Below are 52,805 nucleotides of genomic sequence, written 5' to 3'. Positions count from 1 at the left end.
AACTTAGGTTACTCAATATATTATTATGAATATGTTTATTTTTTAATAAACTGGCAAGCATTCATACTTCGGGTTTCATTTATATTTCTTATCTGGTATTCAACGAACCTCCCCTTTTGCCCCTGAGAAAACGAGAGAATTAACTATCGTGATAGATAAAAAACCATCGTTTAAAATATAAAAACCGCCTGCATAAAGTGACAACCTTATATTAGACACTTCATACAGACGGCTTTTAAGCCACAATGTTAGCGTTATTTATACTGATTTAATGACTGCATCCACCAGCAGCCTGACAATATTCGTATTCCAAAGTGTCAGGGTCGGGGCCATCAGAGCACTCATCGCTAGATGCTGGCCACAACTTACCTTCCTCAGCAACAGTGCCCGCAGATACAGACATAATCCCCACCAGCAGTAAGCTTCTTAGTATATCTTTCATCGGTATATCCTCCTTGATTTACCGTCAAATCGGCATGAATGATATTGACGGTTGATTTTACTGTTGCTTATAAAAGCAGCAGCCCACCTGATAATTGATTCCGTCCGTTCAATTATCAATCAAGTAAGTTGATTCGTTTAACTCTTGTTGATAATGATTATTATTTTTACTCATTTTATGCCGTAACAAGCCAAACCTTATATACCCATACTATTAAAGCTGGCACTCACGAAGACTCTATTTAATAATTAACTTATTAACTTATTAACTTATTAACTTTTTAACTATTTAACTATTTAATAGAGTAAAACTTGCCCCTAACCTCAGATTAAACTCAACAGTCTAAATACGATCCTAGCCGGTAGCCGCGTTGTTCAATTGCCTGTCTTAATTGCGGTGAGGTGAGCACATCTAATTCGGCCAGTCTTGGGTAACAGTATCCGCTGGTCATGAGGATTTGATCAATAAATGCCGGGTGGCACATTATTTCAAGTGAATTAATCTGGTGTTGCTGTGCGTAATCCAATAATTTTAAAAATGATTGTTTCGATAAATCCTCTCCATAAAAACCGGCATCAAACCACTCTGTGCTGCGCGGTTCATTGAGCACAATGCCTTGCTGCTGTACTTCATTACGATCGACGCGCAACGCAACCCCTTTTTCGCGGGCGAATGACTCAATCAGCGGATAAATCTGTGGCAACATATGAACATGGTGATGGCTATCAATATGCGTGGGTAAGCGGCCAAAAACAGTGACAAATTTATCAAACTGTGCGGCCAGTTCCTGGGCGATTTCATCCAGATTCAACTCACCAGCGTCAGCCCGTTGCCACAACCATTTACCCAATTCTCCCTTAGCATCAACCAAAGAAGGCATGACCGTTAGTGGTTGGCCATAGGTCAAAACAAAGTGCATTCCCACAGGTAAATCAGGATTTTGTTTGCTGAGTTCTGCGGCGTGATAAATCGCCGTACAGTTCATCATTGCCGTGGTTGAAGAGACAATACCATTGCGGAATGCTTCAATAATCCCATAACTTTGGCCTTTGCAGAGGCCAAAATCATCGGCATTAACAATAAGTAACTTTTCCATTGAGGGTGCCTCATAAGCCTATTAAGACGATAAATCTTTGGCCAAGCTAATCGGATAATCCCTCTCTAACACAGTTGAATTTCTTGCGATAATTCCCCGGCGTAAAAGAGGTCAGTTTTTTAAAGTTTTTAATAAATAAAGTGGTATCGCTGTAACCCGCGTCGAAGGCAATATCCGAGACAAAATAGTTCGTCATTTCAAGCTGAGTTTTAGCAAAATTGATTCTGATTTCATTGATAATCTGCATCGGCGTTTTTTGGTAATAACGCCGAGTAGCACGAGTAAGGTACTCTTGAGTTTTACCAGACAGCTCAATCATATTCACTAGCGCTTTCTCGCCAAACATCGACTTGTCATGCATTTTATCGATGCTGTTTTTCAGCCACTGCGGAATGTCATCGTTGACATCACTCTCTTTATAATGGCTGATGCGGTTAGTGACATAAAAGGTCAGTAATTCAACCAGTTCACTCAGCTCATCTTCTCTAAAGTGCGGAGCAGAAATAGCCGATTCGATATAAGAAAGAAAATCACCTTTTAGGCGATACGCTTGTGAAGCAACAATAGGTCTGGAGAGCAGATGAGAAAAGTGTTCTTCAAAGAAGTTTTTCCTGATCCCAACGTTTAAAATTCGCGTCGCACCAAAATCATAGAAACTTTGATGGTGGGAACCCATCGGAATAAAAACGAAATCACCGCGTTCTAAGAAGACCCGCTTACCGTTAATTTCCTGATAACACATGCCCGTTAATATCAGAGTATATTCATAATAATCATGTTGATGTAAGCCGGTCGCACTCTCCGTTTTATTATAAATAAACAGATGGAATTCTTTTCCGTTAAAAAAGTCTTTTTCACGAACTAATCTGACTTCCATCTTATTTACCCTCACTCATTCATCTAAAACAATGGATATTCACGCTGGAGGATCAGTCTATCTTTTGGTGCAATTCAATCAACTCCGCAATTAACTCTCTGGCTAACATCGCATTCATTAAATGATCTTGTGCGTGCACCAGTACCAAGGTGACTCTGGTTTTGCCTTCGCCTTGGTCAGCTTCAATAAGCTGAGTCTGTACCAAGTGCGCTTCATTCAGTGCTTGACGTGATTGTGCCATCAGTTCCTCAGCTTGAACAAAGTCACCCGTTTTGGCATGTTTTAATGCTTTGTAAGCTAAACTGCGAGCTTGCCCAGCATTAATAATTAGCCCCATAACCACATCTTCCAGCTCATCAGTGGGCTGTGCATCATCAATAATTTTATCTAAGTCAAACATACGGTTACTCCAATTAATTAAAGCCGTTTTGTCTGGTAACATCTGCAAACCAATAGCCACTTTTCTTTATGACTCTCGACTGATCTGTGATATTTAACCGGACTAATCCATAGCGATTTTTGTAGGCATTGAGCCAAGACCAGCAATCAATAAAGGTCCATAGATGGTAGCCTTTGCAGTTGCTCCCCTCTTGTAATGCCTGATGCAACCATTTTAGATGGTCGCGAATAAATTCAATGCGATAATCGTCATTAACTTGCCCCGATGGCGCGAGAAATTGCTCTTCGCCCTCAACACCCATGCCATTTTCGGAGATATAACAGGGGATATTGCCATAATTCTGTTTCAGGTTAATCAGAATGTCATATAACCCTTTTTCATAAATTTCCCAGCCGCGATGAGGGTTAATTTTCCGCCCTGGCATTTGATAGAAACTGAATAAATCTTCCGGTGTTTTCACTTGCTCCGGCGGAGTTGGAGTATCTTTCGCCTGTACTCTTCTTGGCTGATAATAGTTAACGCCCAGTAAGTCGATGACCCCTGTAGCGATGAGTTGGCAATCACCGGATTCAACTTGCGGGAGTAGATCATATTCGCGCAGTAATGCAATAAGTTCCTCGGGATAAACACCTTTTGTGACAGGGTCGAGGAAACTACGGTTAAGCAATAAGTCGGCTCGATTAGCCGCCACCAAATCTGGCGAACTGTCCGAGTGAGGGTAGGTTGGGGTAAGGTTTAAAATGATACCGATCTCACCGCCCTGCTCCATTTTCCGGTAATTTTCTACTGCTTTGGCATGCGCCAACACACTGTGGTAGGCCACAGTGACTGCGCGTTTGAAATCAACCACACAAGGGTAATGCAGGTCATTCAGATAGCCGGCCTCAACCGGTACAATCGGCTCATTAAAGGTAAACCAGTGTTTTACTCGGTCACCAAACAAGGTAAAGCAGATTTTGGCATAGCGCGCATAGGCATCCACCACTGCTCGGCTTTCCCAGCCCCCTTTCTCTTGCATGCACAGCGGCATATCAAAATGGTAAAGGTTGATAAAAGGTGTAATGCCATTCGCTAATAAGGAATCAATGACCGCGTTATAAAAAGTGACCGCTTTAGGGTTCAACTCGCCGTCACCACTTGGAATCAGTCTCGACCATGAAATCGACGTCCTGAATGTGTTATGTCCCAGTTGTTTTAACAGCAAGATATCCTGCTGGTAATTATCGTAAAAGGTGGAGGTGTTTTCCGGGCCAATTTGTCCATGAAAACGTTCGGGTGTAATATCATACCAATAATCGAAGATGTTCTTGCTCTTGCCATCCTGCAATGACGCCCCTTCAGATTGGGTTGCAGAAGTGGCGCTACCCCACCAAAAATTATCGGGAAATTGATATTTCACTCCGACCTCCAACCTTATACGTTCAATAGGGTTAACAATTAGAATTTCAAGCTATCGGCTATCTCTTCTTCACTTTGAACTTCACGGTCTATCTCGTTTTGTGCTTTGTTGGCGATAATCACAAACGGCAGATAAATCAATGTGGCAATCCCTAGGTTGAACAGACTTAACAGCATGGCAGCAATACTGCCGTTAGTATTAAAGAAAGCGCCCAAGCCGACTGGCATGGTCCACGGCGCAATATTGGTAATCGGTGGAATAAACCCTGTGTAATAGGCAATCGAGGTGATAATGGCTAAAACGGGTTGAACCAGAATAAATGGAATAAAGAATAGTGGATTCATTATGACCGGCAGGCCGAACAAGATAGGCTCGTTAATCTGGAACACACTCGCGGGTGCCCCCAGTTTTGCTACCTGACGATAATCTTCACGGCGGGAGCCGATAAAGATAGCAATAACCAAGCCAAGTGTTGCCCCAGTTCCCCCCAAGAAGATGTAGGAGTCAACGAAAGGTTTAGCCCACATGTGGAACTCTTTGCCCGCAGCCAATGCCGCAGCAACAGAGCCATACTGGGTATACGTTGCCACGTTCTCCAGCGCAAATGGCATCATAATGCCGCTTTCCAATGCAGATAACGCCATCGCGCCGTGAATCCCGAAGAACCACAACAATGAAGAGCACATGACATACACCCAACCCACCACACTGCCCATTTTCGACAGCGGAGCTGAAATGGTGTCCATGATGATCTGGTGGAAGTTGGTGCCATGCAATCCCAGAGAATAGGCAATCACACCCATGATGGAAAGGATGATAAAGCCGGGGATCAGAGCAGAGAACGAGCGAGAAACAGAAGTTGGCACACTGTCCGGCAGGCGGATAACCCAGTTACGCCGCACGATAAAGGCAAAGACCTCAGCAACCACTAAGCCAATGATGATACCCGAAATAATATTCGCCCCACCCAACCAGTTGGCACCGACGGCATAGGCATCACCAACACTGTATGGCGTCACTGTCATAAAGGCGGCAATGGCCAGCAAGGCAGACGCCAGTGGGTCGACTCTTTTCTCCTCAGCCAAGGCCATACTGATGAAGAATGGCGTCATTAATGACATGATGCCAAGAGTACCGTTATAAACGTTACCGCCTATCGCTTTAAAACCATTGAGGGTCGTGATGGTATCAGCATCCAAACGGACACCCATCGAGAAGAAGAATGACCCTTCACCAAAACTCAAGAACACGTTATTGATAAGCACGAACATGGCACCCGTCAGGGTTAACGGCATCAGCCGGATAAACCCATTCTTGATGGCATTAATATGTTGCTGTTTGCCAATCTTAATGGCGAAGGGCAATATGACCCTTTCCAGAGAATTAATAAATGCGCTCACAGTGCTCCCCTTATTGTTTTGCTTTTTTTATTGCAGCAACAGCAGCTTTTAACACCCCTAAACCATCGACTTTGCCGTAAAGGATTGAGTCGATCACTTCCACGGGTTTGTTAGGGAACATTTTGGTTACTTCTGGCAACATGTAGGCAATTTGCGGCCCTAATAGGATGACATCGGCTTCCTTACCATGTTGTGCCGCCAATGCTTCCGGGTAAGCATTGATGACGACGGGCACTTCATACTTCTCTGCCTGAACTTTCATTTTGGAAACCAGTAGCGAGGTAGACATACCAGCAGAGCAAAATAAGTAAATTTTTTTCTTTTCCATACCCAACACCTTTTGAGGTTCAAAAGACACAAGTTATTCATATGCCAGTGCAATGGTGAATTCCCTTTATCTGTACTTTATCGTGCCCCTTGCCCAGCTCCATTGTTTCTGGTTGTCGGCAGTATACGGAGTTGACAGACAAGCCAGTAATTCGAGCACCTCTATAATCGTCTCTTATTGACTTTTCATATTGACGCCCTTCACATTTCTCATCGATTACAATGTGATGCTTATCGCAAAATGATTATTTTTTTGCTCGGCGAATTAAGTTTAATTCATTTGTATTTCATATGGTTAGTTTTTATTTACCTATTACTACGCAACAGAATAAAACCGTAAAAATGAATTGAAATAGATGCAAGGATAAATTAGAGAATCTTATTGGTTTGATAATCGTTTCATCCAAACTTTTCCGCTTTTTATCATAATTTTGCGCCGTGACTTTATTCGTGGAGCGAAGTGCATATGCTCAATAAGTTTCGAGTTGCAGGTAGGTGACAACCGCATTCACTCAAGGAACTAAGATAGTTCAATAGCTTGAGTGAATGATGGCAGCCAATCCTTCTGTGGCTTAAAAGACAGCGGGTATAGCCACATTGTTAATATCACGTTCCCTATAGAACCCCCTCAATGCCACATATTTTAGAACCGGAAATAGCCGATTCTCGGTTAATACTCTATGGTTAACAGGTGTTTACGTATTTATGGAGTGAATGATGACGCTATTCGGAAATAGAACACCGATCTCTCGCCCAACATTGCCGTTAATTAAAATGCTTTTACTCAGTGTATTTATCTCAACAGCCACGATTGCCGCTACGACCCCCACGGTGACGGTAACTGAATTGCAAGATGGGTTAGACCACCCTTGGTCACTGGCTTTTTTGCCTGATGATGGGGGAATTTTGATCACTGAACGCTCTGGACAATTGCGCTTGTGGCAGCAAGGAAAACCACTATCGGCGCCCATAAAAGGAGTGCCCACGGTATATGCCAAGGGACAAGGCGGCCTATTGGAAGTGGCATTATCTCCCAAATTTGCCCAAGACCGCCGTGTCTACCTCAGCTTTGCTGAAGAAGGCAAAGACGGTAAGGCAGGTACTGCGGTAGGTTATGGACGCCTCAATCCTCAGGCTACCGCCATCGAAAACTTTACCGTTTTTTTCCGCCAGCAGCCTAAATTGTCGACCGGTAACCACTTTGGTGGGAAATTAGCTTTTGATAAGCAAGGCCATCTTTTCATAACCTTAGGGGAAAATAATCAGCGCCCCACGGCTCAGGATCTGAGCTTGTATCAAGGTAAAATCGTGCGTCTGACTCTTGATGGTAAAGTGCCGAAAGATAATCCTTTCGCCAATAAATCGCCGGCAAGAGCCGAGATTTGGTCTTATGGGCATCGAAATCCACAAGGATTGGCGCTCAACCCATGGAGTGGAGTGATGTGGTCCAATGAACACGGGCCGAAAGGCGGTGATGAAATAAATATCCCGATGGCAGGGAAAAACTATGGCTGGCCACTGGCAACACATGGGGTGAATTATTCAGGCCTCGCCATCCCTGAAGCCAAAGGCACCCATGTAGATGGCACTGAGCAACCCGCATATTACTGGGAAGTATCGCCCGGGATCAGTGGGATGGCATTCTACGACGCCACGCGTTTCCCCGCTTGGCAACATTCGTTGTTTATCGGCGCATTGGCTCAGAAAGAGTTGATTCGCTTGCAGTTGGATGACAATAAAGTGATTGCAGAGGAGCGCTTGTTGGCGGATCGCGGCGAACGTATCCGTGACGTGCGCATCGGGCCAGATGGCTATGTTTATCTGCTAACAGATGAGAGTGACGGTAAATTATTGAAAGTAGGCCTAGCTCCGAAAGAATAATCCCTGTACCTGTCAACAAAAAGCCGGAGACACCTCCGGCTTTTGTTTTATGACAAATACTCGCTCTGCAACCCAAAGGTTGCAGAATAATTAGCGATCAGATGAAGCCTGCCACAAGTTAAGTTGCCCATCGGTAACATGCTGATCAATCGCACGTAACTCTTCCGCTGTGAAACTGAGATTATCGAGTGCGGCACAGTTTTCCACAAGCTGCTCTGGACGGCTGGCCCCAATCAAAACTGACGTCACGCGGTTATCCTTCAACAACCAGCTTAATGCCATTTGTGCCAGTGATTGCCCACGTTGGGTGGCTAATTCATTGAGCAGCTTGATGCTGCGCAAATTGGCCTCTGACAACATATTTTCTTTTAGCGAACCACCCGCTTCTTTCTTCATCCGCGAATCATCAGGGATGCCATTGAGGTATTTGCCGGTTAGCAACCCTTGCGCCAGTGGGGTAAAAGCAATACAGCCAACACCGTGCTTATCCAAGGTGTCTAATAGATTCGTCTGCTCAACCCAACGGTTAAGAATATTGTAAGAAGGCTGATGGATCAGCAGTGGAATCTTCCATTCTTGCAATAACGCCACCATTTGGGCGGTTCGTTCAGAAGAGTAGGACGAAATCCCTACATACAACGCTTTACCGCTTTGCACTGCTTGAGCGAGTGCCGATGCAGTTTCTTCCATTGGCGTGTTTTCATCAACGCGGTGGGAATAGAAAATATCCACATAATCCAACCCCATGCGCTTTAAGCTTTGATCTAGGCTAGCCAGCAGATATTTCCGTGAGCTTCCCGCCCCATAGGGACCGGGCCACATGTTATAGCCGGCTTTGGTCGAGATGATCAGCTCGTCACGATAAGGTTTAAAATCGTCTTGCAGCAACTTACCAAAATTTTGCTCGGCGGACCCCGGTGGGGGGCCATAGTTATTCGCTAAATCAAAATGAGTAATTCCCAGATCAAAGGCTTTGCGCAGTAACGTCCGTTGTGATTCTAATGTGTTGTTAAAACTAAAGTTATGCCAAAGCCCTAGCGATAATGCTGGAAGCTGCAAGCCACTTTTTCCACAAAAACGATATTGCATCTGGTTGTAGCGGGAAGGATCTGCGTTGTAAGGCATGATGGCTTCTGTCTCCATTTATCGTATTTTTGAAACGGCATTTCTATTTTAGCGCCATCCTTCGCCTTTGAAAGTGATCCCTTCGAACATTTCTAACATTATTTGTACTACAATTATGTTTACTCTGATGAAGGGTCATTGAGGGGCTTTGTTATGACGGCAATTGACGTTATGTGGGTAGGGCTTGGTGGCGGCATCGGATCACTTTTGCGATGGTGGATAGGGCTAGGTGTTGGCAAGCTATATAAAGGTAATTTCCCTCTAGGGACTTTTCTAATCAATATTTCCGGTGCATTTGTTATTGGCTATCTGAGTATTCTTTTCAGTGTTGACTGGCGTGATCGCTACGGCGATTTGATGAATGCCGCAGTATTGACCGGTATTTTAGGTGGCTATACCACATTCAGCAGTATGCAATTAGATGCAGCAAAACTGGCGACTGCCCGAGGCAGAGCAATAGCTGCCGGATATCTGATTATTTCTGTATTAGTTGGCCTCGCGGCGGCGGCATTCGGTGCCTGGCTGGCTTATTAAGCAGAAACGGTTTTATTAATCGGAGAGAATTATTATGCCGAATCTTATTATTTTAGTTTTTGTGGGCGGTGCCTTTGGTGCCATGTGTCGCGAATTTATTATGCTATCAGTACCGAGACTGGCCGATGGCTTCCCTATGGATATTTTTGCAGCCAATATCATCGCCGCATTTTTATTAGGGCTGACCACCTCTTTCTTTAAGAACGGTAAAATTAACCAATACGTCCATCTGATGGTTGGAACAGGGATCATGGGTGGTCTTTCAACATTTTCCAGCTTTGTATTTGGTGCCGTTGAAATGATGAAAACCCCAAGTGAAGTTTTAGTCTCGATCTGCTATCTGGTCGCCAGCCTGATTGTTGGTTTTATTGCCGTTGAATTGGGTTTAATGGTCGGCCCTAAAGAAAAGCCTAAAGCGCCGCAAGCCACCACTGAATAATGTTGCCTTAGTGAAAAATAGAGATGGAAACACCCTCATATAGAGGGTGTTTTATGCTTTGTGATCAACAAGATGGGTGCAAGCCAACGAGTATAAAGTCAGTCTAATTTCTGGCAGTTACCAAAAAACATCTCTGTAATCAGTTCATTATTAATGGTATCGCCATTCAACGTTCTGACCAGCAGTTCACTGCCTAATAATGGCAGAGAGAAGACCATGCTAGGTTCAACACGTTTTACTTTCTTCATGTTCTCGGTTTCATTGACTAATGCTAGCGTTTTGGTGGACTCACCAGCTATCTCTTTAGCAGCCAAAATAGTGAAAGCATTGTCTGCATCACTGTCACACAGCGCGATAATATATTTCGCTTTGTCGGCCCCCGCTAATTTCAGTGTTGCAACGGAAGAAGGGTCACCCTCGATAATATCTGCATCTGAAGGGAAACTGTGCTGGCTACCAACAGCACAAACCACAGTGACTTCATCGCCACGATCACGCAGACCGTTATACACATTTAGCGCCAGAGAACTGGTCCCCACAATAATAAAATGATTTTTACGTTCCACGTCAGAAACCCTACCTTTAACTATACGTTTGATATTATTACTGATCATTGGCCCGGCAATAGAAGAAACGGAAGCAGCAAAGACAGTAATACCGGAAATAATCACCGTAAGCGTAAACATCCGTGCCAACGTGGTATGCGGGATAATATCCCCGAAACCGACAGTTGACATACAAACAATGGCGAAATAGAAGGCTGTTGGTAAATCCGTCACTACAGGGGCAAATTCATCACCCATGTAAAGTGTGCCCAGCATGCTATAAACGATCAGGGAAGCAATACTGACAATAGCAAAAAACGTCCCGCTGGCGAGGCTGTGATAATTAAATTTCCGCCAATAAAATATCAAGGCGACAATAATCACAATGGAATAAGTCGTCAGTGTGTTGTGATCTTTTAGAATAAAGATATTGATAGAGACAATGGTAAATAACAGCAACACGGTGAAAAACCAAGCAATACGGGTTTTCATCGACAAAGCAACAGCCATCAATATCAAGACCAACCCGATCATAAATCGTGGTATTTCAAATAACTCAAGAAAACTTAGCGCCTCCTTCCAGGTACTAAAATCGTTTGTTGTGCCGGCAAAATGAGAAATAGCCCTGAAAAGTACGGGGCTTAAAACCAGATACCCATTAATTGCCACCAGAATAGCCAGACAATGCGGTATAGAGAACCTAGATTTAATTTCCTGTAATATTTTCATCAATAGAGTGACTAAAATTGTTATAGGTGAATTAAGTATAGATAGAAATCCAGATAGTTCATGATTAAATTCAATTATTTTTGATAAAAATCAAACGATAAACTTCATGTGAATTAAATAGAATAATGACATTTATAGTCATCTAATATTAACGCTAAGTAATCAAATTAAAGATGATGTTATTTCCTTGTTTGATGAATATATTTCTTTAAAGCTATTTTTACACCGTGTAAAGCTATGTATACTGAATGGAACGCAAAATAATAAAATTAATTATTGGCATTAATAAAATTTATAACTAATAATATAGCTGCGCTCCAGCACATAATAACGCTGGAGTCATCATACCTGAGTGATATTTATCACCCTTAATTTAAGGCTGTGGTTTTTTAACAGACAAATAAGGAAGTAAGCATGTCCTACAAATCACTTCGTAATATTGCATTGACTGGTTTATTGCTTTCCGCTGCCGCAACGACTTTTGCAGCTACCCCGACAACCACTAGCGCAACGGGGACTACCCCGAGTGATATGACCTGCAAAGAATTCCTGGACTTGAATCCTAAGTCATTAACTCCGGTAGTGTATTGGGTATTAAATGATGATACTCAATATAAGAAAGGCGATTATGTTGATTTTCAAGAAACAGATACTATCGTGACACCAAAAGTGGTCGAAGTGTGTAAAAAATCGCCTGAAAGTAAACTGTCTGAAATGAAACAAGACATTTTAAACTTCGCGAAAAAACATCATATGTAATCTGAAAAGATCAATATGATAAATAAGGCACTCATTTATGAGTGCCTTATATTTTTTACGATAAAAAATTAACCACTAATACTCAACTTATCATAACCACGGACATAATAATTAACGGCAGAAACTAACCAACACAGTATGAACATTCCAATAATCCAGTAACCTATCTCACCTAGGTTCTCACTGATGTTATTTATTGGCGTCCAAATCCCGCCGGTCAAATTAAGTTTACCTGCAATTAACCCTAAAGCCTCTATCCCGCCAATAAAGAAAGCGATAATAACTGAAGCTGCCGTGATAGTAATATTATAATACAGTTTTCTTACCGGTTTAGAGAAAGCCCAACCATAAGCACCAATCATCACAAAATTATCAAGTGAATCAATCAAAGCCATCCCGGCTGCAAATAAAATCGGGAATACCATTATTGACCACAAATTCATCCCATGACTTGCGCTGGCAGCAGAGATCCCTAATACACCTATTTCAGTGGCGGTATCAAAACCTAAGCCAAATAAAAAACCAACTGGATACATATGCCAGCTTTTATTGACCATATTGAATACCCGCCGAAAAACTCTGGCGAGAACGCCCCCATTATTCGTCACCAACAGATCAAGCTCGTCATCTTTATAGACATGCCCCGCTTTAACCTGCTTAAACTTTTTATATACTGAAATCAGTATGGTTAAATTAAGAAAAGCAAACAACAACAAAAATACCGACGAAACTAGGGTGCCAATCAATCCCCCAGTTTCATGGAACCACTCCATATTATTTTTAAATGCCATTGCGGTTGCCGCAATGGCCAATGAGGCCAATATTACGATAGTCGAGTGACCAAGTGAGAAAAATGTTCCGACCGCAATCGGTGTTTTCCCCTGCTGCATCAGTTTGCGGGTGACGTTATCAATGGCAGCGATATGATCTGCATCTACGGCATGGCGCAAGCCAAAGCTATAAGCCAGAAACGCCATCCCCATCAATACCGCATTGTTATTAAATTCGGTGAAAGCCCAAACCCATGCCAGCCCATTAACTACCAGCAGACCAATCAGCAAGTAAATCGCGCGACGCTTCGTTTGCGGATCACCAAAAGCGCTGCGCTTCTCTATTCCAGTCGTCATATTCGTGCTCCAGAATAAAACCGCTATTGTCTATGTGCTGGCATCACATCTTTATTCGGCACCAGGAATAACCATGAGGCCAGAACAAACGGCATCGTCAAAGTAGGAATACCAACAGGCGCCAATAAGATATTTAGAGCGCCTTGTACGATCACCGTAAAAATAACGCCGATGATGGTATAAGCCAAAACACGCCAACTGGGTTTATTAAATGTCGATCCCAGAGCGATAGCTGTTAGCACGGCACTGAAAGCATAAAGCCCGGTATCAATACTGGCAGGGTCTGCACCAAGGAATATGGCAGTGAAAAGTGCCAGTAGCGAGCCACCCATTGCAAATACCGCTGCCCAAAGTGATTCTACCGCCAGCCCAATGACAAAAATAATGCCACCAATCAAGCTACTGAGTAAGAAGACTTCGGAAATACCATTAAACATGCTGACGAAAATATTACCCGCAACAGGGACCCCGGCATCCAAAACAAATGAATGAGGCAGTGCTGGTGCTGGCAATCCGTTACTCTGCAGACCGGCAAAAGCGTAGCTGGCCAGTAATATTATCCAAGTGGTGAGAACAAAAGGAGCCGTTAACGCCGCCACTTTCCACGTTTTTAAAATATCAGCAATACAAGCCATCACAATCACTGACACAATGCTGCCTAAGACAATACAAGCCCAAACTACCGGTGTAGTAACCAAAAACGTGGGTAATGCCGCACCAACTAAGCACCCATTGTAGCCATATAGCCCCGAGCGCCATGATTTACGGTCACGCATGGTTAACCCGGTGAATGTGGCCACCACAGTGCCTAGCACACAACCATAAGCCACTGCCGGATTACCTTCACCATACGCGCCGACAAATATCGCAACAAAGAAGAATAAACCCGTCAACGGGTTATTCTGGAACATCACCTGAGCACAGCCACGCAACGTTGTGTCGATAAATTCAATGAAAACATTTGAAGCACTGAGTTGTGCCCAGCCGGATAGGTTGCCCGTTTTCGCATTCATTATTTTATCCTTCTTACTTGAAGTCGCAGCGGTGTTCGCTGCACTCATTCCCCGAATCACTGACTGATATCAGTTCATCGAGAGTCTCTCGTTTGCTGCCTTGCTGCACTCATTCCCTGAATCACTTACTGCTGTAGCGATAAGTGACTACAACAGCAAGTGGCATTAGGTGACACCTAGCGCCATAAGAATTTTTCCGGCAATGTAATGCCGAGAATCTCCTCACGGGCTATCTTCCAAAACTGACGGATTTCAGCTTTTACTCCCGCACTGTCAATACCCAGTGCTTTAAACACTAAACCGCAGTCATTCGGTAAGCGAGTCGCCCCACTGGCAATCCCGCCCTTAATATCAAAATGTGCAGGTACGCGTGCCAGAATGCGGTCGTGATGCTCTTTAGGTGTTAATAAAATCACATTGCCAAACGCATCGAATGATTGCATTACACCAATGGCATCCAGACTTTCAGACTTCGGTTCCAACACATACTTCTCAACAAACAGCTCTCTACCTTCCAAATTGTGCGCGGCCACGCGTGAGGAATAGACATCAAAACCAAAACGCTCATCCTCATGGTGATATTTACGCCCTGACATCAATACTTCGGAATAAATCGCCGTTGCCGTAGGGTGAATATGAATGGTGGTATCCGTAATAAAGCGGGAATTACGATGTGGGATCAGAGGGTCTGGCATAAACTCCAGATAGCCCCCCTCTTCCACCGTAAAATTCTGGATCTGGGAAGCATAGTTCGCATTCATCATGTGAACTTTGGTCGCTGATTGTGTGGTGACATGAGCGCAAGCCCCTGCCTCTACCAGCACATCAGTGGCCAGCCGGTCGCCTTGTAAAATACAACCCGATGTTGAAATCATGGTGACACAAGGTAATTCCGGCATTTCTTCATCCCAGTACAACGCCTTTTGCACCAATGAGGGCACACGTCTTTCCATTTCCGCCAAAATACTGCGATGCTCACGTTTGGCGAATCTCAATTTGAGATAGCCACTTTTTCCTACTGCCCCGCTACGCATTTGCGCCGGTTCGTCCTGATATTTCGCTAGTTCCGGCGCGTTAACACCTAATGCGTGAGCACGAACCCGTGAAGGAGTTTCCACGATATTCTGGCTCTGAGATGTCATGCATGCTCTCCTTGCGGTTGTACGTGAGTAAACAAGAAGTCGCGCATAATCATGTCCACCAGTTCCTCAATACCTTGTCCAGTTTTGCAGTTGGTCAGGATATAAGGGCGATCACCGCGCACCACTTTAGTATCACTTTCCATTACATCCAGGCTGGCACCAACATATGGGGCAAGGTCGATTTTATTGATAACCAAAATGTCAGCCTGAACCAAGCCAGGGCCATTTTTTCGTGGGATTTTTTCACCTTCAGCCACGTCGATAACATAGATATAGAAGTCGGCCAACGCAGGGCTGAATGTCAGTGTCAGGTTGTCACCACCACTTTCAATCATGATAAGGTCGCTCTCGGGGAAGCGTTCTTCCATCTCTTCCACCGCCGCGATATTCATACTTGGGTCTTCGCGTACCGCCGTGTGCGGGCAGGCCCCCGTTTCCACCCCGAGAATTTTTTCTTCATCCAAGATGCCTTTCAGTGTGCGCTTCACCTGCTTGGCATCTTCAGTTGTCACGATGTCATTGGTAATAATCAGTGGCTTAATGCCCCGTTTAATCAAAATAGGGGTGATCACTTCAATGATGGCGGTTTTTCCTGAACCCACCGGGCCACCAATACCAATACGAGTTATCTTTTTGCGTTTGTCGGTTGAATGGCTATTCACGGGATAATCCTCTTAATTTTAATCTGATGTTGAGCCTGTACTCGGTTGGCAGAAAAACCCAGTACTCAGAATTCATTCTTATTAATTACTGAATAAGCGGACGTGCGCTTTTACATGCACCGCCGCTAGCACATCCACAATCGGGACATAAGAAGACATCTGTTCAATATCGCCAATTTCGGCAATATCACAGAACTTCTCAATATCATGATTTAATTCAAATAAAATATGCTGAGTGTCGAAATGGGTCACACGCATCAACCGCATCGCCGCACTTAATATTGTCATCGCCACACCATATTGATGCATGACGACCACCTCTCTCTGACCAATTCCCTGAGCGGCCATAACGATGGCCTGAGTCACTGGGTACGTCCCCGCGGTATTGCCATTTTTTATCTGTTCCAGCCACCAGCTGATCAGTGGGTGTTCCACCACATGAATTGACATCTCTGCCAATTTTTTCCCCATTCGGGTTGCCATCAGGCGACTTTCTTCATTTAACTTGCGGTTATTCACGGCCCAATCAGCACGGATGATACCGTCTCGGTCATCGGCCACCACCGCACGGTGAGCAGCGACAACCCCCATTCCATCGCAACTGGCAGCCTGCTTGAGTGCCGTCAACACAAAGCCTTTCAGTGTTGGCACATCATGAACAACCCCAGTTTGGATAGCCGATTCCACGCCATTGGAAAACGTAAAGGCCCCGACCGGCAGTACGGAATCACCAAACTGCATGATACGAATGAGATCTGATGCATTCATTGCGGTGCCTCCCTGCCGGATCAGTGTTTATGATCGTGGTCATGATCGCCGTGGCTGTGACCATGACTGTGGTCACCATCATGGCTATGCGAGTGCCCATCACCGTGAGAATGAATACCGTGAATATGTAAACCGGACCCATGAGGCTCATCCAAGGGGCTGGCTACATGAACATGGGTGTCAGTGTCTTCTGCACCACCAAATAACAACCGGGCTTCGGAGTTACTCAGCAATGGCAGAATTTCCGCTCCCTTAACAAAACGGAAAGGGAGATGCTGAAAACCGTGGGTTCTCATGACGGAATCCATCATGGTGGTCGCCACCGTCAAAGGTACATAGACCTCATTATTTTTAGTGACCGCCTTCCAGTGCTGATTGCCTAACGCGTGACCAAGCTCAAAACAGGTTTTAATCAGCTCATCCGGTGAACGGCTTTTCAGTTCGCTCAAATCAATGACCATGACATCGCGCAAATTGATCTGTACCACTACCGCGACATTGGTTTTTTCATCCCATGCCAGCACATCACCATCAGCAAGAACAACGTGTCGGTCGAGAGAAATACCGAGATCCAGACCTTGGGTACTGGATTTACGGCAGCGGCTTTTTTGCGCTTCCCGTTGATCCAAGACCAAGAGATCAAACGTGGCATCTTTGAGCTTCGCCTGCCAAACCGGATCTTTTTTCACATTGCCAAGAATGTGCTCTATCAAAATCATGTTATTTATTCCTTGCGTTTGTCAGTTGCCCACAGTAATGAAATCCTTTTCTGTGTCATTCATCCCAGCAATTGTTGATCGCCCCATCCAAGAGCCAGATGACACTTACCATGGGCAAGCTGAATGCTTAAACAAACTGGATTTGCGTCCAGACTCATCCATCAGCCAAAGAAGTAGCGCTGGTTCATTGACGCTGTATCAATAGGCTCACAGGTGGCATGCACGCCATCCACTTTCACCGCAAAGGTTTCAGGGTCCACTTCAATGTTTGGTGTTTGGTCATTACGCACCAAGTCATGTTTAGAAATGGTACGGCAGTTTTTAACCGCAATAACCTGACGGTCTAGCCCCGCTTTCTCTTTCACACCATCATCAAGTGCCGCTTGAGAAACGAAGGTGACGCAAGTGTCTTGCAGGGTTTTCCCCATTGCCCCAAACATTGGACGATAGAACACCGGTTGTGGGGTTGGCAGTGATGCGTTAGGGTCACCCATCGCAGCCCAGTTGATCATGCCGCCTTTGATAACCAGTTTAGGTTTGGCACCAAAGAAGCGCGGATCCCACAACACCAAATCGGCCATTTTGCCCACTTCGACGGAGCCAATAACATGACTGACACCTTGTGCAATAGCTGGGTTAATGGTGATTTTCGCTACGTAGCGCAGTACACGGAAGTTATCGTTACCCGCAGCATCTTCTGGCAATTTGCCACGTGATGCTTTCATCGCATTGGCTGTTTGCATAACGCGTAACCAGTTTTCCCCAACACGCCCCATGGCCTGTGAGTCACTGGAGAACATGGAAATAACCCCCATATCGTGCAGCACGTTTTCTGCGGCGATGGTTTCCGGACGTACACGGCTTTCAGCGAAGGAGACGTCGGCTGGCACATTCGGGTTGAGGTTATGACACACCATGATCATGTCAAACAGTTCAGCCTGACTATTGATACCGTATGGCAGAGTTGGGTTGGTTGAACTTGGCAGTACGTTAGGCTGGCTGGCTACGCGGATAATATCCGGCGCATGCCCCCCACCCGCACCTTCGGTATGGAAGGTATGAATAGTGCGGCCTTCAAACGCATCAATGGTATCTTCCACATAGCCGCATTCGTTCAAACTGTCGGTATGCACGGACACCTGAATATCCATTTCATCCGCCATTCTCAGTGAATGACGCAGGGCATTGGCCGTCGCACCCCAGTCCTCATGGACTTTAAAGCCCACAACACCGGCAATGGCTTGCTCCAATAGAGGACCACGTCCGTAAGAGTTCCCTTTACCCAAAATACCCACGTTAACTGGCAAGCCTTCGACAGAACGCAGCATTTGGCGAATATTCCATGGGCCAGGTGTTACCGTTGTGCCGTTAGTCCCATCGGTTGGGCCAATACCACCGCCGAAGAAGGTTGTTACACCGTTGGACAAGGCATGATAAGCCTGTTGTGGAGAGATTAAATGGATATGGGAATCGATGCCCGCTGCGGTGAGAATCAAATGCTCGCCTGAAATAGCATCGGTACTGACCCCTACCACCATACCCGGAGTCACGCCATCCATCACACCAGGGTTACCACTTTTGCCGATGCCGGCAATTTTGCCATCACGAATACCGACGTCAGCTTTAATCACCCCTAAACGGGCATCAACAATCGTGACGTTGGTTATCACTAAATCCAGTACACCGTTATCGCGGGTCAGATGGTTGTTCGCCCCCATCCCGTCACGCAGTGACTTACCGCCACCGTAAACTGACTCTTCACCATATCCACGCAGGTCTTTTTCGATTTCGATAAACAGATTGGTATCACCCAAACGTATTTTATCGCCAGTCGTTGGGCCAAATAGACCCGCGTATTCTTGCCGAGAAATTTGAGGCATCTGTCGCTCCTTTCTTTTTCCGGTGCGTGTAATGGGTTGCCTAATTACACGTATGCGAATTTCGATGATGTTTCATTGAGATAAGGTGTTATTTAGATGATGATTTGAAACCACGTGCAGCCGCACGGCGGATAGCTTCTAGCTTATCCGGGCGCTCACTATTAGGAACCACACCTTCACCGGTCCAGCCATCCACCAGGTTATTAAAGCCATACAGTGTTTGCTTACCACCGAAAGGAATTAGCGAAACTTCAGTTTCATCACCGGGTTCAAAACGGATTGCGGTTGTTGAAGAGATATTCAGTCTTTTGCCATAAGCCGCGGTACGATCAAATTCAAGTGCGCGGTTAGCTTCAAAGAAGTGAAAATGAGAACCGACTTGGATTGGGCGGTCACCCGTGTTGCGAACCTTCACTTTGGTCACGGGTTTATTCTCATTAAAGGTGATCGGCTCATCAGCTAAAATGCAACCACCAAGGGGCGTATTCTTTTCCGTTGTGCCTTTAGTATCAATGCCTTTAGTGCCTGTAGTGCCTGTAGTGCTAGTACCTTTTTTTGCGCTCATGCTTTAATCCTCTGCAATATTTAATTCAGGTTTTACTCGCATGTTGCCATCACTTATTTAATGGGATCGTGCACCGTGACCAAGCGGCTACCGTCAGTAAAAATTGCTTCAACCTGAACATTGGGAATCAGATCAGCCACCCCGTCCATCACATCATCCTTAGTGAGAACTTTACTGGCCTCTTTCATGACGTCTTCTACGGATTTGCCATCTCTGGCCCCTTCCATCGCAGTCACTGTAATAATAGAAACAGCTTCTGGATAATTGAGTTTCAAGCCACGTGCTTTGCGTTTGAGCGCCACATCAGACAGCGTGTAGATCATGAGCTTTTCAACTTCTCTTGGGGTGAGCTGCATAAGCCCTCCTGTATCTGGTTAAGAAAGTGAGAGTAAAAAACAACCTATAAGCTCTATCGCTTACCTATAAAGGGTTATCCCTTGTTATTGCTGATAAAAATAGACATTGATGCTGCTAATTAGAGTCTTCCAGAATTTAAGTGCATCCTCCTGTAGAGATTCTTCATTCGAATTCTTTTTTACTTTTTAATTACCATCGATCTTCTGCTAAATATTTATCCTGTGCTTTTAATGTCGAGTGACCGGCTAAAAGCAGCATGAATTCCCCGCCACCTCGCAGGCAACAACTGTAGAAAACAAAGCGTTATATTTGTATGATGATTTTTCTTGATAGGTATTTTTTACCGCTTTTAGTTATCCCAAGCAATACTAAAACTAAGTTTATTAATATTTTTTTACTAAAACGAAAATGCACCACTGCATTTATCCACAGTAGCAAATATAAGAAGTGACCGATTAATCGTTTGCTTTTTATAGCTAGTGTCATAGCTAAAGAGTCCCTTTATTTATAACGAAATGTCGGTATCGTTTTTTGCAGCATAGATAACTATAAATCAAGACGTTGCTATAAAAATGCACCTTTAACCAATATAGACCAAAACCTAGAAAATTCACCCTTAATTGAAAATTTAATATAAAGCGCTATACTTCACCTAAATATAGTCTTTAACTTTAGATAAAAATCAATATGTTAACTAACATTTTGAGAGGGTTTTTATTTGTCAAAAATAAAGTATTCAAGACCTCTCCAACTGGGGATTTTATGTAAGAAAAGCCATGATGGGCGAGAGGAACCATACAAATTACGAGGGTATTTAACCGGATAAAATTCGGATAAGAAACACACTAAAACAGATAATCGGCATTCAAAATGGCGTTTAGCCTCACTATCGATGTCTATTTATCAGTATTTTATTCTTTGATGTAAACTTATCTTACCACTATGTTAATCATTATTCGTTTTGTCTGGCCGAGTACTATTATAATTAATTAAGAATAATATGATCTTAATCAATAAACTTATAATGGCGCATAATACAAAACAATTATCTTCTAACTGTCACTATCACGAAACATTATTATTTCATCATTAATACTTAATGTTACACCTATTAATCCTCATCCAAATCACCCTGTTTTTATCATAGCCAAACCAAGGTGAGGCTTAACTTGGGGTCGCGGGTACAGCGTATTTTTACTCTCCCTTTCGGGGATCCATATTCGCGAGCACACTTTTTCTAATAATGATTTATTGTGACTAAAAACAATTAACCCTAATGGACGACGAGCAGCCTCCTCCAATAAAACCTGCCAGACTTGGGCCTGAATATGTGCATCCAATTGTGCGGTTACTTCATCGGCAATCAAATAGCGAGTTCGCGGGTCCAGTGCACGTAACAGCGCAATACGGGCTAACTCTCCGCCAGAAAGTTCATCAGGTCGGCGTTTTAACCAATCAGGATTAACCACCATACGCTCAAGCCAGTGCGCATCTGGTCGCCAGGCATCATGTAGGCTTTCACCGGTTGTTCGGTAGGGATTAAAACTTTGTTCAGGGTGCTGAGGTACCAGTTGGACAGGGCAATACCCCTTTTTATCCAGCAAAGCCCCTCCGACCCGAATTTGACCCGATGTCGCCGATTGCCACTGCGCTAATACACGGCCCAACGTGGTTTTACCAAAACCACTGGGGGCTGAAATACCTAGCCGCTCCCCTGGGGTCAGTGAAAATGAGACCGAATCCCACAGCCGTTTCCCCCCCTGAACAATCGTTAGGCTGTCAACACTAAACATATTCCGCCACCTCCGTTAAAGGCCTCGGCTGGCTGACAAATTGTTGTTCCGGCAATGCTGCCCACAATGATTGTAACCACGGGCTACCGCCGTTATTTTTCAGCTCATCGGCGCTCAGTGTTTCGTGTAATTCGCCTTTATGCAGCACCGCAATTTTATCGGCAAAACGTGCCGCCAGTGCCAGATCATGCGTCACCCATAAAATACCGCGGCCCTGCTGGCAAAAAGCGCGCAAGTGGGTGAGTAACTGGCAGGCATGTTCGTCGTCCAACCATGAGGTGACTTCGTCAGCCAAAATATAGCGAGCATTGGTGAGGGTAGCGCAACTCGTGAGCACCCGTTTTGCCATACCACCAGAGAGTTGACGCGGGAAATCATGCACCAAACCCGGTGCAAGATTGTAGGTTTGCAATTGCATCGCAACATCTTCCAGCCGCAGTTTTACGCCACTCAACTGTGCCGCCCGCGTCATTTGCGACCCGACTTTAATCAAGGGATTCAGTGCACTGACGCCTTGAGGAACATAACATAAGGCTTTACCACGCCGCTCAATTTTGTCTTGGGCACACAAGACGTCCCCATCAAGAATAATCTCGCCGTGACAGCGCATGTTCTCCGGCAATAAACCCAACGCACTTTGCAATAACAAACTTTTACCTTCACCACTGCCACCCACTAGCGCGACCAGTTCCCCCGGATTCACCTCCAGAGAAATATTGCTCAATAAAGGGTGCCACGTTTTTCGCCCCAACCAACGATAATGGGCAACATCAATGGCAAACCTTGAAAATTTCAACATCAGGCTATCCTCACCCAGAGTTGTTGCAACGATCGGGCAAACTGGTCAAATATCAGTACCAAACTGACCAAAATCAGACCGGGGAAAAAGGCCAGCCACCATGCGCCACTGCTCAGATAGCGTAACGCATCGGCCAATAATATCCCCAGTGACGGTTCATGAGGCGACAAACCAAACCCCAAAAAACTGAGTGCCGCGCTGTGTAACACCGCATGGGGAAACATTAATAGCGTGCCAACAATCCATTGTGGCAGTAATAACGGTAGCAGATGATGACGCCAACGGTAAAAATTACTATTACCTAGCCGATGAGACAACATGACATAATCTGTCTCGCGAATACGTAAAATCTCAGCACGTAAAATCAAAGCCAACTTTGGCCAATGAGTTAACGCCACCGCCAGAATAACACCGTGTTTTCCCCCACCTAATGTAAAGCAAATCAATACCAACAGCAGTAAGTGCGGTAACGCCAACATACTGTCGATAAGCCCTCGGATGAGATAATCCAGTGTTTTATTAACTGCACATAAGCTGGCCGTCAGCATGGCCAACAGGCCACTGGCAAAAGCGGCAATCAAACCAATTTGTAAACTGGTGGTCATGCCCTGAAAACAGCGCAACCACAAATCACGCCCTAAACTGTCAGTACCAAACCAATATGACAATGACGGTGGCTGGCGACGCGCCATTAAATCCATTGGGATTTCAATAGAATATATGGCCCACCCATAAACGATTAAAATGGACAATAGTGCCAGTGAAACGAAAAGACGGAACAAAGCCCGGTTTGGGTTATAAGTCATAATTGCCGTGCAGCCCCCCGATTGAGGCGGTGTAGCAGTGCATTGGCAATGCTATTACCGCAAAAGACCAAGATGGCGCAGAACATCACAATCCCCATCAACAACGGAATATCACCGTGTAATCCGGCATCAATGGTGGCTTGCCCCAAGCCGGGGTAAGCAAAGACTTTTTCGGCCAGTAAGGAACCACCTAATAATTCGCCAACAGAGGCAAATTGTAAGCACAGCGCAGGAGTAATGGCATGGCGTAAAATATGGAAGTTGACCAACGACCAACCTTTGTCACCCTGTGCTTGTGCATAACGAATAAACTCACTGTTCATCACCTCGGCGACTTTGGCACGAGTATGCAAAGCAATATTACCGACGCCCAATAAGCCTAATGCAAGCATCGGCAAAATAAGATGGTGCAGCTTGTCGCTCCAACTGGCGGTCTCTGCGTTACTCCCTGGTGTCCACGCACAGCAAATCGGAGCCCAGTTCAATTTCACTGCAAATAATGACAGCAGCAATAAACCAATCCAGAACGTGGGCAATGATGCCAGCAAATAAGACAGACTTGAGATCACTCGGTCTGGCCAGCGATTAAGGTAACGCCCCGCCGTCAATCCCAGCAATAATCCGACAATGCCGGAGAATAACCATGCCGAAAATAACAAAGCGAACGAGGTCGCAAAACGCTCGCCTATCACCTGTGAAACCGGTGCGTTGTATAGCATTGAATAGCCAAAGTCGCCTTGTAAGACTTGGGTAAACCAATGCAGAAAACGCTGCCATAAAGGTAAATCCAGCCCCCAACGTGCAGCAATCAGCGGATACTGCTCCGGTGGTACATGGAGCAATTCACTGCCGATATAGGCACGTATTGGGTCAACTGGGGAGAAACTCAGTAGCGTAAAAGTGCCTACTGCAGTGATCAGCAGCAGGCAGGCTAAACGCAGAGCAAATAGTGAAACCCCCTTCATTACTGACAGGTCCATTTCCAGCTATCAAGGCTGTTCAGCAACGACCAGGAACCGTGGATCTCTGGTGCTCCCTTACCCAAATCAACACAACTGTTGGCCAGATAAGTATGCTGAACATTCAATAACCATGCCCATGCCGCATCGCCACGAATACCCGCCCCAGTGGTGCCATCCCAATCCACCTGCTGCCAGAATGGCACGGCTTGTTCCCAAGTCGGGGCATCCAACGCTTGTTGTAGATGTTTATCAACCACAGGATTCTGATAGTAGCCAGGGTTATAGTATTCAACGCCAGCCGCCTTGCTGCTGTAGTGGTGATACAACTCCATCGGGTCAAGGCTGCCCCAGCCAAACAGTGTCGGGTTGGCGTGCATATTGCGCTCGACGGTTTCCCAACTCCCAGATTTCAAATCGACGTCAATACCAATAGGCTTCAACATCTGGCGCATCGCTTGTGCTAAATCACGCCGGGTGGTGTCACCGCTGGTATACCAAAGTGTGATTTTGGCAGGCACACCATTCTTCTCTCTGATGCCATTGCTGCTCACTTTCCAGCCTGCCTGCTCCAATATCTCCTTGGCTTTTTCGACATCACCATCTTTGATGGCGGAGTCTGGGTTATTCCATGGCAACCCCTGTACACCGGTATAGGCTGGGATAGCATGGCCTTCCATAATTTGGTCGGCGAGTAGTTGGCGGTTAATGGCATAATTAATCGCGCGACGGATAGCAACATCGGCGGTGACATCATTACCAATTGGATTACCTTGCGCATCTTTCTTACCCGCCGGTGTGGTCGGGAAAACAATGCCACGGTTTTCCACACTCGGTCTGACCCATAGCTTCATATTACTGACCGGGCCTACCGCCATCGATGGTGGGATACGAACCACGCCTAGCTGCCCACTTTGTGCAGCAGCAAAGGCGCTATCTTCATCAAGAAAAACAAAAATGAGCTTATCAAAGTCGTTTTTATTGCCTGCATAATACGGGTTGGCTTCCACTATCATTTGTTGACCCGGTTGGAAGCTCACTAAGCGATAGGGGCCAGCACCAATAGGTTTTTGTGCATAAGTCTTAGCATCGTATTTATCCGCCGAAACAATCCCCAGCGAACCGAGTACGTTCACAAACGTACTTTGTGGGGCTTTCAGTTGAATGCGAATATTAAGGGGATCGATTTCTTCAGCTTTGAGGAAGTTGCCCATATCAACTTTGCCGCCGCTGGCAGCCGCATTGTTATAGGTAAACACCACATCTTTGGCGGTCAGTGGCGAACCGTCAGAGAATTTAAGGTCAGGTTTCAGTGTCAGTAACCAGGTTTTGCCATCGTCGCTGGTTTTATACTGACTCAACAAAAAGTTGTTCCAGCTTAGATCTTCATTTTGTTTCAACAGCGGGCTGTGCAGCAGTAAATAACTACCATGACTCCACCCTAACATGGGGTCAAAACCTTCGGTCGGTTCATCACCGATAGCCAGTTGCAATGTGTGCGTCGCAGCACTGACAGGAACAGAAAAAGCACTCAATAAGGTGGCTGTTAGTAAGGTATTTCGAAGCCATAAACGTTTAGACATGAATCATCCTTTGATAAATTAGCTAGCGAATATAGATCATTGCCAGTCAGAAAAAGATTCAACAAGCAATTAAGCGTAGCACTAAACATTAATGTAGGTAATGTGCATGTTCTTTAGCATTAAAGACTAATTTTCCATCTGATTATCAGAGTTTTAAAGCATTTATATGACAAATATCAGTTTTAGATGAGGGAAATCAAAAAAAACCAAGCAAGAAATAAAATAGATAATAAATAAAATTGATCTACATCTATAAATATGACAAAAAAGTTAAATTAAAATGTTCGCCATAAGCCCTATCAGGTTATTCATTCACAATGAATAGCCTATTGGTACTTAGTTATCGAGAGATATCACCTATAAGTTAGTCAGCTCATTATTCACGTAACTTATCAAAATAGCACGTTCACTATTAAATCTTGTATCGCTATTCTTTAATCCGAATAACCAGAGCATACAGAGAATAATAAGATAAGTTCCAACCAGAGATTAATATCGCTAACTGAAACTTATCATAATAAGAAGGAGAAGAGAGTGATTCAGTAGACATTCCTGCCTATAGGATTATTTTTAATGACCGAACAGGAATAGGCTATTTTTTATTCACCACCCAACATTGAACGTAAAATAGCCCCGGCATCATTTGGTGGCAATTTCAATATCTCGCTATACATATCAATCGCCATATCACAAACTTTTTCACGATCTACATTCGGGCTAGTCAGATTAGTGAACATCTGCAAATCATCACCATATTGTTGCTGCATTTGCTGTACGATGTTATCCAGTTTGCTTTCATATTCTTGATTCTGCGGCGTTATCAACTCACCTGTAGAAGCTTGAAACAGACGATTAACTGAGTCAAGATCACGCTCTTGCAACTCTTTAGGTAAAATTTTCGTGGTGTTTACCCCCCCACTGACTTGCGGATACAATGCTTTAAAGCAAAGTTTTTCACTGCGATGATTGGCCTGATAATAACGTAACTCTTCCAAGATGATTTTCATATAATCGATAACATTTTCATCAGACGCTCGTTGAATTCTCTGTACAGTTAACTCAGCGACAGACTGTTTCATTTCATCAATCAATTGTTGTTCAGAATGGCCTGCGTTGCTCGATTTAATAAAATTATCGATCAACTGAGTATAAAGGGCTGGCTCTTGTTGCTTGAGTGTTTGAAAGACAGGGAAACTCTCTAATGATTGCTCTATTTGGGTGCGGTCATTGTTGCGGAACCCGTTAGGATTATTATATTGGTAATAAATAACATTCCCGATGATAATAGGAATAATAACCCATAAAACAGCACCAATTTTACCCAATTTATTTCTGTTACGTAATGAGGCTGTGATCCCCCCTAAAACAGCCGCAATTCCCCCAGAGACTAAGACCTCCATCCAATTCACAGCCAACTCCTTTATATTTTAAATATTAAATTTATGAAGCTATTTAACAATAGTCCAATATTAAAATCTTGTATGCCACGGTGCTATAGGAGTGCTCATCATTGATACTATTAACTCAATGATAAGTTTTATACGTCATATCGTAAAAATAAGGGCTAAATGGCAACTCATAAAGGGTATAAGTACTTTCCATTATCTGAGGAAGAATACGAGGTTCGCAGCGAAAGTCATCCTCAGTCGGATACTCGCGCTGACAGTAACCACGAGGGCTGTCGATGAAACCCATTTTAGGGGTACGCTTAAGCACTAACACTTTCCCCTCATCAGCAGCCGACTGAGGTTCAATGAAAAAGAAACTGAGCTGAGATACAATCGCAGTGATACAGACAGCCAGCACAATGACCCACAGATAAACAGAACGCATACAGAATTCCTGTAATGATAGAAGCCGCCAATACTCTACCAGCTAATTCATAATGAGCGCTAAAAATTATCGTGAGTCATCATCAACACTTGGGAAGCAATCTTGTTATGTCCGTGGTGAAAAGGCTCAAATATGGCAACCGCAACTCACCGTATCATTGGCGTTACCGTCAGGACTATTTTTAGCATAATTCAACGGCAGTCCCTCGTCGCGCCAACCAGTCACCCCACCTATCATCTCTTTCACCGCAAAACCATGTTGGCTTAGGTTTATTGCTGCACGGTGGACACCGTTGCAATGCGGCCCTGCGCAGTAAACAACAAATAACGTCTTTGCCGGATAGCGAGAAAGTAGAGCTGCATCCATTAATCGATGAGGGATATTAACGGCTCCCGGTACATGTACTGCCGCAAATGCAGCCTCATTACGTACATCGACTAAAACAAAATCCATTACCCCCAGCTGCTGGCTGGTATAAACGTCCGAGCAATCCGTTTCAAATGCCAAACGCTGAGAAAAGTGCTGCAAAGCTAGCTCAGTAGGGGCTGCAGGGGTTTGGCTGACTAAACTGTTCATATGATTTCTCCATTAAATATTATGAAGCATCACTTTATGAAATAGTATTAGCCGATTACAGTGGCAGAAATGACAATAAACCACTGAGATACGCCAATGCATCATTCAGCCACTAAAATTCCTAACTTTGCCATAAAGCAAGAGCCAGGGCTGGTTGTCACTCTGGTTTATGATGGTTTGTGCCTCTTTGAGTTTGGTATTGCGCAGGAAATATTTGGTCTAGCTCGCCCTGAGTTTGATTTCCCTTGGTATCAACACCAAGTGGTTGGCGTAGATCAAAGTATTTCGACCGCCAATGGTAGCCTGCACATTCAAGTTGATGCTGGTATCAATCTGCTGGAACAGGCAAAAACCATCATCATCCCGGGCTGGCGCAGCCCCGATGCCCTACCCTCGCAGGAACTTATCCATGCATTGCAGCAAGCTGTCGCACGCGGTACGCGCATTGTTTCTATCTGCTCCGGAGTTTTTGTCTTGGCGGCTGCGGGGTTATTACAAGGCAAAAGTGCCACTACGCATTGGCGTTATACCGATTATCTGGCACGGCGCTACCCCGACATTCATGTCGATGCCAATGTATTGTATATCGATGAGGGGCAAATCATTACCTCAGCGGGCAGCAGCGCTGGGATTGATGCCTGCTTACATCTGATTACCCGTGATTTTGGTGCCAAAATAGCCAATCAAGTGGCTCAAAGGTTAGTAATGGCACCGCTTCGTCGTGGTGGGCAACAACAATTCATCCCGACCCCCATCGCCAAAGAACCTTATCGGGATATGGCAAAGCTAATGGCTCAAGTTCGGGGGGATCTGAGAAAAAACTGGACCATTAGCCTAATGGCGGCTGAACTGGCGCTCAGTGAAAGAACGTTTCTGCGCCGTTTTTCTGCCAGCACCGGCCAAACGCCCAAAATATGGCTGCAACATGAAAGAATGTATAAAGCAAAGGAATTGCTGGAAAGAGATCAGATGAATATTACAGAGATAGCCGAATATTGTGGGTTTCAGACGGTAGAAGGATTTAGAAATGCATTTAACCAAATTGTGGGTATTACACCGGCAGTATATCGGCGGCAATTCAAATATAATTAGCAGCAGATATTCTATACAAAAGAAAATATACATGAGGTTTTTGAAAATAAAAAACCCCGCCTTAGCGAGGTTTTCTGATTGCGGGTTATTTTAATGACTATAACCAACATAAAATCTAACCGAAATCAGATTTAATCACAGTGAAACATTAATTGCGGCAGTATTAATTACAGTGCAACTACGTTTACTGCTGAAGGGCCTTTCTGGCCTTGCTCAATGCTGAACTCAACGTTCTGGCCTTCATCAAGCGTTTTGTAGTCATTACCCTGGATGGCAGAGAAATGTACGAAAACATCTTTGCTGCCGTCAGCAGGAGAAATAAAACCAAAACCTTTACCCGCATCAAACCATTTTACTAAACCAGTCATTTTAGTAGACATAGAGGTATTTCCTTCATTATTTTGTGGTAATTGAGGTCTGTTTATCAAGAGTTACTTATGGGGGCACTAAAGAAGGAAATTCGTCGGAGAAGTGATGTCTAAAAAATATCGCTTTAACTAGGAACTGCTTTACTTAAATGGCTTACATAAATAGGTCTGTACTACAAACCGATGATGCTATTAACGCATGCTGAGCTATTAATAGCAAGGCTTATTTATTTCATGTATTAATGAATGATGGAAACAAATTACGTATAAATTATGATAAAACCAACGATAAGACGTCGTTCAATGGCACGTTGTATTGTCATTGAATGACAAACTCTTGCAGGTGAGGTTATGCTCATATTTCGCTATACTGCCACTGAAAATCGGAAGCCGTCGTAAAGGAACAGTAATGACAATGCGTGAACTTGAAGTAAAGTTTCTTAATGCAATGAGTGAGTTGCAGTCTACTTTTGAGAAACAGCACCAAACATGGCAGGCAAGTTATACTGCACTGCAACATGAGTTGGAGCAGTCAAAAGCGCGGGAAACAGCATTACGAGCCCAAAATGATATGCTACTGAGAAAACTCAACACGGCAAATACCTTGCCAGAGCAACATTCGCTGGTTAGGCAGATCAAAATGCTGGGTGCGCATCTTGATGCTTTAGCGAAAGATGCTGCCGCTTTTAATCACCATTTGGATAATCAGCAAAACAAAAGTGATAATTTTAGTGGCGATAATCAGTAAGTATTGGGTTGATTTTATCGAGACCAGCGATTTAACAGCCAGATAATTTTACGTTGTCAATTTCACCTTTTATGGCGCAAAAAAACATTACATGACGTGGATAATTATTGCTGTTTTGATCGTGGTTTTTATTGTGGGCTATCGTGTATTGACGTCAGATACCCGCAAAGCCGTGGATACACTGGCTAATTTGCTGAAGATAAAACCCATTTATATTGAATCAATGTTACAAGAGATGGGGCCGCGTCAAACACAAATGTTTATTCGCTCCACCAGCAATGGCTACGCTGAAGATGTCAGAAAAGCGGCATATTTGGTCTTTATCTATCAAACTTTTATCAAAGATTCTTCCGACGAAAACATCATACAATGGCGAAATACGCTCATTCGCTCACACATATCCCCGATGTTAACCACTGAACACACTGAAGCTGCCTTGTTCTATTTTGCAGAGCTGGATATAGATGCCTTTGAATTGGCACAATTTAGGCGCAATTATAATCTGCATTTTAATCAGGAAGCGGACGCCGTATTGCATTAAAGGTGACACTACGGCGGATGAAATTCATTGCGGCAGGGATAATTTACTGGAACATGCTGTTCAGGTAGCGCAATAACATTTCTCTTGAACTAAAACCGTGAGCAATACCGTAGCGATCTTCAGCTTCACCCGCCAAATAAAGCGGAAACTCAACATACTTATCACTAATACGCAGTGTTGCCGTCGGTGTAGCAAACAATAAACTTTTATCTTTTTGTGCCGGGTGGATAATTAATGCAGTCCTCCCCATGCGGGCTTCACGATTCACATAAACGTAATGCTCTGCTTTCCGATACCCGTATGCCTGATCAACCGTATAATCTCGCTCAAAGCCGGCATTCTCCAAGACTCTAGCCACTTCATCTGGCCGTAAATACATTTATTTCCCCTCTTTTTAACTCCAATTGAGCGACCTTACCGTAATAAATAAGGGAAACCACGTATTTATTGGCTCAAAGCAACTATTTCGGAATAGTCTACACCGCATTAATACGCCAATATACTTTCTGGCTGAAGATGATTAGCCTACAAAAAAGACACCCGGTATTTACCGGGTGTCTATGATTGGCTAGCTGTGCGAACCGCAATGGTTCGCCTTTCGGCATGATTATGCTGCTGGTGCTGTTGCGGATTTCTTAGCGGCTTTATGATGTTTTTTAGCCGCTTGTGCTTTTTGTGCTGGCGCTTTTTTCACGTGTTTTTTAGCAGCCTGTGCTTTTTGTGCTGGGGCTTTTTTCTCGTGTTTTTTGGCAGCTTGTGCTTTTTGTTCAGTCGTTTGTTTAGTTGCTTTGTGTTTTTTATGATGAGTGGCTTTTGCTGGCGCTGCTTTCTCTGCAGTTGGAGCGGCAGTAGTGCTGGTTGCAGCTGGTGTTGTTGCTGCAGCCGCAGTAGTTTCAGCAGCGAAAGCAACAGAAGACAGACCCATGGTTGCAGCAACGATCAGCGCTAATACTTTTTTCATTTTCAAATCCTCAGAGTTTGTTTCGCAAAGCCCCCGTTGGGGCCGTTGGAAGAATCATAGAGGAATGAAATTTTCCTTTCCGTGAGTCATTGGTTTCGTTGAGTAACCAAATGTACAAAGCAGCAATGAGGGTTATTTGCACGATTTCATTTCCTTGCAGCAAATCCACCTATCATCCTGACGCCCTAGTTCAGATTCCTCCTGAAGCTAATTGACTCGTGCCTTGATGGTCTATGCTTAATGTTCATCAAGCAAAATGGAGCGTCAAATGTTCAAGAAATCAGAAAAAGTGGAAAGAGATCTCGATCAGGACGTGACCCTTCTGGCAGATACCCTCGACGAGGTCTTGCGCTCATCCGGTGAGAAGACGAAAGAGGAACTTACCAAGGTGCGCCAAAATGCCGAGGGAGTCTTACGTGACGCACGTGCGCGTTTTAGTGGTTCAACCAGCTTAAAACAACATGCGCGCGACGTCGCTGGCAATGCAGATAACTATGTGCATGATAAACCTTGGCAAGGTGTAGGTATTGGCGCAGCAATAGGTCTTGTACTGGGAGTACTGCTAGCACGCCGCTGATATCTTTCGGATTACCGATAACCGCAGTTACCCCTCATTGCTGTGTCTACCATTGCGTTTATGCTGTAGCTTATCGGTGGCCCGCGCCATTTTCACTGCGGGCCTACCTCTATTATCTCTCGGATAAAGCAGTAATGACCGTGACCAACTTCGCCACTAACCGATCTGTTTCTGCTACAGACGTCAGATTGGTAAACCCCATCAGCAAACCATTTTGACGATTCTTCTGGTGTGTTTTTTCCCTTTTTTCCAACGCCCAATCCGATAACGCTTCAATAGCCAAACCCTGACGTTGCGCCTGCGCAGCAACAACGCTATCGACAAAACGCTCATCCAACCACGCCAACAATTGAATACCTCCAGCCTGCTGTTCAACGTCTACAACACCTGCCAGTTGGCGCATTAAACTCACTACCAGCATTTCACGGCGCTCAGCATACAAATGGCGCATACGTTTCAGATGACGATAAAAATGCCCCTGATTGATAAACTCCGCCACACTAGCCTGTATCAAGGGTGGGCAGGCGCAACTTCGTAGTTGGCAACGGTGATTAAAAATAGGCACCAACTCAGGCGGTACAACCAAATAGGCCAGTCTTAATGCGGGAAACATCACTTTACTGAATGTTCCGGCATAAAGAACTCGACCATGTCTATCCAAACTTTTCAGTGGTGGCAGTGGCCTCCCCTGATAACGGAACTCACTGTCATAATCGTCCTCAATAATCCACGACTTCTGCTGTTCCGCCCACTCCAGCAGCGCAATACGCCGCGCTAAACTGAGTGCAACACCCAGCGGGCTTTGGTGTGCAGGTGTGATGATAGCGAAGTTCGCCTGAGGGCAATTATCGATAGCCGCGACAACATCCATACCGTCACTATCCACCTTCACCGGATGCGGAATAAGCCCCGCTTCGCGGATCAACTGCTGAGTCGCAGGGTAGCCAGGATCTTCCAGCCAGCCATATTCCCCACGTTCCAGTACAGTATTAACTACCAGATCCAGCACAGACTGATAGCCCGCGCAAATAAAAACCTGCTCCGGCTGGCAGCTGAATCCTCGAGATAACAACAAATAGTGGGCAATAGACTCACGCAAAGCCGGTAATCCAGCTGCCGGAGGGTGCCCAAGTGAAGCGGTAGTGAGGTTATGCAACTGTTTGGTCATTATTTTTCCCCACTGCGCTCGGGGGAAAGCATCAAGCGCGGGAAGCCCTAACTGGAATGGCCTCGCCATCATGCGTTGTGCCGATAAAGCATTGTTGACCGTAATGGGTTGTTCAGGCTGGTCTACAATATTCAAGGGTAATAGCGGCGCATTAAGTAATTGTGCGGAAACATAAGTCCCTCCCTGCCCCCGGCTTTGTAAAAAACCTTCGGCAATCAACTGGGCGTAAGCATTCTCCACGGTTCCTCGCGCCACACCCACTTCGCTGGCCAGCGCCCTGACAGAGGGCACTCGCGTATCTGGACGCAATGCTCCTTGAACAATGGCCTCTTTAATTCGTTGATAAATCTGGCGATAAATAGGTTCGTTATGATGACGATCCAATTGGAGAAGATGTGAAAACGCCTTCATTATGCCCTACTAAAAAAAGTCATTTATGGCCCTATAGTGTAGGTCATGATATCACTAAAGTAGCGCTTTAATTGATGGTTAACCTAGCTGGAGCTTACCATGGTCGAACAACGTCTTTATTTTTCCAAACTCTCACCTGTCACCTACAAAGCGTTGGTTGACGCATCGATGTCACTTGATAAAAGTTCGTTGCCAAAAACATTAATAGAACTGGTTTTCATGCGGGTATCACAGATTAACGGCTGTGCATTTTGTCTGGACATGCACGGGAAAGCCTTACGCAAGGATGGTTTTGATGATGCAAAAATGGATGCGATTGCCGGTTGGCGGTTGAGCCACCTCTTCAGTGAAGCAGAACGTGCGGCATTGGAATGGGCTGAGGCCGTGACTCACATCACCACCAGCGGGACCCCGGATAGCACGTTTAATGCTTTAAAAGCACATTTTTCTGATGCCGAAATTTCCGATTTAACTTTTGCTATCAGCATCATAAATGCATTTAACCGGTTAGCCGTCAGCCTACGTCAATAACCCCTGCCCTCAGTCAGCCTGCAATAAAAATATTTTTACTCTGCTTATTATGATTAAAGTCGGCTGCCAGCCCCGTGCTGGCGGCCTTGTCTCTGCTTCTCGCATAAATCATCGAAAATAACTACATATAGTGTGGTTGAATTAAATAAACACTAGATATAGTATTTATTTATCACCTGCGAGAATGAAACCGTGGCTGATAATCAGAGGCAGGTGGTCGATATACATTAACAACCTGCCAAATACGCCTTTCCTCACGACAAAAGGTAAATGCGAATCATGAGCATTATTATTTACAGTAAACCTGACTGTGTCCAGTGCAATGCCACCTACCGTGCATTGGATAAACAAGGCATTGCTTATCAGGTTATTGATTTAACTGAAGATTTACAGGCATTCAATCATGTTAAATCCCTTGGTTATCAGCAGGTTCCGGTGATTATTGCCGGTGAGGATCATTGGTCAGGCTTCCGTCCTGACAAAATAAATGCACTGGTTCAGGCGGTCAGCGCCTGATGAGGGCGAAGAAATGAATCCGTTGGTGTATTTCTCCAGTTCATCGGAGAACACTCATCGTTTTGTCGGGAAGCTGGATCTCCCGGCAATACGAATTCCCATTGCGGGTGCACGGGAAAAACTACGGATTGAGCACCCCTACATTTTGCTTGTACCCAGTTATGGCGGCGGTAGCCCCGTCGGAGCGGTACCCATTCAGGTTATTAGATTTCTCAACGATCCCCATAACCGTTCACTGATCCGTGGTGTCATTGCTGCGGGCAACACTAATTTTGGCGACGCCTACTGTCTGGCGGGGAAAATTATTTCCCAAAAATGTCAGGTTCCTTATCTGTATCGCTTTGAACTACTGGGTACAGCAGAAGATGTGGCAAATGTGCGCAAGGGAGTAACTGAATTTTGGCAACGACAACACTGAAAATCACCGATTCATCCAGCAATGAGCTTGACTATCACTCACTGAATGCGATGTTGAACCTCTATGATGCTGACGGACGTATCCAGTTTGATAAAGATAGGTTGGCAGCACGACAATATTTCTTACAACACGTTAATCAAAACACGGTGTTCTTCCATAATTTGCAGGAAAAACTCGATTATCTGGTTGAAGAGGGTTATTACGAGAAAGAGGTGCTGGATAGGTATGATTTCAGCTTTATCAAGAGCTTATTCCAGCAAGCTTATAGCAAAAAATTTCGTTTTCCAACATTCCTTGGCGCATTTAAATACTACACCGGCTATACCCTGAAAACCTTTGACGGCAAACGTTATCTGGAGCGCTATGAAGATCGCGTCTGTATGGTGGCCTTGACACTGGCCGCCGGCCACCCGCAAGTCGCGCGAGATTTAGTCGAAGAGATCATCTCTGGCCGCTTCCAACCCGCCACCCCGACCTTCCTCAACTGCGGCAAAAAACAGCGTGGGGAACTGGTTTCCTGCTTCCTGCTACGAATGGAAGACAACATGGAATCGATTGGCCGCTCGATTAACTCAGCGCTACAACTTTCTAAACGAGGTGGCGGTGTTGCTTTCCTGCTAAGTAATATCCGGGAAGTCGGCGCTCCCATAAAGCGCATTGAAAATCAGTCTTCTGGGGTCATTCCCATCATGAAAATGCTGGAAGACGCCTTTTCATACGCTAACCAGTTAGGCGCACGTCAGGGCGCAGGGGCGGTATATCTCCATGCCCATCACCCGGATATTTTGCGTTTTCTCGATACCAAACGGGAAAATGCCGATGAAAAAGTGCGTATTAAAACCTTGTCGCTCGGGGTTGTGATCCCAGATATTACCTTTGAATTAGCGAAGAATAATGAAGATATGTACCTGTTTTCCCCGTATGACGTGGAACAGGTTTACGGCGCGCCAATGTCAGAAATCAGTATCAGCGAGAAATACCGCGAGATGGTTGATGACAAGCGCATACGTAAAAGCAAAATCAAAGCACGTGAGTTCTTTCAGATTTTGGCAGAAATTCAGTTCGAATCTGGCTATCCCTATATGATGTTTGAAGATACGATCAATCGCGCCAACCCAATTAAAGGCCGGATCAATATGAGTAACCTGTGCTCAGAAATTTTGCAGGTTAATTCACCAACTGAATATAACGATGACCTCAGCTATCGCCATATTGGTAAGGATATCTCTTGTAACCTTGGTTCAATGAATATTGCCCGTACTATGGATTCACCTGATTTTGGTAAATCAATTGAAACGGCCATTCGTGGACTAACTGCAGTCTCAGACATGAGTCATATTCGTTCTGTTCCCTCCATTGAAAAAGGTAATCAGGAATCTCATGCCATTGGTCTCGGGCAGATGAATCTGCACGGCTATCTGGCGCGTGAACGTATTTTTTACGGTTCAGAAGAAGCTCTGGATTTCACAAATATCTATTTTTATACCGTGGTGTATCACGCTATCCGTGCATCCAACCTATTGGCAATAGAACGGGGCAGCTATTTTAAAGGCTTCGACGAGTCAGATTATGCCTCCGGTCGCTATTTCACTAAGTATATTGAACAGTGCTGGCAGCCGAAAACCACCAAGGTACTAGCACTGTTTGCTGAGGCCGGCATTACTATTCCGCATCAGCAAGATTGGGCCGAACTGCGCGACTCAGTGATGCAGCATGGCATTTATAATCAGAATTTACAGGCCGTCCCCCCCACCGGATCTATTTCCTATATCAACCATTCGACATCAAGTATCCACCCTATTGTCTCACCGATTGAGATCCGCAAAGAAGGCAAGATTGGTCGTGTGTATTATCCCGCCCCTTATATGACCAACGATAATCTTGAATATTATCAAGATGCTTATCAGATTGGTCCTGAGAAGATCATTGATACCTATGCCGAGGCAACCCAACACGTCGATCAAGGTTTATCACTGACGCTATTCTTCCGTGATACCGCCACGACACGCGATATAAATAAAGCGCAGATATATGCCTGGAAAAAAGGGATTAAAACTATTTATTACATCCGACTGCGTCAAATGGCGCTCGAAGGCACGGAAGTTGAAGGTTGTGTTTCCTGCTCACTGTAATGCGCAGTACTGAATAAACAGAATCGGATGAATAAGGAAGTATTCTCTATGAACACAGTAAAACCAACAAAAACAGTCAGTGCCATCAATTGGAATAAAATTGAAGATGATAAAGACTTAGAAGTATGGAACCGTTTAACATCTAACTTTTGGTTACCAGAAAAAGTCCCCCTATCAAATGACATTCCCTCTTGGGCTACCTTAACCCCCGATGAACAGCAACTGACGATTCGGGTTTTCACGGGGCTAACCTTGCTGGATACTATTCAAAATACCTTGGGTGCACCCGCGCTGATTAAAGATGCTACGACCCCCCATGAGGAGGCTGTATTCTCGAATATCAGCTTTATGGAAGCGGTTCATGCTCGCTCTTATAGTTCCATTTTTTCTACACTTTGCATGACATCTGATGTCGATGATGCTTATCGCTGGAGTGAGGAGAATGGCCCACTGCAAAAGAAAGCTGATATTATCCTTCAGCATTATCATAATGACGATCCGCTGAAGAAAAAAATTGCCAGTGTATTCTTGGAATCATTTCTTTTCTATTCTGGATTCTATTTACCCATGTATTGGTCAAGCCGGGCCAAATTAACTAATACTGCTGACCTTATTCGTCTTATTATCCGCGATGAAGCAGTACATGGATATTACATTGGTTACAAGTTCCAAAAAAGGCTAGAGAAAGTCGATAATACCCGTCGTCAGGAAATAAAGAATTTTGCTTTCGATTTGTTACAAGACTTATATGATAATGAAGTGCGCTATACAGAAGACCTTTATGATAAGGTCGGTTGGACAGAGGATGTCAAAAAATTTCTTCATTACAATGCCAATAAAGCCTTAATGAATTTAGGTTATGAAGCGTTGTTCCCAGCCAGTCAGGCTGCGGTCAGCCCGGCGATTTTGGCCGCATTATCACCAAATGCGGATGAAAATCACGATTTCTTCTCTGGTTCAGGCTCATCTTATGTGATTGGCAAAGCCGTCAATACTGAAGATGAAGACTGGGACTTTTAAGCTCCCACATACTTTTTCACCCCGCCTTTTTTATCACCTTAAAAAGGGGTATACCGCACCAATAGGCAGCTACAGAAGGTTGCCTATTTTTTTTCCGTCATTTCTTACCCGCAACGCACCGAAAACACCCTACAAATCCATGCCCTTTTTTGTGATTTTCCTCGCTCGGTTTAGCACGAAAATGAGTCATGATTATCTGGCGACTCATTTGGCCACAGGCTAGAGCATATAGGGGATTCAGCGTATCTACACCCGGTTTTTTAATGCTGATATTAGGGCTATTGGAGGTGTTTGATTTGGCTATTCATTACGCGAAAATATTTGAAGGATATTATCCATAATAATGTAGAGAATGAATTAAAGATATATGTACAATATTTACACCATTAACGCGATAATTAGACACCGCTCACACCATCAATATTGGCAATACATCAACGATAAAAAAACCACAATATTAACGTAAGTAAATTAACGATTTAAAAAGATATATATTGAGATGATGACTATTGAAGTTTTCATTATATGAATATTGAGGGTTGTCTCAGATTCTCACTGTGTTAGGGTATATGGCGCTCTATTTTTTCATCAGGATAACATCGTTCGAATAAACATAAATTAAAATTGACAGAGGAATACACCAGCTGCATGGCAATTAAACTCGAAGTAAAAAACTTATATAAGATATTTGGTGAGCATCCCGAACGCGCTTTTAAACTACTTGAATCAGGTAAAAATAAAGAGCAGATATTTACCAAAACCGGTTTGTCCGTTGGCGTTAAAGATGCCAATCTGGCCATTGAAGAAGGCGAGATATTCGTCATCATGGGGTTATCCGGTTCGGGTAAATCCACCCTGGTACGCCTTCTCAATCGTCTGATAGAACCCACCCGTGGTGAAGTGCTGATTGATGGCGAAGATATTGCCAAGATCTCTGACAGCGCCTTGCGTACTGTACGCCGCAACAAAATCAGCATGGTTTTCCAATCCTTTGCACTCATGCCCCATCTGAATGTGCTCGACAATACCGCATTCGGCATGGAGTTGGCTGGCGTCCCACAACAGGAACGTCATGAAAAAGCACTGGAAGCATTGCGTCAAGTGAGTCTGGAGAGCTACGCACACTCTTACCCCGATGAGCTTTCCGGTGGGATGCGCCAACGTGTTGGCCTAGCTCGTGCCATGGCAAACAACCCTGATATCTTATTGATGGATGAGGCATTTTCAGCACTCGACCCCTTAATCCGAACCGAGATGCAAGATGAATTGGTTAAGTTACAAGCCAAACATCAACGCACCATTGTCTTTATCTCTCATGATCTCGATGAAGCAATGCGTATTGGCGATCGTATCGCCATTATGCAGGGTGGCGAAGTAGTACAAGTCGGCACCCCGGATGAAATACTAAATAACCCCGCAAATGACTATGTTCGCACCTTCTTCCGTGGTGTCGATATCAGTCATGTCTTTAGTGCCAAAGATATTGCGCGCCGTCGCCCAGTATCCTTAATTCGTAAAACTCCGGGTTTCGGCCCTCGTTCGGCGTTAAAACTGCTTCAGGATGAAGACCGCGATTACGGCTATGTACTGGAACGCGGGCAGAAATTTATTGGTGTGGTATCGATAGATTCACTGAAAAAAGCATTGGCTGAGAATCAATCACTGGATAGTGCCTTGCTGGCCGATCCAGCACCGGTTCCGGCAGATATGCCCCTGAGTGAGCTGATTTCACTGGTTGCACAGGCACCGTGCGCGGTTCCGGTAATCGGTGAAGACAACAGTTATATCGGTATTATTTCCAAAGGCATGCTGTTGCAGGCCCTAGATAAGGAGACACCAAATGAGTGATCAAATTCAGGTTGACAACCAAACTGTCAGTAACCCGTGGGCAACGGATACTGCGGCGTCCGCAGCCCCTGCAACTACCGATACAGCCTCTCAGAGCTTATCTGCCGCTGCTGACCCTTGGGGAGCCAGCATGGCCGAGGGTAGCCATGCCGCAGGAAACGCCGGCCATGAGGTTGCCGCTCAGGCCGCTCAGAGCCAAGTTGCCAATACCGACTGGTTGAACAGCGCCCCTGCTGCTGCTCCCGAACATTTCAGTCTGATGGACCCTTTCCATACCACTTGGTTACCGCTGGATTCATGGGTCACTCATGGCATTGATTGGGTGGTGTTGCATTTCCGCCCACTGTTCCAAGGCATTCGTGTGCCCGTCGATTTTATTCTCAGCGGTTTTCAGCATTTGTTGCTGGGTATGCCAGCACCCGTGGCAATTTTAGTTTTTGCCCTCATCGCTTGGCAGTTCTCTACCTTAGGAATGGGGGTTGCAACACTGGTATCATTGATTGCTATCGGCGCGATTGGCGCATGGTCGCAGGCTATGGTGACACTGGCGTTAGTTCTGACCTCGCTGTTCTTCTGTATTCTTATCGGACTACCGCTCGGAATATGGTTAGCACGCAGTAATAATGCCGCGCGTATTATACGCCCCCTACTGGATGCAATGCAGACCACGCCAGCGTTCGTCTATCTGGTGCCTATCGTCATGCTATTCGGGATCGGTAATGTTCCAGGTGTCGTGGTGACCATTATCTTTGCACTGCCGCCAATTGTCCGTCTGACCATTTTGGGCATTAAACAGGTACCAGAAGACCTTATTGAAGCCGCTGAATCCTTTGGCGCCAATCCACGCCAGATGTTGTTCAAAGTGCAATTACCTCTGGCAATGCCCACCATCATGGCGGGTGTGAACCAAACCCTGATGTTGGCGCTGTCCATGGTGGTTATCGCCTCAATGATTGCCGTAGGGGGTTTAGGCCAGATGGTACTGCGTGGCATTGGTCGGCTCGATATGGGGCTTGCGGCCGTCGGTGGGGTAGGTATCGTGATTTTAGCCATTATCCTTGACCGCCTGACACAATCATTAGGCCGCGATCGTCGCAGTAAAGGTGTCGGTCGCTGGTATGCCACAGGCCCTGTTGGGCTGCTCACCAAACCATTTCGCCACAATACTCCGTCACGATAAGTAAGCTCAATTAATTGAGTTTACTGACAAAGTTGGAAAGAAGACCAAGAGACTCGGGCCTAGCACAGCGTGGGGCACTCAGGTGGCTCACGCCACTCCCCCCATCACTCTTCTCTCCTTAAAGATTAGCTTTATTAGTTATTTGAATGAGCTGTGTTCAACATAAAGCCCAGAAACGAATAACTAAGAGAATAAGCGTCATTGTCGCCGGCAGTTTGGACTGGAACAGCACGCAATCACCGCAACATACAGACCGTACGTGAGGATGATGAGCACTGCTCTGGTTCAAAATGGCAAGTAAAATAGCTTAATAAAGAGGAAAATTATGCGCACGACAACAGTTTGGGCCTTAGCCCTCACCACACTGATCACCACTCAATTATCCGCAGCAGAGTTACCGGGTAAAGGCATCACAGTCCAACCTCTGCAAAGCACTATTTCGGAAGAAACCTTCCAGACCTCACTGGTCAATAAAGCACTAGAAAAACTCGGTTACGATGTCCAGCCGACCAAAGAGGTTGACTACAACGTCGCCTATTCTTCCATTGCCGCCGGTGATGCCACTTTTCTGGCGGTAAACTGGGAACCATTGCATAACGATCAATACGCTGCTGCCGGTGGCGATGCTAAATTCTACCGTCAGGGTAACTTCATTGAAGGGTTGGCACAGGGTTATTTGATAGACAAAAAAACCGCCGATCAATATCACATCACCAATATTGAGCAGTTAAAAGATCCGAAAATCGCCAAGTTGTTTGATGCAAATAATGATGGCAAGGCTGACCTCACCGGTTGTAATCCAGGCTGGGGCTGTGAAGCACCGCTCAATCACCAAATTCAAGCTTATGGCTTAAGTGATACGGTAACCCACAATCAGGGTAACTATGCCGCGATGATTGCCGATACCATCACTCGTTACAAAGAAGGTAAACCTATTCTGTACTACACTTGGACGCCGTATTGGGTCAGTGATGTATTAGTACCGGGGCGTGATGTGGTGTGGTTACAGGTGCCGTTCTCCTCCTTGCCAGATAAGACTATCGACACCCAGCTTTCCAACGGCGCGAATTACGGTTTCCCACCTAGCGTGATGCATATCGTGGCGAACAAAAAATGGGCTGAAGCCAACCCTGCCGCCGCGAAACTGTTCTCCATCATGAAACTATCCATTAATGATGTGAATGCTCAGAATATGCGTATGCATGCCGGTGAGTCTTCAGATGCCGATATTGAACGCCATGTAAATGGTTGGATTCAGGCTCATCAGGCGACCTTTGATGGCTGGGTGAAAACCGCCGCTGAGGCAGGAAATACTGAGGCCGCGCAGTAAATCAATTCGTCCCGAATCACTTAGATCAGCAAGTGGTTCGGGTTCGCGAGTGCAGCTAACACCGCAGTGGCGTCAAAGACTAAGCGTAAAAACAACGAAGCCCTGAGTTAGTGATAACTCAGGGCTTCTAAATGTTGGCGGTGCGGACGGGACTCGAACCCGCGACCCCCGGCGTGACAGGCCGGTATTCTAACCGACTGAACTACCGCACCACGCTGTTGTTCCGGTTAAGAACGAGACGAATATTACGTACGGAACATATACTCGTCAACACTTTTTCCAGCAAAATAAGTCATTTGGACAGTTTTTCGTCTGGATGTCGTTTTATTCTGCGTTTGCGCCCTCTTCTGGCTCCAGCGGCATCCGCCACAGACAACTGCCGCCTTTTTTCATCACCAAATCCAAACGTGACTCATGAGCTGCCAATTCGTCTTCAGCCGCATAAATTATTTTTAATCCAGACGCTGGGCGGGTAATGCGCTGAATATCTTCTGAAGAATCATTCTGGGACTGATCACCTTCCATTGAGAATGAAAGGGATGTCTGACCGCCGGTCATCGCCAGATACACTTCAGCCAGAATTTCGGCATCGAGTAACGCGCCGTGCAATGTTCGCTTAGTATTATCTATCTGATAACGGTCACACAGGGCGTCAAGGTTGTTGCGCTTACCGGGGAACAGACGACGCGCTAATAATAAGCTATCGGTGATGGTACAGAAGGTTTCCGTTTTCGGAATATCCTGCTGCAACATACGAAACTCGTAATCCATAAAGCCGATATCGAACGCTGCATTATGGATGACTAACTCAGCACCACGGATAAACTCCAGAAACTCTGGAGCAATCTCAGCAAACGTGGGTTTGTCAGCCAAAAATTCATCACTGATACCGTGAACACCATAAGCCTCTGGATCAACCAGACGATCGGGTTTCACATACACATGAAAATTTCTGCCTGTCAGGCGGCGGTTAATCACTTCAACCGCACCGATCTCAATAATTCTGTGACCTTCATAATGAACGCCCAGTTTATTCATACCGGTGGTTTCAGTATCCAGAACAATCTGTCTGGTCGGTGTAACTTGCATATTGCCAGTGCTCATAGCGCTCGTTTATGTCAGACTTAACGTTTAAACCGATAGGAAGAGTCTACCAGAGATGACCAAACAGGTAGAAATTTTCACCGACGGATCTTGCCTTGGCAATCCGGGCCCCGGTGGTTATGGCGCAATTTTGCGTTACAAACAACATGAAAAAACCTTTAGTGCTGGCTATTTCCTGACGACCAATAATCGTATGGAATTGATGGCGGCCATTGTCGCGCTAGAGGCTTTAACTTCGCCTTGTGAAGTGACACTTAGCACTGATAGCCAATATGTCCGTCAAGGTATCACCCAATGGATTCACAATTGGAAAAAGCGCGGCTGGAAAACAGCTGACCGCAAACCAGTACGCAATGTTGATTTATGGCAGCGTCTAGATCTGGCTATCCAAACCCATACAGTGCAATGGGAGTGGGTAAAAGGCCACGCGGGTCATCCAGAAAATGAACGTTGCGATGAATTGGCCCGCCAAGGAGCGAACTCACCGACGTTAGAAGATAGCGGTTATAATCCTGATTAACCCTTCACCTTTGACGTTGTGGCCGGCTTAGGATTGGTCGCGATAGCTTTTCGTTGCACCAACCGCCCGACTAAACCACGGCTTACGCGCACCAAACTTCATCGGATTGAACGTCAATGGGATGGTGCGCTTACGGGCCACAATTAAGCTTACACAACCCAACGCTGGCAAATGGGTACTGATAAAACGGCCACCTTCTTTGTGCCATGGTAAAACATGAAAACGTGATACATACAAAACTTCATAATTCAGTAAACTCAGCCAATCTAGCAAACGCATCTGAGTAAACATTCGGCTAATGTAAGGCTGTCGCTGGCGCAATAACGGCACTAACTTCCCTGCCCCTAAAAGGCTTAGTGGATTAAAGTTACTGATAACTAGCCAACCGTCGTCAATCAGCACGCGATCCACCTCACGTAACATGCGGTGCGGATCAGAAGCGTAGGCTAAAGTGTGAGATAACAGACAGGCATCCACTGATTTTTCAGCAAAAGGTAACTGATATGGGCTGGCGAGCACCTGCATATTCTTGCCCGTTTCTCCCACATTGACCTGGTGAGATATCGCACATTTATCACTGGCGATCTCTGCGCTTAAATGGCCTATTTTTACTAAATGGAAACCAAAGAATTTAGGCCACCAAGGCTGTAATTGCTGCTCAATCGCTGCGCGATAATACTCTCCCCAAGGTAACTCAGCCCAGGATGCGGGCGCATCGATCTTTTGGCGTGTCTGCGCTGGCTTCATGTTTTATCATCTTCTTTCAAGCGATTAGAGGTATCCAATGAATCTTATCAGCATTCCGGCATTTCAAGACAATTACATTTGGCTATTAGCGGACGCACAAAAACATTGCGTTATCGTTGACCCTGGTGAAGCCGCCCCAGTGCTGGCGATGCTGAATCAAGGCCACTATCTTCCACAAGCGATATTATTGACACATCACCACAACGATCATGTCGGTGGTGTCGCTGATTTACGCCGCCATTATCCCGAAATCCCTGTCTATGGACCGCAGGAAACAGCCAATAAAGGGGCCACAATAATTGTTAAAGGGGGTGATAGCCTGACTATTGATGGCCAAAACTACCAAATTATTGCGGTTCCCGGTCATACGCTCGGGCACATCGCATACTACAGTAAACCTTATCTTTTCTGTGGCGACACTCTTTTTTCTGCCGGTTGCGGTAGGCTATTTGAAGGCACGCCAGCCCAAATGTACTCATCTATTCAACAGCTCGCGCAACTCCCCGACGAAACCTTAATTTGCAGCGCGCATGAATACACTCTCGCAAATCTTAAGTTTGCCCGTTTTATTCTGCCCGCAGACCAAGACATTGCAACATATCAACTACAAATCATGCAATTACGGGCAAAAAACCTACCTAGCCTGCCAGTAAAATTGCAAATCGAACGTAAAATTAATGTTTTTTTACGTTGCAATGACATTGATTTACAAAGAAAAATAGGCGTAATGTCACCACCAGACTCACTTGTCTCAGTTTTTTCCGAATTACGCGCCCAGAAGGACCACTTCTGAGCTTTTAGTTGTGTTTTTTGTCGAAGCAAAGTATGATTGCTCGTCTTTTAAGCAACTACATTGACACACACATGAAGACCAAAGCGATATTTCTCGCCTCAGTCTTGCTTGTTGGGTGCCAGTCGTCCAAGGTGGGCGTACAGGCTCCTGTACAGCATGCACAGAGTTTGTCTTCGGCAGGTCAAGAGAGTGAAGCAGGAGAGTACACAAATAGCGCCCGAGTGGGTTCCGCGCGATGGCTTGATAGTGAAAGTGGCCTCGCGCAGCAAGATTTGTGGAACTTCATTAGCGACGAGCTGAAGATGAAGGTTCCGGAAAATTCCCGGATCCGTGAACAAAAACAGAAGTACTTAAAAAATAAGAGCTATCTCCACGATGTAACATTACGGGCAGAGCCGTACATGTACCTGATAGTCGAGCAGATTAAGAAACGTAAGATGCCGATGGAATTGGTACTGCTACCCATAGTGGAGAGCGCTTTTGACCCACACGCGACATCATCCGCCAACGCCGCAGGGCTGTGGCAGATAGTGCCAAGTACTGGTCGAAATTATGGCTTGAAACAGAACCAATGGTATGACGGCCGCAGAGATGTGGTTGCTTCTACCAAAGCAGCGCTTGATATGATGGAGCGCCTGAACAAAATGTTTAACGGTGACTGGTTGTTAACAGTCGCTGCGTATAACAGTGGTGAAGGCAGAGTCATGCAGGCGGTGAAAGCTAATAAGGCAAAGGGTAAACCGACGAATTTTTGGGCATTGTCGCTTCCTCGTGAAACGTCAGTTTATGTTCCAAAAATGCTGGCCTTGGGTGATTTAATCAAAAACAGCAAAAAGTACGGTATAACCTTACCTGAACCCGACAAAGACCGTGCATTGGCACGTGTTGATGTTGGTCAGCAGATACAGCTAACTCAGGCGGCTGAGATGGCGGGGATGTCACTAACTAAGTTGAAATCCTTTAATTCTGGGTATAAGCGCAATGTAACGGCACCGGATGGTCATGGTCCTCGTTATATTATGTTGCCGAAAGCCCATGCTGAGCAGCTTAAAGATTCATTGGCAGATACAGATATTGCCGCCGTTCAACCAACTAAGTTGGCTCAGAACAGCGCAAAGTCAGCATCAAGTTCGCAGTATAAAGTTCGCCCCGGCGATACCTTATCTACGATTGCCAAGCGGTTGAATATCAAGACCAGCGATTTGCAGAGTTGGAACAACTTACGTGCCAAGAGCACCTTAAAAGTTGGGCAAACCCTGCAACTGGCAAGCAATACAAACAGCAACAGCATCACCTATCAGGTTCGTAAAGGTGATTCCTTTGCCAGTATTGCCAAGCGTCACGGTGTAAACACCGACGATGTGATGCGATGGAATTCGGTAATCAGCAAAGCGAATAAATTAGTGCCCGGTTTGAAATTGACGTTGTTTGTTAACAACAAATCGACACCGGATGCATAACATTAGAATCGGCATAAAGCTGTTAAAAAGCACCCTTCGGGGTGCTTTTTTTATGGCTGGAATTCAACTAACAGTGGATTGTGATCAGAGGCGCGGGTAACGAGTACCGAAGCATCAGCCAAAGTGAGACCGCGGTAAAAAACAAAATCAAGGGGACGACCAAAAGCTCGGCTACGATAATCAGCTTGAAATTCCACTTCGGTCAACCCTACTGCGAGGGCAAAACGCTGTAAAGCATTCACCCGCTGACGGCTCCAGGCATTGAAATCTCCCGCTAAAATAACCGGGCCACGATGCATCGAAATTTGCTCACCAATCGGCTCAAGCTGTTTGCTATACACATCAACACCGAGGCTAAAATTCACAGCGTGAATATTTACGACCATCAGCAAGCGACCATCATGAATGGGGTAAACGGTAACTAAAGCTGACTTAGACAAACGTAACAACGGTTCTCGCTCACGCAGCGGACAGCAGTAGACTGGGTGGGTGGCAGCTAGCGTCATCACACCTGAGGGGTGCTGAGGCAGCGCAAAGGCGGGAACCTGATCCGCCGCTTGATAATGAGACGTAGCAAACCTCACCAACTCGGGTGTAGTTTGTGCTTCTTGCAGGAGCATCAGTTGAGCATCACGCCCGAACTCTTTGAGCACCGACAGCCATTCGGCCCGCTGCTGCTTAAAGATATTCCACACCATCACACGTAAAAATTCAGATGTAGGTAATGGCGCGCCTGGCGGCAACCCCAGCCCCAATTGTTTAGCGGAGCCTGGGAAAATCTGTTCAACCGGTTGACCTGCAACATACCGCATTGCATATGTTCGTTTCGGCACTTTGATGGCCTATTCCTTATTCGAAATCACTCTGGCTTGTAAGATAGCCGCAGCCGGTGGTTTATTGATTATACGCTCAGATGTTCTGGTCAGTAATGTCTTTTACCCACGTTATGATTCTGATATTGGGATAGTCAAAGATAGATTCAATCTATGTTGTTCATAATGCACTAATAACATCGTCATTAACAAAAAAGCCCGCAAAAGCGGGCTAAAATTGAAGACTGGATAAGAAAACTAGCCTACAGCAGCTTGAGGTGCTGGCTTTTTATCTAGTTTACCACTGAGTGTAACCAGCACTAATGCACCAATAACAATCACTCCTCCAATCCAGGGCGTTTGTGCTAACCCAACACGAGTCACCGCTTGACCACCAATAATTGACCCTAGTGCAATTCCTACGTTGAATGCGGCGATATTTAAGCCAGACGCGACATCAACCGCCTGTGGCGTATACTCCTGCGCTTTTTGCACCACATAGACCTGTAAGCCGGGGACATTGCCAAAGGCGAAAATCCCCATAACCAATAATGTAATCAGTGCCGCAATACTGTGACTGGCACTGAACTGAAAAATAAATAACAGGGCAGCCAGTGCGGTAAAGATAAAACTCAATGCAGGCACTGCTCCATGGCGGTCGGCCAGTTTTCCGCCCCATATGTTACCAATAGCAACCGAGACACCGTATGCCAGTAAGATCCAGCTCACAGCAGCGGCTGAGAAGCCTGACAACTCTTGCATCACCGGGGCCAGAAAAGTAAACATGGTGAAAAAGCCGCCGTATCCTAATGCTGTAATCGCGTAAATCAGCAGTAAACGAGGATGAGTTAATACCTGCAATTGTTGTCTTATACTAGCGGAAACTTGTTGAGGAATATTATTGGGTACCAAAATGGCACTTGCAATAATAGCAACCATACCAATCAGTGATACCGCAAGGAAGGTTTCGCGCCATCCAAAATGCTGACCAATGAACGTCCCCAGAGGAACCCCCGTGACTAATGCTACCGTCAAACCACCAAACATAATGGCTATCGCTGAAGCTGCTTTCTCTTTCGGCACTAAGCTGGTGGCAATCGTCGACCCAATGGAGAAAAACACCCCATGAGCTAGACCTGTTAAGAGGCGGGCAATAACCAACGATTCATAGCCGGGGGATTGCCATGCTAATAAGTTGCCTAAGGTAAATAACACCATCAGTCCAATCAATAGCATTTTACGTGGAATTCGCCCTGTTAATGCGGTCAACACTGGGGCACCAATAGCAACACCTAATGCGTAGATTGAAACTAATAAACCTGCGGAAGGGACAGAAACCCCCAGTTGCTCAGCAATCGTTGGCACAAGCCCAACAATAACAAACTCTGTAGTACCAATAGCGAATGCACTGATAGTCAGCGCCAGTAAAGCGAGTGGCATGATTTGCTCCAAAAACTCAGTTCAATTAAAACAGGTCAATTTGATAGCAGAGATTATGGACCTATGTTTAAATGACAAAAATGCTCAAAATATCAAAATATTTTTGCTTAATAAGCAATAGTTTTGGATGGAGTTATCATAATGAAAGCAAACTCAGAAGAATTGATTACCTTTGTTACTGTCGTGGAGTGTGGCAGTTTTAGCCGTGCGGCAGAGCAACTTGAACAAGCCAACTCAGTCGTGAGCCGAACCGTCAAAAGACTGGAAAGTAAGCTGGGTGTCACACTGCTCAACCGCACTACACGGCAAATCAGCCTGACTCAAGAAGGTGAGCATTATTTTCGGCGGGTACAAAATATTCTGCGCGACATGGCGACAGCTGAAAATGAGTTGCTAGACAGTCAATTGAACCCGAAAGGGTTACTGCGTATTGATGCATCAACTCCGGTAGTGCTACACATTCTAGCCCCGTTGATGGTGGAATTTCGCCAGCGTTACCCTTTAGTCGCCTTATCACTGGTTTCATCCGAGACATTTATTAATCTTATCGAGCGGAAAGTGGATATTGCGATTAGGGTCGGTACATTGCAGGATTCGACTTTACGTGCCAGAAAACTTATGACCAGTTACCGCCATCTGCTAGCCTCTCCAGCTTATCTAAGGCAGCACGGCACACCAAAAACTGCTGCAGATTTACAGCATCATGTTTGTCTGGGTTTTAATGATCTACCTGTATTAAATCGCTGGCCATTGACCGGCGAGGATGGGCAACTGCATGAAATAACATCAGATTTAACATCTAATAATGGTGAAACTCAACGTCGTCTGTGTCTTGAGGGGAATGGTATTGCCTGTCTTTCTGACTTTATGATCCAGCAAGATCTGCAACGTGGAGATTTGGTTACGATCCTGGCAGAGCATACTTTACCGGTCGCCATGCCTATTAATGCGGTGTACTACAGTGATCAGGCAGTAAGTAATCGGCTGCGTTGTTTTATTGATTTTATCAATGAGCGCTTACCATCAGACCTCCCTATAAACTAAAAAACCACCCTTCCGAGGTGGTTTTATTCGTTATTTAAGTGGTCGTTAGTCCCACTTTGGTGCCAAACCATCAGGGCTGACCAACCGTTCCCCCCGATCCAGCGTAGCAATCAGCGCCATATCTTCCGCGCTTAATTGTAATTCTTGCGCTAACAAGTTGCTGGCTAAGTTATTCGCTTTAGTTGATGACGGGATAACACTGTAACCCAATTGCATTGCCCAGCTTAAAATCACCTGAGCCGGAGTTGCTGCGTGTTTCTTAGCAATAGCATGAATCATTGGCTCTTCCAGTGCTTTGCCATATGCCAATGTCATATAAGAGGTAATGGCAATACCGTGCTCCTGAGCGAATTCAACCACTTTGCGGTTTTGTAATAGTGGCGACAATTCTATCTGGTTGGTCGCAATGGACTCTGCGCCCACAGCGGCAATCGCCTGCTGCATTAAATCAATGGTGAAATTAGAAACACCAATTTGGCGTGTCAACCCTAACGCTTTGGCCTTTACTAACTCAAGCATAAATTCAGCCACAGGGACTTCATCATTGGGTGATGGCCAGTGAATCAACGTTAAATCCACATAGTCAGTTTTCAACTTCTGTAAGCTCTCTTGCAGGCTAGGAATTAATTTTCCTTGGGCTAAATTAGCAATCCAGATTTTGGTAGTGATAAATAACTCTTCACGTTTAATACCACTTTCTGCAATAGCTTGGCCAACAGCAGCTTCATTTTCATAGATTTGTGCCGTATCAATGGCACGATAGCCCAGAGCTAAAGCCTGACTAACAGAATCAATAACAACTTGGTCTTGAAGGCGAAAAGTTCCTAGGCCGAATGCAGGTATGCTCATCATAGTTCCTCATTTTGAACTGATAAATTTTTTATCTTTGTTAGACAATAGGTTATGTCTGTTTAAAACTAGCGGCTTATTAGGAAACTCTTCATTTCAGCTTCCTGATAAAATCTGAAACGATTATGCCAAGAGTTTTATTGCCTAAAAACAGTCTATTCAACACAATACTTTTGATAAAAAATCAACAATGCGGAATTAATGTGCTTACGACCAGCGTAGGATCACCAGTGACGTATAAATGTCAGCAAAGACGAAATTGTCTATCTGTAGAAACTCAGCATCAACATAGCTCCCCTTCCCCGTCAGATGATCAAATCACTACTGAGAGGATCGGGCCAGTTACCACTTTCTACCTATCTTTCACAGAACAGCCTTGTGCATCTAACTATTTGTTAAATAACACCAAATTGACGGGATAGATAGTCAGGGAAATAGGGGCGTTAGGCGTTAGGCGTTAGGCGTTAGGCGTTAGGCGTTAGGAATATTTTGATAAATCTTTATCGATAGTGATATAGCTAATAGAAAATATATAAAACTTATAATGCAAAAAACCCCTGAATCATAGATTCAGGGGTTTTGCAATAAGTGGCGGAACGGACGGGGCTCGAACCCGCGACCCCCTGCGTGACAGGCAGGTATTCTAACCAACTGAACTAC

General features: G+C 45.2%; 55 protein-coding genes and 1 tRNA gene. 20 read left to right on the top strand and 36 right to left on the bottom strand.

Annotated elements, in window-relative coordinates:
* Positions 1–268 precede the first annotated feature (268 nt).
* The 7 genes from HUZ92_RS19885 to HUZ92_RS19855 all read right to left on the bottom strand — a co-directional run bounded on the left by HUZ92_RS19885 (position 269) and on the right by HUZ92_RS19855 (position 5,942).
* Positions 269–442 carry a hypothetical protein gene (locus HUZ92_RS19885; protein ID WP_155409014.1) on the bottom strand — a complete coding sequence of 58 codons (174 nt, stop codon included), beginning with the start codon at positions 440–442 and terminating at the stop codon, positions 269–271.
* 334 nt (positions 443–776) lie between these two features.
* Positions 777–1,538: a chitin disaccharide deacetylase gene (gene chbG, locus HUZ92_RS19880; RefSeq protein ID WP_050295823.1), complete on the bottom strand. Its 762-nt coding sequence runs from the start codon at positions 1,536–1,538 to the stop codon at positions 777–779.
* 46 nt (positions 1,539–1,584) lie between these two features.
* A complete protein-coding gene (gene chbR / locus HUZ92_RS19875; RefSeq protein WP_050100868.1) occupies positions 1,585–2,415 on the bottom strand; it encodes a transcriptional regulator ChbR in 831 nt (276 codons plus the stop codon).
* A gap of 52 nt (positions 2,416–2,467) precedes the next feature.
* The gene (chbA, locus tag HUZ92_RS19870; RefSeq protein ID WP_050295824.1) at positions 2,468–2,815 is read right to left on the bottom strand and encodes a PTS N,N'-diacetylchitobiose transporter subunit IIA; all 348 of its coding nucleotides are present in this window, start codon (positions 2,813–2,815) and stop codon (positions 2,468–2,470) included.
* Between the two features lie 13 nt (positions 2,816–2,828).
* Positions 2,829–4,214 (bottom strand): glycoside hydrolase family 1 protein, encoded by a 1,386-nt coding sequence (locus HUZ92_RS19865; RefSeq protein ID WP_145580014.1) that lies wholly within the window; start codon positions 4,212–4,214, stop codon positions 2,829–2,831.
* Between the two features lie 38 nt (positions 4,215–4,252).
* On the bottom strand, positions 4,253–5,614 hold the full coding sequence (gene chbC, locus HUZ92_RS19860; RefSeq protein ID WP_050100870.1) for a PTS N,N'-diacetylchitobiose transporter subunit IIC: 1,362 nt from the start codon (positions 5,612–5,614) through the stop codon (positions 4,253–4,255).
* 10 nt (positions 5,615–5,624) lie between these two features.
* Complete coding sequence (locus HUZ92_RS19855) at positions 5,625–5,942, bottom strand: PTS sugar transporter subunit IIB (RefSeq protein WP_050100871.1); 318 nt, start codon at positions 5,940–5,942, stop codon at positions 5,625–5,627.
* A 716-nt stretch (positions 5,943–6,658) separates the two neighbouring features.
* On the opposite strand from HUZ92_RS19855, the gene HUZ92_RS19850 reads away from it, so the two are divergent.
* Entirely contained in the window at positions 6,659–7,822 is a 1,164-nt protein-coding gene (locus tag HUZ92_RS19850) for a PQQ-dependent sugar dehydrogenase (protein ID WP_145580034.1), read from the top strand.
* 90 nt (positions 7,823–7,912) lie between these two features.
* On the opposite strand, the gene mgrA is transcribed toward HUZ92_RS19850, so the two are convergent.
* Positions 7,913–8,947, bottom strand: a complete 1,035-nt coding sequence (mgrA, locus tag HUZ92_RS19845) for an L-glyceraldehyde 3-phosphate reductase (protein ID WP_050100873.1) — start codon at positions 8,945–8,947, stop codon at positions 7,913–7,915.
* Between the two features lie 153 nt (positions 8,948–9,100).
* Here mgrA and HUZ92_RS19840 point away from each other — a divergent pair, with 153 nt between their 5' ends.
* Entirely contained in the window at positions 9,101–9,481 is a 381-nt protein-coding gene (locus HUZ92_RS19840) for a fluoride efflux transporter FluC (RefSeq protein WP_050100874.1), read from the top strand.
* Between the two features lie 34 nt (positions 9,482–9,515).
* Positions 9,516–9,920: a fluoride efflux transporter CrcB gene (gene crcB, locus HUZ92_RS19835; RefSeq protein WP_050100875.1), complete on the top strand. Its 405-nt coding sequence runs from the start codon at positions 9,516–9,518 to the stop codon at positions 9,918–9,920.
* Positions 9,921–10,018: 98 nt separating this feature from the next.
* On the opposite strand, the gene kch is transcribed toward crcB, so the two are convergent.
* Positions 10,019–11,194: a voltage-gated potassium channel protein gene (kch, locus tag HUZ92_RS19830; RefSeq protein ID WP_050100876.1), complete on the bottom strand. Its 1,176-nt coding sequence runs from the start codon at positions 11,192–11,194 to the stop codon at positions 10,019–10,021.
* A 414-nt stretch (positions 11,195–11,608) separates the two neighbouring features.
* On the opposite strand from kch, the gene hdeB reads away from it, so the two are divergent.
* Entirely contained in the window at positions 11,609–11,953 is a 345-nt protein-coding gene (gene hdeB / locus HUZ92_RS19825; protein WP_050100877.1) for an acid-activated periplasmic chaperone HdeB, read from the top strand.
* 68 nt (positions 11,954–12,021) lie between these two features.
* On the opposite strand, the gene HUZ92_RS19820 is transcribed toward hdeB, so the two are convergent.
* The 17 genes from HUZ92_RS19820 to HUZ92_RS19740 all read right to left on the bottom strand — a co-directional run bounded on the left by HUZ92_RS19820 (position 12,022) and on the right by HUZ92_RS19740 (position 28,535).
* Positions 12,022–13,080: a HoxN/HupN/NixA family nickel/cobalt transporter gene (locus HUZ92_RS19820; protein ID WP_050100878.1), complete on the bottom strand. Its 1,059-nt coding sequence runs from the start codon at positions 13,078–13,080 to the stop codon at positions 12,022–12,024.
* Positions 13,081–13,103: 23 nt separating this feature from the next.
* On the bottom strand, positions 13,104–14,093 hold the full coding sequence (gene yut, locus HUZ92_RS19815) for an urea transporter (protein WP_050100879.1): 990 nt from the start codon (positions 14,091–14,093) through the stop codon (positions 13,104–13,106).
* A 176-nt stretch (positions 14,094–14,269) separates the two neighbouring features.
* Positions 14,270–15,235: an urease accessory protein UreD gene (locus HUZ92_RS19810; RefSeq protein ID WP_050100880.1), complete on the bottom strand. Its 966-nt coding sequence runs from the start codon at positions 15,233–15,235 to the stop codon at positions 14,270–14,272.
* Positions 15,232–15,897, bottom strand: coding sequence for an urease accessory protein UreG (ureG, locus tag HUZ92_RS19805; protein ID WP_050100881.1), 666 nt, complete (start codon positions 15,895–15,897; stop codon positions 15,232–15,234). The genes HUZ92_RS19810 and ureG overlap by 4 nt, the downstream gene beginning before the upstream one ends.
* Positions 15,898–15,978: 81 nt before the next feature.
* The gene (locus HUZ92_RS19800) at positions 15,979–16,665 is read right to left on the bottom strand and encodes an urease accessory protein UreF (protein ID WP_050141221.1); all 687 of its coding nucleotides are present in this window, start codon (positions 16,663–16,665) and stop codon (positions 15,979–15,981) included.
* Between the two features lie 20 nt (positions 16,666–16,685).
* Positions 16,686–17,384, bottom strand: coding sequence for an urease accessory protein UreE (gene ureE / locus HUZ92_RS19795; RefSeq protein ID WP_050100883.1), 699 nt, complete (start codon positions 17,382–17,384; stop codon positions 16,686–16,688).
* A gap of 161 nt (positions 17,385–17,545) precedes the next feature.
* Positions 17,546–19,264, bottom strand: coding sequence for an urease subunit alpha (locus HUZ92_RS19790; protein WP_050295827.1), 1,719 nt, complete (start codon positions 19,262–19,264; stop codon positions 17,546–17,548).
* A gap of 88 nt (positions 19,265–19,352) precedes the next feature.
* Positions 19,353–19,829: an urease subunit beta gene (gene ureB / locus HUZ92_RS19785; protein ID WP_050100885.1), complete on the bottom strand. Its 477-nt coding sequence runs from the start codon at positions 19,827–19,829 to the stop codon at positions 19,353–19,355.
* 53 nt (positions 19,830–19,882) lie between these two features.
* Positions 19,883–20,185 (bottom strand): urease subunit gamma, encoded by a 303-nt coding sequence (locus HUZ92_RS19780; protein ID WP_050100886.1) that lies wholly within the window; start codon positions 20,183–20,185, stop codon positions 19,883–19,885.
* A gap of 1,128 nt (positions 20,186–21,313) precedes the next feature.
* Positions 21,314–21,979, bottom strand: a complete 666-nt coding sequence (locus tag HUZ92_RS19775) for an ATP-binding cassette domain-containing protein (RefSeq protein ID WP_050100887.1) — start codon at positions 21,977–21,979, stop codon at positions 21,314–21,316.
* Positions 21,972–22,778 carry an ATP-binding cassette domain-containing protein gene (locus HUZ92_RS19770; RefSeq protein ID WP_050100888.1) on the bottom strand — a complete coding sequence of 269 codons (807 nt, stop codon included), beginning with the start codon at positions 22,776–22,778 and terminating at the stop codon, positions 21,972–21,974. Before HUZ92_RS19770 ends, HUZ92_RS19775 begins: the two co-directional genes overlap by 8 nt.
* Complete coding sequence (locus HUZ92_RS19765; protein ID WP_050100889.1) at positions 22,778–23,584, bottom strand: ABC transporter permease; 807 nt, start codon at positions 23,582–23,584, stop codon at positions 22,778–22,780. Before HUZ92_RS19765 ends, HUZ92_RS19770 begins: the two co-directional genes overlap by 1 nt.
* Positions 23,581–24,549, bottom strand: coding sequence for an ABC transporter permease (locus HUZ92_RS19760; protein ID WP_072086698.1), 969 nt, complete (start codon positions 24,547–24,549; stop codon positions 23,581–23,583). Before HUZ92_RS19760 ends, HUZ92_RS19765 begins: the two co-directional genes overlap by 4 nt.
* Positions 24,549–26,126 carry an ABC transporter substrate-binding protein gene (locus tag HUZ92_RS19755; protein WP_050141224.1) on the bottom strand — a complete coding sequence of 526 codons (1,578 nt, stop codon included), beginning with the start codon at positions 26,124–26,126 and terminating at the stop codon, positions 24,549–24,551. Before HUZ92_RS19755 ends, HUZ92_RS19760 begins: the two co-directional genes overlap by 1 nt.
* 599 nt (positions 26,127–26,725) lie before the next feature.
* Positions 26,726–27,535 carry a hypothetical protein gene (locus HUZ92_RS19750; RefSeq protein WP_050100892.1) on the bottom strand — a complete coding sequence of 270 codons (810 nt, stop codon included), beginning with the start codon at positions 27,533–27,535 and terminating at the stop codon, positions 26,726–26,728.
* Positions 27,536–27,650: 115 nt separating this feature from the next.
* Positions 27,651–27,959, bottom strand: a complete 309-nt coding sequence (locus HUZ92_RS19745; RefSeq protein WP_050100893.1) for a hypothetical protein — start codon at positions 27,957–27,959, stop codon at positions 27,651–27,653.
* A 126-nt stretch (positions 27,960–28,085) separates the two neighbouring features.
* Entirely contained in the window at positions 28,086–28,535 is a 450-nt protein-coding gene (locus tag HUZ92_RS19740; RefSeq protein ID WP_050100894.1) for a rhodanese-like domain-containing protein, read from the bottom strand.
* Positions 28,536–28,631: 96 nt separating this feature from the next.
* On the opposite strand from HUZ92_RS19740, the gene ftrA reads away from it, so the two are divergent.
* Positions 28,632–29,627 carry a transcriptional regulator FtrA gene (gene ftrA, locus HUZ92_RS19735; RefSeq protein WP_050100895.1) on the top strand — a complete coding sequence of 332 codons (996 nt, stop codon included), beginning with the start codon at positions 28,632–28,634 and terminating at the stop codon, positions 29,625–29,627.
* A 167-nt stretch (positions 29,628–29,794) separates the two neighbouring features.
* Here the strand turns inward: ftrA and cspE are convergent, their stop codons facing one another.
* Positions 29,795–30,007 carry a transcription antiterminator/RNA stability regulator CspE gene (cspE, locus tag HUZ92_RS19730; RefSeq protein ID WP_042547968.1) on the bottom strand — a complete coding sequence of 71 codons (213 nt, stop codon included), beginning with the start codon at positions 30,005–30,007 and terminating at the stop codon, positions 29,795–29,797.
* Positions 30,008–30,404: 397 nt separating this feature from the next.
* Here cspE and HUZ92_RS19725 point away from each other — a divergent pair, with 397 nt between their 5' ends.
* Together HUZ92_RS19725 and HUZ92_RS19720 are read left to right on the top strand one after the other, a co-directional pair.
* Positions 30,405–30,743 (top strand): MbeD/MobD family mobilization/exclusion protein, encoded by a 339-nt coding sequence (locus HUZ92_RS19725; protein WP_050100896.1) that lies wholly within the window; start codon positions 30,405–30,407, stop codon positions 30,741–30,743.
* A 91-nt stretch (positions 30,744–30,834) separates the two neighbouring features.
* Positions 30,835–31,284, top strand: a complete 450-nt coding sequence (locus HUZ92_RS19720; RefSeq protein WP_050100897.1) for a DUF1198 domain-containing protein — start codon at positions 30,835–30,837, stop codon at positions 31,282–31,284.
* A 43-nt stretch (positions 31,285–31,327) separates the two neighbouring features.
* Here HUZ92_RS19720 and HUZ92_RS19715 read toward each other — a convergent pair whose 3' ends face one another.
* Both HUZ92_RS19715 and asr read right to left on the bottom strand, forming a co-directional pair.
* On the bottom strand, positions 31,328–31,663 hold the full coding sequence (locus tag HUZ92_RS19715; protein ID WP_050100898.1) for a DUF2002 family protein: 336 nt from the start codon (positions 31,661–31,663) through the stop codon (positions 31,328–31,330).
* A gap of 228 nt (positions 31,664–31,891) precedes the next feature.
* Positions 31,892–32,245 (bottom strand): acid resistance repetitive basic protein Asr, encoded by a 354-nt coding sequence (gene asr / locus HUZ92_RS19710; RefSeq protein ID WP_050100899.1) that lies wholly within the window; start codon positions 32,243–32,245, stop codon positions 31,892–31,894.
* Between the two features lie 268 nt (positions 32,246–32,513).
* On the opposite strand from asr, the gene HUZ92_RS19705 reads away from it, so the two are divergent.
* A complete protein-coding gene (locus tag HUZ92_RS19705; protein ID WP_050100900.1) occupies positions 32,514–32,822 on the top strand; it encodes a DUF883 family protein in 309 nt (102 codons plus the stop codon).
* A gap of 112 nt (positions 32,823–32,934) precedes the next feature.
* Here the strand turns inward: HUZ92_RS19705 and pdxR are convergent, their stop codons facing one another.
* Entirely contained in the window at positions 32,935–34,404 is a 1,470-nt protein-coding gene (gene pdxR, locus HUZ92_RS19700; RefSeq protein WP_050141227.1) for a MocR-like pyridoxine biosynthesis transcription factor PdxR, read from the bottom strand.
* Between the two features lie 96 nt (positions 34,405–34,500).
* Here pdxR and HUZ92_RS19695 point away from each other — a divergent pair, with 96 nt between their 5' ends.
* From HUZ92_RS19695 to proX, 8 genes are all read left to right on the top strand, one after another.
* Positions 34,501–34,932 carry a carboxymuconolactone decarboxylase family protein gene (locus HUZ92_RS19695; RefSeq protein ID WP_050100902.1) on the top strand — a complete coding sequence of 144 codons (432 nt, stop codon included), beginning with the start codon at positions 34,501–34,503 and terminating at the stop codon, positions 34,930–34,932.
* A gap of 279 nt (positions 34,933–35,211) precedes the next feature.
* The gene (gene nrdH / locus HUZ92_RS19690) at positions 35,212–35,448 is read left to right on the top strand and encodes a glutaredoxin-like protein NrdH (protein WP_050100903.1); all 237 of its coding nucleotides are present in this window, start codon (positions 35,212–35,214) and stop codon (positions 35,446–35,448) included.
* A gap of 13 nt (positions 35,449–35,461) precedes the next feature.
* Entirely contained in the window at positions 35,462–35,866 is a 405-nt protein-coding gene (gene nrdI, locus HUZ92_RS19685; RefSeq protein ID WP_050100904.1) for a class Ib ribonucleoside-diphosphate reductase assembly flavoprotein NrdI, read from the top strand.
* Entirely contained in the window at positions 35,848–37,998 is a 2,151-nt protein-coding gene (nrdE, locus tag HUZ92_RS19680; RefSeq protein WP_174846880.1) for a class 1b ribonucleoside-diphosphate reductase subunit alpha, read from the top strand. Before nrdI ends, nrdE begins: the two co-directional genes overlap by 19 nt.
* 48 nt (positions 37,999–38,046) lie before the next feature.
* A complete protein-coding gene (nrdF, locus tag HUZ92_RS19675; protein WP_050141229.1) occupies positions 38,047–39,018 on the top strand; it encodes a class 1b ribonucleoside-diphosphate reductase subunit beta in 972 nt (323 codons plus the stop codon).
* A 648-nt stretch (positions 39,019–39,666) separates the two neighbouring features.
* Complete coding sequence (proV, locus tag HUZ92_RS19670) at positions 39,667–40,866, top strand: glycine betaine/L-proline ABC transporter ATP-binding protein ProV (protein WP_050100907.1); 1,200 nt, start codon at positions 39,667–39,669, stop codon at positions 40,864–40,866.
* Positions 40,859–42,046, top strand: coding sequence for a glycine betaine/L-proline ABC transporter permease ProW (gene proW, locus HUZ92_RS19665; protein ID WP_128451368.1), 1,188 nt, complete (start codon positions 40,859–40,861; stop codon positions 42,044–42,046). The genes proV and proW overlap by 8 nt, the downstream gene beginning before the upstream one ends.
* Before the next feature lie 325 nt (positions 42,047–42,371).
* Positions 42,372–43,376: a glycine betaine/L-proline ABC transporter substrate-binding protein ProX gene (gene proX / locus HUZ92_RS19660; RefSeq protein WP_145580013.1), complete on the top strand. Its 1,005-nt coding sequence runs from the start codon at positions 42,372–42,374 to the stop codon at positions 43,374–43,376.
* Positions 43,377–43,511: 135 nt separating this feature from the next.
* Here proX and HUZ92_RS19655 read toward each other — a convergent pair.
* Positions 43,512–43,588: transfer RNA gene (locus HUZ92_RS19655), tRNA-Asp, on the bottom strand.
* Positions 43,589–43,700: 112 nt separating this feature from the next.
* Positions 43,701–44,465, bottom strand: a complete 765-nt coding sequence (dnaQ, locus tag HUZ92_RS19650; RefSeq protein WP_050100910.1) for a DNA polymerase III subunit epsilon — start codon at positions 44,463–44,465, stop codon at positions 43,701–43,703.
* Positions 44,466–44,535: 70 nt separating this feature from the next.
* Here dnaQ and rnhA point away from each other — a divergent pair, with 70 nt between their 5' ends.
* The gene (gene rnhA / locus HUZ92_RS19645; RefSeq protein WP_050100911.1) at positions 44,536–45,000 is read left to right on the top strand and encodes a ribonuclease HI; all 465 of its coding nucleotides are present in this window, start codon (positions 44,536–44,538) and stop codon (positions 44,998–45,000) included.
* Positions 45,001–45,027: 27 nt separating this feature from the next.
* Here rnhA and HUZ92_RS19640 read toward each other — a convergent pair whose 3' ends face one another.
* Positions 45,028–45,747 (bottom strand): class I SAM-dependent methyltransferase, encoded by a 720-nt coding sequence (locus HUZ92_RS19640; protein WP_050141232.1) that lies wholly within the window; start codon positions 45,745–45,747, stop codon positions 45,028–45,030.
* A gap of 37 nt (positions 45,748–45,784) precedes the next feature.
* Here HUZ92_RS19640 and gloB point away from each other — a divergent pair, with 37 nt between their 5' ends.
* On the top strand, positions 45,785–46,540 hold the full coding sequence (gene gloB, locus HUZ92_RS19635; RefSeq protein WP_050100913.1) for a hydroxyacylglutathione hydrolase: 756 nt from the start codon (positions 45,785–45,787) through the stop codon (positions 46,538–46,540).
* Positions 46,541–46,611: 71 nt separating this feature from the next.
* Positions 46,612–48,000 (top strand): murein transglycosylase D, encoded by a 1,389-nt coding sequence (gene mltD, locus HUZ92_RS19630; RefSeq protein ID WP_080985804.1) that lies wholly within the window; start codon positions 46,612–46,614, stop codon positions 47,998–48,000.
* Positions 48,001–48,050: 50 nt separating this feature from the next.
* Here mltD and HUZ92_RS19625 read toward each other — a convergent pair whose 3' ends face one another.
* The gene (locus tag HUZ92_RS19625; protein WP_072086700.1) at positions 48,051–48,833 is read right to left on the bottom strand and encodes an endonuclease/exonuclease/phosphatase family protein; all 783 of its coding nucleotides are present in this window, start codon (positions 48,831–48,833) and stop codon (positions 48,051–48,053) included.
* A 237-nt stretch (positions 48,834–49,070) separates the two neighbouring features.
* Entirely contained in the window at positions 49,071–50,252 is a 1,182-nt protein-coding gene (locus HUZ92_RS19620; protein WP_050100916.1) for an MFS transporter, read from the bottom strand.
* A 141-nt stretch (positions 50,253–50,393) separates the two neighbouring features.
* Here HUZ92_RS19620 and yafC point away from each other — a divergent pair, with 141 nt between their 5' ends.
* Positions 50,394–51,296, top strand: coding sequence for a DNA-binding transcriptional regulator YafC (yafC, locus tag HUZ92_RS19615; RefSeq protein ID WP_145580012.1), 903 nt, complete (start codon positions 50,394–50,396; stop codon positions 51,294–51,296).
* Positions 51,297–51,341: 45 nt separating this feature from the next.
* Here the strand turns inward: yafC and dkgB are convergent, their stop codons facing one another.
* The gene (gene dkgB / locus HUZ92_RS19610; RefSeq protein ID WP_145580033.1) at positions 51,342–52,145 is read right to left on the bottom strand and encodes a 2,5-didehydrogluconate reductase DkgB; all 804 of its coding nucleotides are present in this window, start codon (positions 52,143–52,145) and stop codon (positions 51,342–51,344) included.
* Between the last annotated feature and the right edge of the window lie 660 nt (positions 52,146–52,805).

It is taken from the genome of Yersinia vastinensis (assembly GCF_902726565.1).
Classification (GTDB): Bacteria; Pseudomonadota; Gammaproteobacteria; order Enterobacterales; family Enterobacteriaceae; genus Yersinia; species Yersinia vastinensis.
This window is presented reverse-complemented; position numbering and strand designations above follow the sequence as displayed.

Coding starts and splice junctions, on each gene's coding strand:
- HUZ92_RS19885 (WP_155409014.1), bottom strand. CDS start 442: ATGAAAGATATACTAAGAAGCTTACTGCTGGTGGGGATTATGTCTGTA.
- chbG (WP_050295823.1), bottom strand. CDS start 1,538: ATGGAAAAGTTACTTATTGTTAATGCCGATGATTTTGGCCTCTGCAAA.
- chbR (WP_050100868.1), bottom strand. CDS start 2,415: ATGGAAGTCAGATTAGTTCGTGAAAAAGACTTTTTTAACGGAAAAGAA.
- chbA (WP_050295824.1), bottom strand. CDS start 2,815: ATGTTTGACTTAGATAAAATTATTGATGATGCACAGCCCACTGATGAG.
- HUZ92_RS19855 (WP_050100871.1), bottom strand. CDS start 5,942: ATGGAAAAGAAAAAAATTTACTTATTTTGCTCTGCTGGTATGTCTACC.
- HUZ92_RS19850 (WP_145580034.1), top strand. CDS start 6,659: ATGACGCTATTCGGAAATAGAACACCGATCTCTCGCCCAACATTGCCG.
- mgrA (WP_050100873.1), bottom strand. CDS start 8,947: ATGCCTTACAACGCAGATCCTTCCCGCTACAACCAGATGCAATATCGT.
- HUZ92_RS19840 (WP_050100874.1), top strand. CDS start 9,101: ATGACGGCAATTGACGTTATGTGGGTAGGGCTTGGTGGCGGCATCGGA.
- crcB (WP_050100875.1), top strand. CDS start 9,516: ATGCCGAATCTTATTATTTTAGTTTTTGTGGGCGGTGCCTTTGGTGCC.
- kch (WP_050100876.1), bottom strand. CDS start 11,194: ATGAAAATATTACAGGAAATTAAATCTAGGTTCTCTATACCGCATTGT.
- hdeB (WP_050100877.1), top strand. CDS start 11,609: ATGTCCTACAAATCACTTCGTAATATTGCATTGACTGGTTTATTGCTT.
- HUZ92_RS19820 (WP_050100878.1), bottom strand. CDS start 13,080: ATGACGACTGGAATAGAGAAGCGCAGCGCTTTTGGTGATCCGCAAACG.
- yut (WP_050100879.1), bottom strand. CDS start 14,093: ATGAATGCGAAAACGGGCAACCTATCCGGCTGGGCACAACTCAGTGCT.
- HUZ92_RS19810 (WP_050100880.1), bottom strand. CDS start 15,235: ATGACATCTCAGAGCCAGAATATCGTGGAAACTCCTTCACGGGTTCGT.
- HUZ92_RS19800 (WP_050141221.1), bottom strand. CDS start 16,665: ATGAATGCATCAGATCTCATTCGTATCATGCAGTTTGGTGATTCCGTA.
- ureE (WP_050100883.1), bottom strand. CDS start 17,384: ATGATTTTGATAGAGCACATTCTTGGCAATGTGAAAAAAGATCCGGTT.
- HUZ92_RS19790 (WP_050295827.1), bottom strand. CDS start 19,264: ATGCCTCAAATTTCTCGGCAAGAATACGCGGGTCTATTTGGCCCAACG.
- ureB (WP_050100885.1), bottom strand. CDS start 19,829: ATGAGCGCAAAAAAAGGTACTAGCACTACAGGCACTACAGGCACTAAA.
- HUZ92_RS19780 (WP_050100886.1), bottom strand. CDS start 20,185: ATGCAGCTCACCCCAAGAGAAGTTGAAAAGCTCATGATCTACACGCTG.
- HUZ92_RS19775 (WP_050100887.1), bottom strand. CDS start 21,979: ATGTTTAGTGTTGACAGCCTAACGATTGTTCAGGGGGGGAAACGGCTG.
- HUZ92_RS19770 (WP_050100888.1), bottom strand. CDS start 22,778: ATGTTGAAATTTTCAAGGTTTGCCATTGATGTTGCCCATTATCGTTGG.
- HUZ92_RS19765 (WP_050100889.1), bottom strand. CDS start 23,584: ATGACTTATAACCCAAACCGGGCTTTGTTCCGTCTTTTCGTTTCACTG.
- HUZ92_RS19760 (WP_072086698.1), bottom strand. CDS start 24,549: ATGAAGGGGGTTTCACTATTTGCTCTGCGTTTAGCCTGCCTGCTGCTG.
- HUZ92_RS19755 (WP_050141224.1), bottom strand. CDS start 26,126: ATGTCTAAACGTTTATGGCTTCGAAATACCTTACTAACAGCCACCTTA.
- HUZ92_RS19745 (WP_050100893.1), bottom strand. CDS start 27,959: ATGCGTTCTGTTTATCTGTGGGTCATTGTGCTGGCTGTCTGTATCACT.
- HUZ92_RS19740 (WP_050100894.1), bottom strand. CDS start 28,535: ATGAACAGTTTAGTCAGCCAAACCCCTGCAGCCCCTACTGAGCTAGCT.
- ftrA (WP_050100895.1), top strand. CDS start 28,632: ATGCATCATTCAGCCACTAAAATTCCTAACTTTGCCATAAAGCAAGAG.
- cspE (WP_042547968.1), bottom strand. CDS start 30,007: ATGTCTACTAAAATGACTGGTTTAGTAAAATGGTTTGATGCGGGTAAA.
- HUZ92_RS19725 (WP_050100896.1), top strand. CDS start 30,405: ATGACAATGCGTGAACTTGAAGTAAAGTTTCTTAATGCAATGAGTGAG.
- HUZ92_RS19720 (WP_050100897.1), top strand. CDS start 30,835: ATGACGTGGATAATTATTGCTGTTTTGATCGTGGTTTTTATTGTGGGC.
- HUZ92_RS19715 (WP_050100898.1), bottom strand. CDS start 31,663: ATGTATTTACGGCCAGATGAAGTGGCTAGAGTCTTGGAGAATGCCGGC.
- asr (WP_050100899.1), bottom strand. CDS start 32,245: ATGAAAAAAGTATTAGCGCTGATCGTTGCTGCAACCATGGGTCTGTCT.
- HUZ92_RS19705 (WP_050100900.1), top strand. CDS start 32,514: ATGTTCAAGAAATCAGAAAAAGTGGAAAGAGATCTCGATCAGGACGTG.
- HUZ92_RS19695 (WP_050100902.1), top strand. CDS start 34,501: ATGGTCGAACAACGTCTTTATTTTTCCAAACTCTCACCTGTCACCTAC.
- nrdH (WP_050100903.1), top strand. CDS start 35,212: ATGAGCATTATTATTTACAGTAAACCTGACTGTGTCCAGTGCAATGCC.
- nrdI (WP_050100904.1), top strand. CDS start 35,462: ATGAATCCGTTGGTGTATTTCTCCAGTTCATCGGAGAACACTCATCGT.
- nrdF (WP_050141229.1), top strand. CDS start 38,047: ATGAACACAGTAAAACCAACAAAAACAGTCAGTGCCATCAATTGGAAT.
- proV (WP_050100907.1), top strand. CDS start 39,667: ATGGCAATTAAACTCGAAGTAAAAAACTTATATAAGATATTTGGTGAG.
- proW (WP_128451368.1), top strand. CDS start 40,859: ATGAGTGATCAAATTCAGGTTGACAACCAAACTGTCAGTAACCCGTGG.
- proX (WP_145580013.1), top strand. CDS start 42,372: ATGCGCACGACAACAGTTTGGGCCTTAGCCCTCACCACACTGATCACC.
- dnaQ (WP_050100910.1), bottom strand. CDS start 44,465: ATGCAAGTTACACCGACCAGACAGATTGTTCTGGATACTGAAACCACC.
- rnhA (WP_050100911.1), top strand. CDS start 44,536: ATGACCAAACAGGTAGAAATTTTCACCGACGGATCTTGCCTTGGCAAT.
- HUZ92_RS19640 (WP_050141232.1), bottom strand. CDS start 45,747: ATGAAGCCAGCGCAGACACGCCAAAAGATCGATGCGCCCGCATCCTGG.
- gloB (WP_050100913.1), top strand. CDS start 45,785: ATGAATCTTATCAGCATTCCGGCATTTCAAGACAATTACATTTGGCTA.
- mltD (WP_080985804.1), top strand. CDS start 46,612: ATGAAGACCAAAGCGATATTTCTCGCCTCAGTCTTGCTTGTTGGGTGC.
- HUZ92_RS19620 (WP_050100916.1), bottom strand. CDS start 50,252: ATGCCACTCGCTTTACTGGCGCTGACTATCAGTGCATTCGCTATTGGT.
- yafC (WP_145580012.1), top strand. CDS start 50,394: ATGAAAGCAAACTCAGAAGAATTGATTACCTTTGTTACTGTCGTGGAG.
- dkgB (WP_145580033.1), bottom strand. CDS start 52,145: ATGAGCATACCTGCATTCGGCCTAGGAACTTTTCGCCTTCAAGACCAA.